This is a genomic window from Antrihabitans auranticaus (assembly GCF_016481275.1).
Taxonomy (GTDB): Bacteria; Actinomycetota; Actinomycetes; order Mycobacteriales; family Mycobacteriaceae; genus Antrihabitans.
In genome coordinates this window covers 1-52473 of record NZ_JAEMNW010000016.1, presented here as the reverse complement: position 1 = coordinate 52473, position 52473 = coordinate 1, and the positions used below count along the sequence as shown (strand labels likewise).

Here is a 52473-nt window from a genome sequence, read left to right as displayed (position 1 = left end):
GGAGCATTCGGCTTCTGCGACGGTGCCGAGGGCTTTGGTCGGGTCGCCGAAGAGGGCGACGCGGGTCATGCCTTCGGGGTAGCGCAGGGTGGGGGTGGTGACCAGGCCGACGATGATGCCGGCTTTGTTGGCACCGTAGGGGCGTTGGATCGGGGCCAGGCGCCCGGTTTCGTCGAGGTCGTATTCGGTGAAGTGGCCGTCTTCGCCGGTCAGTAGCGGGATCAGCTCGTAGGGGTAGACGGTGCCGCGGGCGCGGGAGCGTTGCACCTTCTGGGTGTATTCGTCGAGTGGTTTGAGCGGTTCGGTGGGTGCCTCGGTCGCTTTCACGACCACACCCGCACCCGACCGATACGAGAACCGCAGCGCGACATCACGAATCGGATCACCGGGGCGTTCCTGCAGTCGGGCGTGCAGCGCGACTTCCTCGAGCCCCGCACCGACGGTGATCGGCGCGATGTGCTTGGCGATCGCCGGAAGTTTCTCCAGCGGCAGGTCGATCAGCGGCCACAGGTACAGAACCACGCGGTTGTTGTCGAAGCGCCGCGGACTGCGCTGCGCCTGTGCGCGACGGATTCCGTCCATGCAGGCAGAAACTGCACGCTCGATGGCAGGCACGGCAACGATGTTGCCGTTCGCATCGTGCTGGACGGACTCGGCCCGTACCTCCGCGAATGCGATGAGGCGCTGGTCGGCAGGATTGTCCTTCGCCGCAAGCTGATACAGGTAGGTGTCGGCCGGCGATGGAATCGGTGTGCCGTCGAAGTTCTTGAGCCGCCACATATCCAGACGCTGCGCCGTGAGCGGGTGCATGTCACGAATGATCCGGTCTTCGACGAGACCGGCGATTTCGCCGTCAACAGCCGTGCGCCGCAACGTAACCTGACGGACGCTGCCGTGTCCCACAACGGTCGTGGTGATTCGCCGCCAAGTGGTCGCGTTCGGGTGTGCGAGCAGCAGTTCGCGCAGGGCATCGACCATCTGATCGCCGTCTTCGGGCGCCTCGTCCCAAGACAGATAGAGGTCGACCGAGACGTTTTCCGCGGTGCTTCCGGCTACCTCGTCGACGGCCTGGAGCGTCGTCGCAAGTTCGGTGACCGACGTCGCGGTGGAGACCAGGTTGATCCTGTCACCTGCCAAGTCGAACACGCCGGTGACCAGCAGACGCTCGTCGCGGTCGTAGGTCTTGACGTCGCGCAACGGATGGATCCGGTAGTACTGCCGCGTCACGACCTCGAGAAGCGCACCTGCGTTCGAAATGCGCTGCGCCAAAAGGTCGATCAGTGGTTCCGAGCAGTCCGCCAGAGCATCGATACGCTGGACGTAGTCTGCTGCGCCGGGGTTCTCGACGAGGTACTGCAGGCCGCCGCGGACGCTGTCGTAGGTCTGTTCGCGAACCGCGCGGATCGCCGGCTCGTCGAAGTACTTGAAGCGAACATTGCGTGCGACGTCGCCGATCACCGCATGCCGAACCTGCGTGGCATCGATCAGTCGGTCGAGTACCTCGGCGACCTCAGCGGTTGGCTCGGGCGCCAAAGATTCGGCAGTGAGCCATCTTTCGAGCAGCCCCGCAATCACGGGCGCCTGATTCTCGACGCGCTGCTGCGAGAGGAACAACCGGTAGACGGCCTCTTCGAGGAGCGGCGTCCGCTCCAGGTCGTTGATGTCGTAGTGGCTGAGGACCCGAGAAAGGCGCTCGCGGAACGAGTTCGGCAGGCCCTGAATGTCGACGTCGAGCGTCTGGAGATACTTGTGGAAGTGCTCGCGGGGACTGTGAATCGCGTCGAGCGTGTCAGTTTCGTCGAGACCCGGCCGGTTGCGCGAGAGTTCGCAGATGTCGGCGAAGGTCGTCAGCAGTCCGAGTTCCGCCTGCACAAGCGCGGGATCGCGGTAGGGGAGCGACTCGCGGAGTGCGTCGTAACCCGCCAGCAGTGCACGACCGCGCACACCGCTGACATCGAAGCCGGTGAGCATCGCCAGCAGCGCGTTCAGGCGTGCCTGTGCCTCGGACAGCGCATCCAGTTCTTGCGCGGGATCAGTCGTGTTGAAGTGCACGCGCGGCGCAGAGGTTGCGGTCGCCGCTTCGCCGATCTGATCGATCCGCAGCAATGGTGCACCGGCGTCGATCTGCGAGTTGACGGCTGCGAGTACTTCGCGGACGCGGCCGGGATACGCGGCGCGGACCGCTGTCTCCATCTTCATGGCCTCGAGGACCACGAGGGTTTGGCCTGCGGCGACCTCGTCACCCGGGGCGACGTTCAAAGCTACGACGACGGCAGGTGCCGGCGCGCGGACCACGCCGGCGTCGTCTTGGCTGATCTGGTGGCTGACCCCGTCGACCTCGACCAGGTAGCCGGCCGGTCGGGCAACCGTGACGACATGGAAGCGCTTACCGCACAGAGTGATTCGACTCTCGAACTCGCCGAGCCGGTCGATGTCGACCTCGTAGTCCCGCGTCTCGGTGTCGATGCGGTAGCGGCGCGGACCGATCTGCCCGATTCCGAGCTCGTAGACCTGGCTCTGGTAGTTGAGCTCGAATGTGCGCCCGATCGAGTGGGTGGCGCGTGGTCGACCACCTCGGGCCGACGCGAGGAATGCCGAGCGCTCACGTGCCTCTTCGGCGTCGTACGCATCTATGGTCGCGGCGATGAGTGCCACGTCCGCGACGGGAGTCGGTCCGTCGCTGGTCCCGGCGCCGGTGCGGTCGAGCCAGCCGGTGTCGGCCTCGCCGGAGATCAGTTCGGGGCGGTCGAGCAGATCGAGCAGGAACGACTTGGTGGTGGTGCCGCCGTGCAGCACGACGGTGGTTTCGCGCAGCGCGGTCCGCAGCCGGGCCAGCGCCTCGGAGCGATCACGGCCCCAGGCGATGACCTTCGCGACCATGGAGTCGTAGTCGGGCGGAATGACGTCGCCCTGGGCGATGCCGGTGTCCACGCGCAGACCGGAACCGAGCGGGAACTTCAGTAGCTGAACGGTGCCTGGCGCCGGGGCGAAGCCGTTGTCGGCGTCTTCGGCGTTGAGCCGGGCCTCGACCGCGTGGCCGAACTCGGGCGGGCATTCGCCTTCCAAGCGGCCGCCGGAAGCGACATGGATCTGCAGCTTGACCAGGTCCAGGCCGGTGGTGGCCTCGGTGATCGGGTGCTCGACCTGCAGGCGGGTGTTGACCTCGAGGAAGGTGAACAGCTGCTGGTCGGGTTGGTACAGGTACTCGACTGTGCCTGCGCCGCGGTATCCGGCCGCGTGGACCAGTTCTGCGGACGCGAACCGGAGGTGATCGGCCTGTTCCTTGGTCAGGACAGGGGAACTGGATTCCTCGATGACCTTCTGGTTCTTGCGCTGGATCGAGCAGTCGCGGACGCCGGGGGCCCACACGTTGCCGTAGTTGTCGGCGATGACCTGCACCTCGACGTGGCGGGCATCGGTCACCAAACGCTCGATGAACACAACCGGGTCGCCGAAGGACCGCTCGGCTTCGCCCTGGGTGCGTTCGAGGGCGAGTTCGAGCTCGTCTTCGGCGTAGACCTTGCGAATGCCGCGGCCACCGCCGCCGGAGCGGGCCTTGATGATGAGGGGGTAGCCGATGGCTTGGGCGTGGCGACGGGCGTCGGCGCGGGTTTCGACGGGACCGCCGGACCAGGGTGCGACCGGGACGCCGACCTTCTCGGCGAGGATCTTGGCTTCGACCTTGTCGCCGAGCAGGCGCATCGCCGCAGCCGTAGGTCCGATGAAGGTGATGTTCAATTTCGCACACAGATCCGCGAACGCAGGATCCTCGGCGACGAAGCCCCAGCCGACCCACACGGCGTCGGCGTTGGCGGCCAGCAGCGCCCGCTCGAGCTCTTTGTGGTCGAGGTAGGGGCTGCCGGTGCCGGTGGCGCGCAGCGTGACGGATTCGTCGGCCTGGCGCACGAACATCGCCCGGCGCTCGGCCTCGGTGTGCAGCGCAATCGTGCGAATGCCCTGGTTGTGCTCGGCGTTCAGCTCTCGGACTGCCCGAATCAGGCGAACTGCTGCTTCGCCGCGGTTGACTATTGCGATCCGTTTGAACATGTCTGCGTCTGCCCCTTGGTCGGTACTCGATGTATCGGCACGGTTTGTGTCTGGCACGGTGGTATCTATCTGCACTGTGTTCATGTGCTCTGCGGCGTTCATGTGCACTGCGGCAGCGGCGAACAATTCCCGTGAGGGAACATCTCGCTGGGTTCGGTGCGAATCTTCGACCGCGCGGCAGTTCGGCGTCGTCGACGATTCAAGGGTGCAGGAATATTTGTCGCATGTCCAACGAAACTCGGCAGTAACAAGAGATATTCGATCATGCCGCGACACAAATGAATTGCGGCGTAAAGCTATTCGAAATCCAAAGGCGCAGAAGATAATTGTCTCATCGCCGGGCGCTTGACAGCTTACTCGTGAGTAGCGTTGCGGCGAAACCTGTTCCGCCTCTTAACTGTTACTCGACGTACCTTTAAATCTGCTGTGAAAATGCCCACTCGACTTGCCGGAACTCGTCGGTAACGCATACGGTTTTGGCTACCGCAGCAGGTGAGTGACACCGAAGTTCTCACGTTTACACGGCCTTCGCAGAGACAAGCGACAGTGCAAACGATCACAGGGGAATCAAGTGAAGAACTATATCGTCACGGGCGGAACAGGTTTCATTGGGCAGCGCGTACTCCGCCGCTTGCTGGAGAAGGATTCCGAAGCTGTCATCCATGTGCTGGTCCGGCCACAGTCGCGCCGCAAGCTCGAGGCAATCGTCTCGAATTGGTCTGGTGCAGAACGCATTATCCCGCTCGTTGGCGATCTGACCGAGGAGAATCTCGGGATCGAGGGCGAGGTTCCAGCGGTACGAAACATCATCCATCTCGGTGCGATCTACGACATGACGGCCGGCGAGGACGCCGCGCATGCGGCCAACGTAATCGGCACCGAGCGTGTCATCGCCCTCGCCAAGCAGACCGGCGCGATGCTCCACCACGTTTCTTCGGTTGCGGTGGCCGGCGACCATCGCGGCACCTACAGTGAGACGGATTTCGATCTGGGACAACGTCTTCCGTCGCCCTACCACCGCACGAAGTTCGCTGCCGAAAAGCTCGTTCGGGAGACCGAAGGCCTGCAGTGGCGCGTGTACCGGCCGGGCGTCGTCGTCGGAGATTCGCAGACCGGTGAGATGGACAAGGTCGACGGACCGTATTACTTCTTCGGTGCAATCTCACGGCTGGCGCAGCTGCCTTCGCCGATGCCGATCGCATATCCGAACGTCGGAGCGACGAACATCGTTCCGGTCGACTATGTCGCCGCGGCGCTGGTCGAACTGGTGCAGTGCGACGGACCCAGCGAGCAGACCTTCCATCTTGTCAACCCGAAGCCCCAGTCGGTGCACGAGATCTACGCCGCGCTCGCGAGTGCGGCAGGGGCACCCAGCATCGTTGTCCCGATACCCGGCGCGCGTCCACCGCTCGAGCGAATCGGCTCACTTCCGGGTGTTAGGAAGGCGCGCGACTTCGCGTTGGATCAGCTCGGAATCCCCAGCGCCGTAATCGATCACATCGCTTTCCCTGCGACGTTCCGGTCGACTGCTACGCGTACGGCACTGCGCGGGGACCGCAGCATCAAGGTTCCCGAATTCGGCACCTACGCCGGCAAGCTGTGGCAATACTGGGCTGCCGAGCTGGACCCCAACCGCCTACGCCGGACAGCAGGCCCCAACGGATTCCGCGACCGCGTCGTCCTCATCACCGGGGCATCTTCCGGCATCGGGCTGGCCTCCGCCCACGCAGTCGCACGTCGCGGCGCGACGGTGCTCATGGTCGCCCGCGGCGCCGAGGAACTCGACGCCGCTGTAGACGCGATCCGCGCAGAAGGTGGCGATGCGCATGGTTATGCCTGCGACATCACCGACCACGAGGCAGTGTCGGTCCTGGTCAAGACTCTGCTCAATGATCATGGTCGGGTCGACTATCTGGTCAACAATGCCGGACGATCCATTCGCCGGGCAGTCGTGAGTTCGACCGATCGCATGCACGACTTCGAGCGGACGATGGCGGTCAACTATTTCGGTGCGGTCAGGTTGGTCCTCGCACTCCTGCCGTCGATGCGTGCACGCGGCTTCGGCCACATCGTCAACGTGTCGTCCATCGGTGTACAGACGAAGGCGCCACTGTTCTCGGCGTACGTCGCGAGCAAGTCGGCGCTCGATGCGTTCAGCACGATCGCCGCAGCTGAAAATGTTTCTGCTGGAATCACTTTCACGTCGATTCGGATGCCTTTGGTGCGCACGCCGATGATCGCACCGACGGCGGCCTACCAGTCGCTGCCGGTCGACACGCCGGAGGACGCCGCGGTCCGCGTGCTGCGGGCGCTGGAAGATCGTCCCGATCGAATCGATACTCCGATCGGCACGCTGTCCGACTACATGGGCCTGCTTGCGCCGAGCGTGAAAAAGCTGGTCCTGCATCAGGTTTACAAGGCATTCCCGGAATCGTCGGCGGCGAAGGACGGATCCCGGAGCGAGAAGCCCAAGCCGTCGTCCTCTTCCAACTCCATTGCGGCAAAGGTGCTCTCGCCGTTGATGGCCATGCCGACACCGAGTCTCGGCTTGGCCAAGTGGGTACCCGGCCTGTACTGGTGATCGCAGTCTGTTTACGTGATCGCTTCTGAGAGAGGATCGTTCATGCGTCGAACTGCTGTCCTCGTCTCCGGGGAATGGGCAGAAGTGCAGCTCGGCAAGCCCGGCGTCGTATTCGTCGCCGTCGACGACGACCGGTCGGCATACGACTCGGGCCACCTGCCGGGTGCTGTGTGGTTGGGTTGGAGCAACCTGAGCGATCTGACGTCGGCCGCCGCCTCCGGGTTCGCGTCGTTGCTGTCGGCGACCGGTATCCGTAACGACGATACGGTCGTTCTGTACGGAGAGGTCGGCAATCGCGTTGCAGCGTATGCGTATTGGTGCTTCAAGCTGTACGGTCACGAGGACGTCCGGCTGCTCGCGGGCGGGCGGAAGAAGTGGCAGGCGGACGCGCGCCCGGTGGACTCGCACAGCGTGAGCCGGCCGCCGACCCACTACCTGACTTCCGACGACGATGCGTCGACGACCGCGTTTCGCGATGACCTTCTCGGCGGCATCGGAACCGCGTGTCTCGACAGCCGGTCGCTCGAAGAGTTCATCGCAGACCGGACGCCGCGGCATTTCATCGGCTGACGTTCAGCCCCGGCCAAGTATCTCTAGGGTCCGCGGGTCAGCCTCCCCGTCGAAGTACTTCTGCAGGACCGCGAGGAAGACGGCGTTGTCGGTCGATGCCTGCGCAAACAACGTCATGGACGAGCGCAGCTTCAGATTGTCGGGAAAGCCGAGGATCCTGTCGATGCTGCGGCCTTCGACGTCGCTGATCAGCTGTGCGCATTCGCGAAGGCGAGCCCCGAGGACCGGATGTGCGAGATAGGCACGGGCCTCGTCGAGGTCCGCGATCGCAAAACGCTGCGCAATGGGGGAGTGTCCCAGCCCTGCGATCTGCGGAAACACGAACCACATCCAATGCGTGCGTTTGTCGCCGGCCCGCAGCTCTGCAAGAACCGTGTTGTACACGGTCGATTGCGCGTCGACGAAGCGGTCCAGCGCCGTCACCGGCACGGCGAAATGTCTTCGACGTAGGCGGTGATGTATCGGTGGTTGTGCAGAAGTGAGGTCGACGTCTGCAGCCGGGCCCAGATGGTCGACCCGTCGCCGCGGGTGAGCCTGCAGACGGTGAATCGGCCGGACGCGTCGGTCAGCTGTATCGCGTCGTCACCGAACGCTTCGGGGAGGTCGGGTGACCAGTCGCGGATGTCGTTGCCGACCAACGCCTCCGCCTCTACCCCGAGTAGGTCGGTGAAGGCGCGATTCGCCCACGCGACCGGCGCGTCGGTGCCTACTCGCTCGACGATCAGCGCTGGCAACGGCACTAATTCGAGGAACGTGTGGTTCGTCTGCGCGCTTCCGAAATCGAGCGACATCTTTGGCTCTACCTCCATCGCCGTGCCTCGCCGGATGGAGCATTGGAGCTGATGTGAAAGGCCACCGATGATCCACCATCGCGGGCTGTCGACTCAACCTGTATGGGGAGGATACGACGGGCCCGATTACTTGTCGATGAGTGGCGGCAAAGTATTACCGGCGATCTACAGGTGGGTCTTTCCGAGCCTTGATCGGGCCAGTCGCGGCCGGCGGTAGGAAGAGATTTCCGCGCAGGCTGCCGCGCGCGGTTCGGACGGCGACGAGAATCCAGGTGCTCAACAGACCGGCGTAGGCGACGACCGCGGCGACCTCGAACGCGGGCAGTCCGGTGTGCACGGCGAGCTGGGTGGTTCCTGTTACGAAGGTGCCGACGGGGAAGGTCAGGCTCCACCAGGTGAGGGCGAACGGCATACCGCGGCGCGCGGTTCGGACGGTCAGTGCTGTCGCAATGCCGATCCACAGGACCGCGAACCCCCAGATCGGCACGCCGTAGAGAATCGAGAAGACCGCCATCCCGTCGGCTAGATCAGGCTCGACCGAGATCGCAGCCTGGGTGCCGAGAAGGCCTGCCGCGGTGATGGATTGGCCGAGTGGTCCCAGCACGATCCACAGGGTCGGCACTCGTGCCGTACCGGATGTACCGAAGTGTGCGAGGCGACTCCAGACCATCGTGATGACGATGATCGACGCGAGCAGGGACAAACCGAACATCGCGTAGCAGCCGTAGAGCATCGTCTCCCGGCCGGTGCCCGGCTCGATATGCGGAATCAGCAGGGCGCCGGTGGCGGCGGACACCATCGGGGGGACGATCGGCATGAGCCATCCGCCGAACGCTGCGTCGGGCTCGACGTTGATCTGGGTGAACATCAAATACGGGATTGTCATCGCGGTGAACAACCCACCGACGGTGCCGGCACTCCAGAGCACCCAGTCGAGGTTGACGGCGGCTCGTTCGCCGATCAGGTCTTTGCCGATCAGCACCGACCCTGCACCGACGGTGAGCAGCGCCATCGGAGCCGCGCCGTAGAAGTGCGCCATCTGCGGGTTGTATGCATGACTTCGCGCCACCGTCGGATGCCGGAACCAGTGTGCGGCAACCGCGATAATCAGAACGGCAAGCAGTACCGCGGCAAGCACCCAGACCACGCGAGCAAACACGTGCAACCCCGGAATATGGAGCGGCAGCGTTGCGCCGGCGGTCGCGACGATGCCGGTACCCATCACCGACGCGAACCAGTTGGGGCCGAGATGGCCCAGAACCTGGCCGGGGGATTGCAGCGAGGACAACAACCAGGGCAGATTTGCCGGTTCGGTTCTGGCGGCGCTATCGGTGCGAGGAGTAGCCATGTCGTCACATTCAGCAGACGTGGGCGGTGCGGTCGAGGAAAGACGTTACGCCGCAGTGGCGTCGGGCGGTGCGGTCACTGGACCACTGATGGAAAACGCCGCCGCGGTCGGCCATAGTGGCGATATGGCCAGTGACAATTCGATGACGGCCTGGCAGGTCGAGCGGCCGGGACCGATGCGTACCAGCCCTCTCGTTCGGGTTCGCATCGAACGACCGGTACCCGCGCCGGACGAGATTCTCGTGCGGGTCCGAGCGTGCGGTGTGTGCCGAACCGATCTGCACGTCACCGAAGGCGACTTGCCACCACACCGCCCGCGCGTCGTGCCGGGCCACGAGGTCGTCGGCGAAGTCGTAGCACTCGGACACGAGGCCGGCACCGAGTTTTCGCTTGGCGACCGCGTCGGCATCGCTTGGTTGCGGACCACCTGTGGCGTCTGCAAGTTCTGTGCGCGTGGTGCGGAGAACCTGTGCCCTGATTCGCGGTACACGGGGTGGGACGAGGACGGCGGATATGCCGAATATGCAACTGTGCCAGCTGCATTCGCGCACCGGCTGCCGGATGGCTACACCGACTCGGAGCTCGCGCCCATGCTGTGTGCGGGCATCATCGGCTACCGCTCACTGGTCCGGGCGCAACTGCCGCCCGGTGGTCGGCTCGGCATCTACGGCTTCGGCGGCAGCGCGCACATCACGGCGCAGGTAGCGCTCGCACAGGGCGCCGAGGTCCATGTGATGACTCGCGGCGAGAAGGCCCGCTTGCTTGCACTCGGGCTCGGCGCGACATCCGCGCAGGGCGCCACGGATCGTCCGCCTGTGCCACTCGATTCGGCGATACTCTTCGCTCCCGTGGGCGATCTGGTCTTGCCGGCATTGGAGGCGCTGGACCGTGGTGGAACGCTCGCGATCGCGGGCATCCATCTTTCGGATATTCCGCCGCTCGACTACAAACGGCACCTGTTCCAGGAGCGGGAAGTCCGCTCGGTCAGCTCGAACACGAGGGTCGATGCCAAGGACTTCCTCGCTTTCATAGACGGAAATCGGATCGAGGTGACGACGCCGGAATATGCCCTTGCCGATGCCGACCGCGCCCTGACGGATCTTGCAGAGGGCAGCGTGTCCGGCGCCGCTGTCCTGCTGACTTGACGCCCGCCAATTTGGTCCCGCATTCTCGTCCTTCTGTCGGTAATCTTGTGTAACGATTTGCGGACAACTTGATCCGCGGGGTCCAGCGGTGAGGGCTGGGAGAGCTGGTTGGAGCGGTGTGGGATGGTGAATCAGGAAGTTAGTGGCGTCGAAGCAGGTAGTGGCATCGACGCCGAGCAAACAAGTGGCTGGACGGATAGCGCCATGCCGGCGATCATGGCCGAGTTGGCGCGCCGCCTACATAGCGATCAGAACGACTACGAGTCCACACTCGCAACGATCTGCGAATCCGCAAAGGAGGGAGTCCCCGGCGCGCAAGATGCGGGGATAACACTGCGCATCGGACGCGACGAACTCGATTCCCGCGGTGCGACCGGCGACCTACCCGCCGCAATCGACCGCCTGCAAGAGCTCCTGAAGGAAGGTCCCTGCGTCGACGCTGCCTTCGGGGAGCCGGTAGTCCGGGTGGACGACATGAGTATCGAGACCCGCTGGCCCAAGTTCGGTCCAGCCGCAGCCGAGGCCGGGGTCGGCAGCATGTTGAGTTACCAACTGTGGGTCGAAGACGTCCATCTGGGCGCTTTGAACCTCTATTCGAAACAGCTTTCGGCGTTCGATGCGTCCTCGGACGCGATCGCCGAACCGCTGGCCGCACATGCCTCTGTCGCGATCTCCAGTGCGAAAAGAGAAAAACAGCTGAAGGAAGCACTTGTCACGAGGGATGTGATCGGGCAAGCGAAAGGCATGCTCATGGAGCGTTATTCGATCACTCCCGAGGCGGCGTTCGACCTGCTGACGAAGCTCTCGCAAGAGACGAATCTCAAGCTGCGCGACATCTCCGCGCGCCTCATCGAGCAACCTCGCGGCTGATCGGTGTTTTGGTTCCGTCTGATCGGGTAACCGCCGCACAGATCATCCTCGTGCCCGGGCGCTTGGGCGATTTAGGGCACGTCGGTTCAAACCTGACAGCCGACGTGTCCGCCTGCGGGTAGCTGTTCAAACCGCTGGTGCACGGTCAGCAACAAGTGGTCGAAGTTGTTCCGCAAGGACTCGAGCATGTCGACCCCGCAGGCCACGTCGCGCACGATCTGGTCCGCGAGTGACCGGAAGGAGGTGCGCTCACGATGACCCATTTCGGGTACACCCTGATGACCGAGCAAAGTGGGCCGAAAGAACTGGTTCGATACGCAGCCGGGGCTGAGGCAGCTGGTTTCGACTATGCAGTCAGCAGTGACCACTACTCCCCGTGGCTGACGTCGCAAGGCCACGCGCCCTATGCGTGGGCGGTGCTCGGCGCGGTGGCTCAGGCAACCACGCGAATCGAGCTGATGAGCTACGTAACGTGTCCGACGATGCGTTATCACCCCGCAGTGGTCGCGCAGAAGGCCGCGACCGTACAGATTTTGAGCGACGGCCGGTTCACGCTCGGGGTCGGCAGCGGCGAGAATCTCAACGAGCACGTCGTCGGCAGGGGCTGGCCTGGTGTCGATGCGCGTCAAGAGATGCTCGTCGAGGCGATCCAGATCATTCGCGAACTGCACGGCGGAGGCTTGGTGGGTTGGCAGGGCGAGTACTTTCGTGTCGATTCAGCTCGCCTCTGGGACCTTCCTGAGGTGCCGATGCCCATTGCGGTCGCAGTGTCGGGGGAGAAGTCCGTCGACCGATTCGCCCCACATGCGGACCATATGATTGCCGTGGCACCGGAGAAGCCGCTCGTCGACGCCTGGCGCCATGCGCGCCGACCCGCCACAGGACTGCCGAGCTCGCGTGTCATCGGTCAAGTGCCGATCAGCTGGGATCCCGATCGCGACAAGGCAATCCAACGCGCGCACGACCAGTTCCGTTGGTTCGCCGGCGGCTGGCAGGTAAATGCGGACCTCCCGACCCCTGCCGGTTTCGCCGGTGCAACCCAGTTCGTCCGACTCGAGGATGTCGCCGACAGTATTGCGTGTGGTCCAGACCTCGACGCGATCGTCGAGTCTGTCCGTGCCTACTGGGATGCCGGATTCACCGACATCGCGATGGTCCAGATCGGTGACGAGACGCAGGAGGCCTTTCTTCGCGAAGCCGCCGAGCCGCTACTGGAAAAGTTGCGGGCTGCCGCGGGCTGAAGCGCTACCGTCGGCTTGCGTGTCGGCGTTGGAAGTTGCCCGTCGGCACGTGTCATGGCATAACATTCGTCTCCGGTCCAGCAGCGCGGCCATGTCTTCTGGCATCTCCGACGACGGGGTAGCGCAATGGATTTTTTCGCCGCCGAGATTCGACCCGACGGTGTATACGAACGAATTTCGCTGCACGGCGAACTCGATCTCGCGTCGGCTCCCGAACTTGTTGCGCGCGTCGAGGACTACGCGGTCGGTGGGCGCGATCTGCTGTTCGACCTGTCCGGTCTGACGTTCTTCGGATGCGCTGGTATTTCTGCGTTGTTGCAACTGCGCGCGTGGGCGCAGGACGCGGGTGGCTCGCTTCGAGTAACGGCGACGACCCCGCCGATTCGCAAAGCACTCGAGTTGACCGGTGTCGATCGAATCCTGCTGCTGTCGGACGGTTCACAAAGATCTGGCGCAGACTAGCGCCGCGCAAGGAGCGGAATACGGCCGCCCGCCAACACTGCTTCGACCTGGCGTTCGGAGAGCCGATGCCGCAGCGGGTACTTCTCGTCCTTGGTTGTGTTGTGCACTTCCGCGTCCGGTCCGCCCGGGAGTAAGTCGCGCAAGCCGTCCAGCACCAGCGTGTCGTCCTCGTCGATCCGGTCGTAGTCGTCGGCGTTCGTGAACTCGAGTGCAAGAACGCCGAAGTTGGCGAGATTCTGCCAATGGATGCGGGCGAACGATTTGGCGATGACCGCGTGCAAACCCAGATAGCGCGGCGTGATCGCGGCGTGCTCCCGCGACGAGCCCTGGCCATAGTTCTCACCTGCGACGATGACGTGTCCGGTCGACTCGGCAATCTTCTTGGCTCGCTCCGGATAGTCCTCGCTCACCTGGGTGTAAGTGAATTCCGCAAGCTTGGGAATGTTCGAGCGGAACGGTAATGCGCGTGCGCCCGCAGGCGAGATTTCGTCGGTGGAAATGTCGTCGCCGACCTTGAGCAGGACGGGTGCTTCGATGCGGTCGGGCAGCGGCTCGAAATCGGGCAGCGCGGAGATGTTCGGCCCCCTGACCAATTCCTCGGACTGTGCTTCGTCGGCCTCGAGCGGCGCGACGAGCATGTCGGTGTTGACGGTCGATTCCTCGGGTAGGTCGAGTTCGGGGTACTCGACGCCGACCTTCTCCGGTAGGTCGCGGGGATCGGTGATGACTCCGGTCAAAGCCGCTGCGGCTGCGGTCTCGGGAGAACACAGCCACACCGAATCCTCTTTGGTCCCAGAGCGACCCGGGAAGTTGCGTGGAAAGGTCCGTAGCGAGTTCGCGCCCGCCGCGGGCGCCTGGCCCATGCCGATACACCCCATACAGCCGGCCTGGTGGATACGAGCACCCGCCGAAATGAGGTCCAGCGTGGCCCCCATCTTCGTGAGGTCGGCAAAGATTTCGCGCGAACTCGGGTTCACGTCGAAGCTCACGGCGTCGCCGGTCTGCCTGCCCTTGACGATCGCCGCGGCGATCGCGAAGTCTCGGAGGCCGGGGTTGGCCGACGAACCGATGACGACCTGGCTCACGGGTTCGCCGGCGACCTCGCGAACCGGAACGACGTTGCCCGGCGACGACGGCTTCGCGATCAGCGGCTCCAACGCCGACAGATCGATCTCGTCGGTTACGTCGTAGTCGGCATCCTCCGCGACGAGTTCGCTGAAATCGTCTTCGCGTCCCTCGGCGCGGAGAAATTCGCGAACTGCGTCGTCGGCGGGAAACACGCTCGCCGTGGCGCCGAGCTCGGCGCCCATGTTTGCGATCACGTGGCGGTCCATCGCGGTCAGGCTCGCAAGGCCGGGTCCGTGATATTCGATAATCCGGTTGAGGCCACCTTTCACCCCATGTCGCCGCAGCATCTCCAGGATGACGTCCTTGGCTGAAACCCATTGCGGTAGTTCGCCTTCGAGTCTGATTCCCCAGATTTCGGGCATTCGAAGATAGAGCGGCTCGCCGGCGATCCCGCTCGCCACTTCGAGCCCGCCGACGCCGATCGCCAGCATGCCGAGTGAGCCGCCGGCGCACGTGTGTGAGTCGGAACCGATCAGCGTCTTGCCCGGTTTACCGAACCGTTTCATGTGCGTCGGATGGGACACGCCGTTTCCAGGTTTGGAGAACCACAATCCGTAGCGGCGGCAGGCCGAACGCAAGAAGGCGTGATCTTCCGCGTTCTTCTCATCTGCCTGCAGCAGGTTGTGGTCGACGTACTGCACGCTGACTTCGGTTTGTGCACGGTCGAGGTTCATTGCCTCGAGTTCCTGCATGACCAGCGTGCCAGTGGCGTCTTGAGTCAGGGTTTGGTCCACTCGAATGGCGATTTCTTCGCCGGGGGTCATTTCGCCTGACTCCAGATGCCGGGAAATCAACTCTTTGGCTACCGGATCTTTCACGGCAATAGGGTGCCCGCCCGGCAGTCGTCTGAAACCGTGTAGGGCAACTGGTCGGGTGTCCACCTATTTCCGCAGATGAGAGGCCCAAAACACCCACCGGACAGGGGAATCGGTTATACGCTCGTGATGCGGGTTGAGAAACCAGCCCAGTCACGTCCATAATCCAACACGGTCGGTCGGGGGCCATTCGGATGCAACTGTTGGCAGGACCAGCGGCACGTTTTCGCGGAGCCGCGCACGGAGTCCATTTTTCGCTGAGTGTGGAATCGGCTCTGGTGCCGATTCGGGAAGGCACGACACGTGCCAAGGCCTGGCGGCCACCGAAAGTTGGTATTCTGCAGCGCTTTTGGCGTCGAAACAGCGACTGGAGCTACTTGACGGCCGCGTTCGTGCCCGTGGTGGGGATCATCGCGGTCGGCTTGTACTTACTCGCGGGGTCGATGCCCTAGCGCAATCGCGCAAGTGCGACCACCTCGAACAGTGGCTAGGCCTGGTCGGCGGGAAGCTCCGTAGGGGCAACGACACCGTCCGATCTCGTTCGGATTCAATCACGGAGCTCATCCATTTGAATGCGATGTTCGAGCACATCCCGAGCTACGTCCAGCAGGGGCCTGTTCTGGCTGAATGCGTGCGCACGCAGTCGGACGAAGGCGTCGTCCAGGGTTATTCGCAGGCGCGCGGCGAGCATTCCGGTGGCCACATTCACGTCCTGGTACGAACCTTCCGGACGGATCCATTCCGCACCCGTCAGGTCGGCGCGATCTGCCTGCTGCAGGAGGGCGAGCGTGATGAGGTCGGCGAATACAGCAGCGTCGGCGACCGTTCGAGAAGACAAGCCGCCAACGCGACGCCGGTACAAATCCAGGGTGCCGAGTCGGATGCCGCCCAACTGCAGGGGGAAAGCGAAAGCTGCAGCAGCGCCACTTGCTGCCGCAGCATCGGAAAACCCCGGCAGCGTGCTTCGTCGACGCTGAGGTCGTTCACCAAAACGGGCCCACCTGCTGTGAAAGCATCGATCCCGGGGCCTTCGCCCAGTGAATACTGCAGGTCGTCGAGAGCTGCGGCCCAGGCTTCACTCGCGCCGAGCATGTCTTGCGCACGTGCGGTTGCGCGCAAGGTGAGGGCCGCAGCGTCTATTCCGCTGAGTAGTTCGACGCACGCTGCGCAGACTGTCTCAGCCCAATTTTCCTGTCCGGGAACACCTGTGCCCTGTGAAACTGCTCGCCACAATTGTTCCCGTCGCCGCCCGTCCACAACCTCCCTCGACCGCTGATCGACCAGCAAACGAAAGCCGTGACTGCAATTTCGGTGCACAGCCGACGCGCCGCTCAGCTCTCAGAATAGGCATGCAGGTTCGGGAACGGCGGTGTTCGCGGCCGAACAGCGACGCGGTGAGTCGAGCGCCGGTGCCGCCGGCGATCTACTGCGAGATCGCGAGTTCGTCGGCTCCTTCCGACCCGCATGCAGCGCCGCGAAGCGACGCTATCGCTGCTCCAGTCGACTCGAACGCCGGGAAGCGACTTTCGAGTTCGGTGGCGCGCAACAGACACCGGACTGCGCGGCTTGTTACGAGTGCCCAGCCTTCGCCCACTCCGCCGCAATGCGCATCCATGGCGAACAGCACCGAAAGGCCATCTGTACCAATGAAATCGACGGCGCTGAAATCGAGGACGTACTTCCGTCCTTCGACCAGTTGGCAATCGAGGAAGCTGCGGACCGACGGTGTCGTCGACAGATCGAGTTCACCACGGACGGCAATCAGCACCAGAGCTGAACTTATTCGTTCGGCCCGAAAGGTCGCGAGTTCAGCGGGGTCGACATCGAGAAAGCTACTGCGGGAGGTGTAAGTACTTCGGACACTGAAACGTTCGATCGGAATATCTTTGTACAAGTTCGCCACCTATTTCGTTCACTGCAGATCGTGAACTGGGAACGCGGCCGGATTTCCGGCACTTCGTCGAATTGCTGGCCAAACAAACCGGGAGTTCAGCCCTGGAATCAAACGTATCCCCAGTGGCTGTGTGCTCAACCTATCCAGCATTCTACGCCCTGCAGAGTCTGCGCCGCACTACTACGGATCGCCCGTAGGTAACATTGGCGCAGCAGGCGGATATCGCTGGAGGAGTGACGTGACGAGCACACACATCTGGATCCTCGGGTCTTACCAGTCGGATTTCGCACGCAACTACACGCGCGAAGGATGCGATTTTTCGGACCTGACGCGCGAAGTCGTCGACGGCACGCTGACGTCTGCAGGGCAAGGTCCGGACGCGGTCGGCGTCGTGCATGTCGGTAATGCATTCGGGCAGTTGTTCACGGGACAGGGCCATCTCGGTGCCATGCCGGCCACCGTCGAACCGGCACTGTGGGGTGTGCCCGCCGCACGGCACGAAGCCGCGTGCGCATCCGGGAGTATCGCGATACTCGCAGCGATGGCCGATCTGAAGTCCGGCCACTACGACACAGCGCTTGTCCTCGGGCTCGAGTTGGAGAAGACCGTCCCCGGCGACGACGCGGCGGGTCACCTCGGAGCAGCGGCCTGGGTCGGGCACGAGGGCGGCGACGCAAAGTTTATGTGGCCCTACATGTTCGACAAGGTCGCCGAAGAATATGATCGTCGTTTCGGGCTCGACGACGCCCACCTGCATAGCATCGCACAGACCAATTTCGCCAACGCGAAGCGAAATCCGTTGGCTCAGACGCGCGGTTGGACCGTCGGCGATCTGGCGAACAGCGACGACGCGTCCAACCCGGTGATCGAGGGCCGGATTCGCAGATACGACTGCAGCCAGGTCACCGACGGCGCCGCCGGGGTCATGCTCGCGACGGACTCCTACGTTGCTGCGCACCCCGAACTCGCCGACCGCGCCCTGGGGGTCATCACCGGCTGGGGGCACAGAACGGTCGGGTTGGGGCTCGAGCAGAAGTTTGCGCGTGATTGCGGCAATCCGTACGTGATGCCGCATGTCCGCGACGCGGTGCAGGATGCGTTCGACCGGGCAGGAACCGATCTCGACGGCGTGGCTGGGCTGGAAACGCACGACTGCTTCACACCGAGTGAGTACCTCGCGATCGATCACATCGGGCTGACAGGTCCGGGGGAGTCGTGGAAGGCGATCGAGAACGGCGATATCGAAATCGGCGGCGTCTTCCCGATTAACCCGAGCGGCGGACTGATCGGTGGCGGGCATCCGGTCGGCGCAAGTGGTATCCGCATGGTCGCGGACGCAGCCAAGCAGGTGAGCGGAACTGCAGGCGACTACCAGGTAGAGGGCGCGCGTCGCTTCGCGACGTTGAATTTCGGAGGTAGCACCGCGACAACGGTCAGCTTCGTGGTGGAGGCAACGCCGTCGGCTTGATCCGGTCGCGCCTTTCCAGCTGATCGGCGACGAAGGTCGCGGTCAGGGCATGCCAGTACTTCGGATTCGACAGCATGTAGTGGCCGGCGCCGTCGATGCCCAACCAGGTTGCAGCGACCCCGCGCAGATGCGCTGCTTCCACTTGGGTGCGGGACGCAATCGGGTCGGTCCACGTGTCCGCGGTGCCGTGCACGACGAACAACCCGCAATTTTCCGGTACCCGGTCGGCGTCCTGATCAGGCCACCAAGGCGCCAGTGCGGCAACGGCACTCACCGCCGGATCGGTGCTGAGATGGACCGCGACGCGGCCGCCCATCGAATGGCCGACAAGCACGATGGGCACATTCGGGCAGCGTGCCTTTGCCCTCTCGACCGCCCTCTTGGCGTCGTGGACAGCGTCGAGAGTGGGCTTGTTCCAGCCGCGGCGCCGGTACCGAACGCGTTCGACGACAACCGTCCTGCCCAATTTGCGACGCAAGGAACGTGCCACGAACACCATTCGGAGATTCGCCGCGTGCCAGGGACGTGAGCGCAGCGTGCTCTCGGGCTTACCGCCCGGCAGCACCAACACATAGCCTCTGATCGCAGTCGTCATACTTCGCGTTCGGAGCCGGACCGTCGACCGGACGGGTCCGCGTCAGCGAACTGCCGACAGAACCCCGGCAGCCGGGTCTTTCCGCACACGCGACGGCCGCGGACCCTCGAAGCCTGCAGTCGAATGCGGGCGCAGCACCGATGCCGACGCGTCGAGGACACGTCCCACGGTCGAGTGGTGCAGCGCGAGCTCACGTGCGATCTGGGTCTTGGACAGTTCGAGCTCGTATCGCAGTTGCAGGATTTTGGTGACCTCGTCGAAGGGTCGGGTGGTCAGCTGCTGGCGTTCCATCTCGGCAGCGACCCGGCGCCAGTTGTCCGACGTCTCGGGCTCCGGAGCGGAATGCTTGCCGTCTGCGGGCGGTTCGTCGGCGACTTGTTCGGCAGTCGGTTCGGCGGCGGGTACGGGGGTCGGTTCCTCTTCCGGCAGAACAGGATCCGCAGCGAGGACGTCGGCGCCGGCGACCACAACGAGGTCCGGTGTCTGGACCCGCAGCCGGGACAGAACAGCTATCCCGTGGGTCGCCGCGAGGAGCGAAATCGGAGCGACGGTTGCGATGGCGGCAGCCAACGCCGGCGGTAGAGCAGCATCTGCGGCGACGAACGCGTGGAGTGCGTTCGACGCGACGCTGATGAGGGCAGAAACCGCGAGCACGCCCCAGAAGAATCGGCGCCCGCGGCGCTGGTCATCGTAGGGCGCCAGCGCGACGACCGAAATCGTTGCCTGCAGGATCGTGCCGTCCACGACGACGGGCCACATCCAGGACAACTCGTGGGGCAGCCCTGCCATCGTCGCGAGATCCCACAGGACCGAGAACGACAGGACGAAGCTGGCGCAGACGATCACGACGGTGATCGCGACGGCTGCGACGAGGGTGCGCCGTAGTACGGCGGAGGAGGGCGCTGGGGTGGCAGTGGCTGGGGTGTCGACGGGTGTGGTCAACGGTCTGTCCTCACGGGTTTGTGATCGATACGCGCTCGATCGTTCTCGCGTCGTGACCTCCCGCGATGCAGACACGCCGCGGGCGTGTGCGCCGCGCCGACGACACGCCGCGGGTAGCTCAGGCGGTCGGTCCAGTCCTCACCCGGGGGTGAACGACGCCGCAAGGCGCCGTTCGGTCAGGCGTCGTAGTCCAGTTGGAGTTCGGCGGTGGCCGCGTGTGTCTGGCAGGTCAGGATGAAGCCCGCTTCGACTTCGTCATCGGTCAACGTGTGGTTCTCCAGCATCGGCGTCGCCTGGCCGGAGCAGACCTTCGCCCGGCACATGCCGCACACAGCTTCGCGGCACGACCACGGAATGTCTTGACCCGTCCGAAGCGCCGCGTCGAGGAGCAGTTCGCCGTCCTCGAGCCGAATAGTCTCGTCCGCACCCTCGAAGCTGAAGCGCAGCTGCGCGCCAGTCGCGGCATCGGCGGGTGCGGCCTTGGTGGCGGTCTTGCCGGGTGCCGAAGCGCCGATCGTGTTGAACAGCTCGAGATGGATCGTCGAACTCGCTACGTCGTTCGCGCGCAATGTATCTCGCGCTGCCTCGGTCATGGGTGCGGGCCCGCAGAGGAACCAGTGCGCCACATCGCTCGATGACGCGACCGCAGCGAGCCGGTCGGCGTCGATTCGCCCGTTGGCGAAGGCGCCGCCGCTGTGTCCGCCCTCCTCGAGGACGTGCAGGATCGACAGTCGATCCGAATACAGCCGCTCGAGATCGGCGAGCTCGTCGAAGAACATCACCGAATCGCGGTCGCGGTTCGCGTACAACAGGGTGAATCGGCTGCCGGGCTCCTCTTCGAGCACGCTGGTGAGGATCGACAGGATCGGCGTGATGCCGCTGCCGCCCGCGACGCCGACGTAATGGTGGGTGTTGATCGCATCGAGTTCGGTGTAGAACCGACCGGCCGGCGGTACGACGTCGACTTCGTCGCCGGCCGTCAGGGTGTCCACGACATAGGTGGAGAACGCTCCGCCAGGCACCTTTTTCACGCCGACTCGCAGGGTCTGCGCGGACACGGGGGAGCAGACGGAATAGCTTCGGCGCAGGCGCTCGCCACCGACGAGGGCTTCGATGGTGATGTGCTGGCCCTGCACGTAGCGGTAGGTCTCCGCCAAATCGTCTGGGACGCTGAATGTTACGGCAACACTATCGCTGGTGAGCTTCTGAATGTCAGCGACGGTGAGGCGGTGCACGCTCTTCGACGACTCAGGTTTCGTTCGCGGCCGCTCCGACGGTGCCAGCGGGTCACCGATCAATCCCCAGGGGAGAAACCCGGTCGCGCGGCGCAAGGCCTGCACGGGAGACGAGTCGGTGATGGTGCGGATCGGGTCGGTCAGGTCGCTGATGCTCAGTCCGAGGGCACTTTTCGAGTCGGCACTCGAGGAACTCGGTGCCTTCGGCTTTTTCGGCTTCTTCGGTGTCTTGCCGGGTCCGCGTCCGATTCCGGCCACCGTGCCGCGGTTGAGCTTGTGCAGGCCCGGGATGTTCGTAAGGACCGCCGCGGCCGCCTTCAGCGCAGCCGCGGTACCGGTGTCGACGCCCTTGCCGATCACGCCGCGATCCACGTCGGCGTCCGTCATCAGATAGCTCGCGCGCCACAGGCCCGCGGCCGGACCGCCGATGAGGTTGTTCTCGCCGAGGAACTCGACGACCTTCTTGCCCCAGTCGGCGCGGGTCTGGTGGACATGCGGATTGTTCGCGGCTGCCTTGAGTGCCTTCTTCGTGTCGAGTCCGACCGCCGCATAGACGCCGGGACTGATGAGCGACTCGACGATCATGAAGCCGACCAGAGCGCACAGTGTCTGCTGGGCAAGCAGTTCCGCAGGATCCATGCCCTGCTTCATCATGTCCGCGATCTGTTCGCGGGCAAAGCGGATATGGCGGGCCTCTTCGGTCACATGGATCTGACTGACGCGCCGGACCAGGGGTTCCACCGTGTCGTCGATCATCATTTCGCGTTGTGCTTCGTCGAGAATTTCCTCGGCGACCAGGATTCCGGCGTAGGAGCTCGGTCCCGAGGTGAGGGTCTTGAAGACGCGGCCCAGTTCGTTGAACACCTTGGAGTGCCGATGCGCCGGCATCCCGGTCCGCGCAAGGGCTTTGCCGAACATGATCGAGTGGTGACACTCGTCCGCGATCTCCGTCAGCGCCCAATGCATATGCGCGGTGCGAGGGTCGAGGTCGTAGGCGCCGCGCAGAACGAGTTGCATCAAGATCATTTCGAACCAGATGCCGGAGCTGGCAATGCTCGCACTTTCGTGGCGCGTCAACTCGATTCGCTGTTCCGGAGTCATCTCCTCCCACAGGTCGGTCCCATACAGGGTCGACCGGTTCAGCGGCAGAAACGGCGCGTCCGCGACGAGCGGTGCTTCCCAATCGATATCGGTCCACGGATCGAAGGATTGCTTTATCGACGACTTCAGGAGCCGGTTGGAAATTTTCTCGGCGGCCTCGAAGCGGTCGTCCAATACGCCGGTCATGGCTAACCTCCGACACACTTCGGTGGGTGATCTAGGTCACAGGAGCCTAGCACCGCGCCATTGGGCGCTAGCCGGTTTCGCCCTCCTCGCGTAGTCGCGGTTCGGTGCGCATTTCGGGGTTGATTCCCAGCTTGTCGGCATAGAACTCGCGGATTCGGTTCATGTCGTCAGTGACATTGCCGGTCGGTGTGAAGATCGGTCCCACCCCGACCGTGCGGGTCGGTCCGTCGATGAAGCCGAGCGCGATCGGCAAGCCCGTTTGCGCAGAGATGCGGTAGAAGCCCGACTTCCAGTACTCGGCTTTGCTGCGCGTGCCCTCGGCAGCGATTGCGAGACAGAAGTTCTCGTTGCCCTCGGCGTGTGCGAGCAACTCCCGCACGGTCTCGCCCGGGTTCTTGCGGTCGATCGGGATGCTGCCCGTCGACTTCAACAGCGGTCCGAACGGTCCCTTGAAGTGTTCCTTCTTCACCATGATCGTCGGCTGGGTGCTCTGGCTCCAGCTCATCAGGATCGTCGCGACCCAGTCCCAGTTGGACGTGTGCGGAGCGCCGACGAGTATGCCCTTCTGTGGCACTGTTCCCGTCACATTCCAGCGCGCTGCCCGAAGGGCGGCGCGAGCGATCGATCTGCGGACGAGGAATCGTCGATTCATTTCCGAAACGCTAGCTCATCTGCGCCGACCAGCGGCATCACACCGCGGCCGTGACCGCGCGGATTCGCGGAAAAGGCCGTGCTTCCTCGAATTCGTACGCCATTTCGAGCAGGGTGCGCTCGTCGCCGCGCGCGGCCGACAAGTGGATGGAGCCAGGCAGATTGCCGGCCGTCATGCCGCTCGGCAGGGTGATGGCGGGACCGCCGCCGACGTTGTTCAACGGCGTGAAGGCGACGTAGCGCTGCAGCCGGACGAACAGTTCGTCGAACGGTACTTCGGGACTCAGGTAGCCGATCTCAGGTGCCGGGTGGCTCAGCGTCGGGCTGAGAACGACGTCGAGATTGCTGAACGTGTCATCGTAGATCTGGGTGGCCGCCCGCAACCTCCGCAGCGTTGCCACGGTCCGAAAAGAGTTGCGGGTCCACATCTTCGCGAGTCCGCGGGTGACCGGATCGAGCCGGCGGGGATCGAAATCGAAGCCGTGCCGAAGCTGGGCCGACGCAGACATCAGGACTGCGAGCATTCCCCAGTAGAGCTTGAAATCTGTTGCGAACTGGGACCCAACGGGCGGCTCGATCGCACGGACGGAATGGCCGAGATCGGCGAACATATCGGCGCAAACATTCGTGACGGCAACAGTTTCCGGGTCCAGGGCGTCACCGGTTGCATGCGAGGTGATGACACCGATCCGCAGCCGCCGCTTGGCGGCACCTTCGACGAGTCCGACTGCGGGCAGCTCGCGATTGTGGTACGTGCGTTCCATTGCCGCGAGGTGATGAGCGGTGTCGCGCACCGACCGGCTGACGATTCCCTCGCCGACCAGGTTCACCGGCAGCTGCCGAACGCCGGGCTGATCGAGAAGGCGTGCCCGAGTCGGCTTCAAGCCCACCAGACCGTTGACGGCCGCCGGTATCCGAATCGAACCGCCCCCGTCGTTCGCGTGCGCAACTGGTACCGCACCGGAGGCCACGAGGGCCGCCGCTCCACCCGACGACGCACCGGCCGAGCGGTCGACGTTCCATGGATTGCGAGTCGGCGGTCGGTCGATGTACTCGGTGCTGGCGGTCAAGCCGAACTCGGGCAGTGTCGACTTGCCGAGTATCGCGTAGCCCTGCTGCAAGAACTGCTCTGCGGGCGGACTGTTCTTTTTCGCAGGCCGGACCTTGAACGCAGCCGAGCCGAAACAGGTTGGCAGACCCACAACATCGTTGTTGTCCTTGACGAATGACGGCACACCCGAAAACGGGCCTGTCGTGTGCGGTCCCGCAGCCGCAACCCGCGCGCGCTCGAAGGCTGCGTAGGCAATGGCGTTGATGTGGGGATTCACTCGTTCGACCCGGTCGATGGCCGCATCGATCACCTCGATCCTGCTGACCTCGCCGGACCGGATTGCCGCCGCGATCCCGACCGCGTCGAGATCGCCGAGCGCGTCGTCGCCGAACGCGTGCACGGTCTTGCCCATAGCGCAGCTCCTTTGCTGACTGGCGACGCTTGCGCCGACATTTACCTACGCAGACGACTCCACAATAAGTTCATCGCAGGTCGGTCATTCGGGGCGGAGGGTCGAGAAGTTCATCGCAGGTCGGTCATTCGGGGCGGAGGGTCGAGCGCGTCGAGAATCGTGCGACGCAACCGTGGCGGCGGCGCTGTGGCGCCGGCGATCGCAAGCAGCGCCATGATGTCGTGCACGTCATCGACGACTTTCGCGAAAGCGCGGCGGACCTCGTCGTCGACGAACGCGAGCCGGCGTGCGATCTGGTCCCTTTCGGAATCGCCGATCGCGTCGAGTGCGTACGGATATGCGAGCGCGATGAGGTCGCGCCCGTCGTCGAAGGGCCGGACCTGAGATAGGTCACTCATAGCTGGTCATGTCGCCTTACGATCGGTGACCTGTCGAGTCACGACGAAGACTTTCGCGCGGCCCGTCTAGCACTGTGGATTCGGTGCTGACGGCTGGATGGATGGCACAGTTCTGCGGCGCGGGAATTCGATTCAGGTTGTGGCGATCTCATTCGATCCGTTCGCCTACCTGCCCCGAATCCCCTCCCGACACATCACCGATCACTCTTCGATCCAAACATCATCAAGGAGCTTTTACATGCGCATCGTGAACCGCACCATCGCAACTGCGAGCATCGCGGCAGTGGCACTTGTCGGGTTGTCGGCCTGTTCGAGCGACGACAGCTCCTCTTCGTCCAATAGCGAGAGCAGCGCGACGACGGCTGCGGCGATGACGAGCGAGTCTGCAGATCCCGCCGCCGATCTGGTCGGCGCCGGCTGCGCCGGGTACGCCAGCCAGGTGCCCAGCGGCGCCGGCTCGGTCTCGGGCATGGCCCAGGACCCGGTAACAGTCGCCGCGTCGAACAACCCGCTGCTCACGACGCTCGTCGCCGCGGTATCCGGACAGCTCAACCCCGGAGTGAACTTGGTCGACACCCTCAACGGTGGCGAGTTCACAGTGTTCGCGCCGGTCGACGACGCCTTCAAGAAGGTCGATCCCGCGACGATCGAAACGCTGAAGACCGACGCGCCGCTGCTGACCAAGATCCTCACCTACCACGTGGTTCCGGGACAGATCGCGCCCGACGCGATCGCCGGTGAGCACGCGACGGTCGAGGGTGGAAAGGTCACGGTCTCCGGATCGGGCGACAACCTGAAGGTCAACGATTCGACAGTGATCTGCGGCGGCGTCCACACCGCCAACGCGACCGTGTACCTCATCGACACGGTCCTCACCCCGGCGAGCTGATCACACCGGAACAACAGTGGATTCGACAGCGAGCACCCACCGGCCGACCAGCCGGTGGGTGCTCGTTTTTCCGTGGGACGTTCCTGCGGCGGAAGACGTCCCCCGCGACCGTGACAGGATCCTCGAATCTTGGTTCGCGGCAGTCCTTTTGCTCGCCTGTGCAGGATCGTTCGTGCATGGCGGATTCCTGGTGCTGACCGCCGCCGTGCTGGTGCTCGCACAGCGGCGGTTCAAGCTCCTGCGCCGTCAGCCGCGCGCCGGGCAGTTGTAGTCAGCGCGAGGGCAGTTGTAGTCAGCGCCGGGGCAGTGATTCAGCGAACGATGAACGTGCGGGTGTGCCAGCCCGACGACCCGCCGGGGATGGGCGGTACGCGCTCTTCGATCTGCACATCGCCGGCGAGATCGGTCGCCCGAACCTGCGCGACGTGGTTGCCGAGGGTGGCGTCCCATTGCCAGGTCCACTGCCGCCAGGTATCGATCGAGTACTGCGGAGCGAGCGTTGCTTCCTGCCACGGGCCGTCGTCGATCCTGATCTCCACCTTGGCGATTCCCCGGTGCTGGGCCCATGCGGTGCCTGCGATCAGCACCGGACCCGGAGCCACCGGGGCGAGCGACATCGGGACGTCGATTCGTGACGCGGTCTTGATCGGCGCACGGTCACCCCAGCCACGTTTCGTCCAGTAGGCCTCCGCCCGGTCGAATCGCGTGAACTCCCAGTCGACAACCCACTTGGTGGCCGACACGAACCCGTAGAGTCCGGGAACCACCTGGCGGACCGGATAGCCGTGCTCGAGCGGTAGCGGTTCGCCGTTCATCGCGACGGCGAGAATGGCGTCGCGACCGTCGCGCAGAATCTCGACGGGTGTGCCCGAGGTCCAGCCGTCGATGCTCGTCGACAACAGCATGTCCGCATCGGCCTGCACGCCGACTTCATCGAGGATGTCCTTGATCGGGTAACCGATCCAGGTCGCATTTCCGGCGAGTGGTCCGCCGACCTCGTTGGACACGCACGTGAGCGTGATGATCCGCTCGATCGGCACGCGTTTGGTCAGGTCGTCCCAGTCGATCGTGATTTCGTTGTCGACCATGCCGTGGATCTTCAGCCGCCATTCCTGCGTCGTCAGTTGGGGGACCTGCAGGGCGGTGTCTATGCGGTAGAACGTCGCGTTGGGTGTGATGAAGGACGTCGAATCCGGCACGCTGATATCGGTGCCCGGTGCGATCGGTTCGGCCTTGTTGCTGACGAACGGCAGGCGGAAGTTTTCGCGGTCGGCAACGATGTTCACCAGCCGCTCCCGGATGTACCTACCGGCGACGACTGTCGATGCGGCAACGGCCGCCCCTGCCGCGGCAAGTGCAAGAAATCGCCGCCGCGGGAGAAAGGTTGTGGCAGTAGCGGTCTCGGCATCCTCGGGCGAATCGAGGGCGCGGATCAACACGACGAGCGTCGCGGCGCCGCACACGACCCCGACGATCGACGGAATCGCATACGTCCAGTCCGCGGTGACGCGCTGCATTGCCGCATAGACGGCGACGAAGCCCAGCAGGACGAGCGCGGCGGCGCCGGCCCACTTCTTCAGCCGTTCGGCGACTCCGATCAGTGCGCCCGCGAGAATCATCGCGATCGTCATCCCGACGAACAGCGCCTGTTTGTCGTTGGTCCCGAATGTGTCGATCGCGAACTTGCGTGCCCATTCCGGGGCTCGGTCGACGGTGGTGTTTCCGATCGCGAAGAACGGCGAACTGTTGGCCGCAATCGGAACGGAAACCAGTTCCCCGATACCGATGACGACGGCTGCCGCGATGATTCCCGTGACGGCACTTGCCGTATATCGCCGCTTGACCCGGCGTTCTTGCGGCGGTCGTTCGGTGAGCGTGGTTGACATGAACGTGGATTCCCGTCGTAGTAGATCGACCTCGAAGGGATTCGCACCGGACACGCTGTCAGATTGGCGGGCTACCCCATGTCGAAGACGGTCAACATGAAACGAATTGCGTCGGGTTGGGACTCGGCGAACAATCCGATGTGGTCGGTCGGGTAGACACGCGGTGTGACATCGACGCGGTTGGCGAGCAGTTCCGCGTAGAGCTTCGCGGTCGAGAGCGGCGGCACGACTTCGTCTTCGAGTCCTTGCGCGAGCATGATCGGGCGGTCGTAGCCCGACGTCGGAATGTGCAGCATCTTGTGCAGGGCACCGACGAGCGGCGAATCGAGCAGGGGGCGCGAGAAGAGCTCGCCCAGCGATGTGTCGCGGAGCATCTCGTCCGCCGCGCCGATGCACAATTCACCCAATTGGTCGAGGACCTCGACACCGCGCGGGGTCAGATAGCTGTCGACGTCGAGGTCGGGGCGCGCCGCGCGCAGTCCGTACATGACGTAGGCGAAATAGGAGGTCGTACCTTCGAGCGGAATCCGCGGAACATACGGACCGAGCAGTGGGGTGACCGATTCGAGGTTCGACGGCGGTGCCATGGCCACCGTGCCCCGGAAATCGAGTTCGGGTGCTACGGCGGTTGCCATGTGGGCGGTGAACATCGATGCATGGCCGCCCTGGGAAATTCCGATCACGCCCCATTTGCGGGACAGCCGGTCGTCGATCGTGCGGGCGGCCCGAACACTGTCGATCACACTGTGCGCCGCGGACGCACCGTCGAGGTACGGGTGGACCCCAGGAGTGCCGAGGCCGACGTAGTCGGTCGCGACGACGGCAAATCCTGAATTGAGCCAACGGGTTATGTAATCTTTGACCTCTTGCCCAGGACCTATGACGGTCGGCGCGCACTCGTCCCCGACACCGGTCGTTCCGTGCGCACGAGCCAGAATCGGCCAGCCGCCCGTCGGCGCAACTCCGTCGGGGATGAACAGCGAACCCGAGCTGAGCATCGGTTCGCCCGTGGGCCCCACCGACCAGTACTCGATCAGCAGGGATTGCTGGGCGCCTGAAATCCACTGATCGCGCGGTAGATCCCCGACGGACACAACTGCGCCGGGATTCTTCGCCGGTGCGGAATGCGCGGTTGTGACCGACGACGCGAGCAATGCGAGCGCAATCGAGATCGCGGCGATGAACCGGGCCACCATTCCTCGAGCGTCCCACAAAAATTACTGCCGGGGCTGCTCTCCGGTTGCGTGTTTGGCTGCCGCGGCCGCGAGGTAGTCGCCGAGGACGTTGTGGAGTGTGCGTTCGAGTGCCTGCGCCAACCGCGCGTGGACCACGGTGGTCCCGATTTCGCGAAGGTTGTTCAACATTGCCGTCGTATTCGTGACGTCCTCGTCGTCGGCCGGGAGCCAGCCGACACCGAACTGCCGCGTGATCTGCGTTTTCGCTTCGTCGATCATCATCTGGGCGATGTCGTCGACGCGGTCGGTGACCGCCGAGTACAGCTCGACGATGCTGCCCAGCTCGAAGCCGTACGTGTGCAGTTCGCCGAACGCTTCCAGGAGCTTCGGCTCGGTGAAAATCACCTTCTCGTCTTCCTGCCGGGCAAGGCCCATCGCGCTCAGCCGGTCGAGGATCTTTCCGTCCGTCGAACCGAGGAAGGTGTCGACGAGTTCGCGCGGTACTTCGAGCGCTTCGTCGGCTTGCTCGCTGCCCCAGGCGGCGGTGACAGCGTGCTGCAGACCGAGGATTTCGGTGAGGTTCTTCCCGGTCTCCCAGCTGGTGATGAAGTCGGCGATGTGCGCTGTGGTGAAGCCGCGTTGCAGCAGCGCGTCGATGATCTTCAAACGCTCGAGGTGGCTGTCGTCGTAGAGGAGCGCCCGGCCGTCTCGTTTCGTGGACGGCGGTAGCAGACCGCGCTCGAGATAGGCGCGGACATTACGCGTGGTGGTGTTGGCCGCGCGTGCGAGGTCGTCGATGCGGTATTCGACCATCTTCATCGACCCCTTCCACGCTCCCGGCCGTACGCCGATGACGCGTAGCGCCCGTGCCCCCGTTCTACCGAGGACCACGGGCACGGGCGCGACGTGAAAGGCCGACATTAGCCGAGCGCAGGGGCAGCGCGTGGAATATGCCTGGTCGGCGCGTTCTCGGCAGACGTTGCGATGTAGTCGCCGAGTTCGAAGGTCGCCAACTGATTCGCGAACTGTGTGCCGAAACCGGGGAACATCGACGGGTTGAAACCGTCCTCGGTCAGGTACCAGCTCTTGCAACCCGAGTTCCAGGTCGTGGCAGCGAGCTTCTTCTGGAGTCGCTCGTTGTAGCGGTCCTGCAGATCGCGGCGCACGTCGATGGTCTGCAGATTCTGCTCGAGCAGCGTGTGGATGCCGTCGGTGAGGTAGTCGATCTGGGCCTCCATGTAGACGAGCGCCGAATTGTGCCCCGGACCCGAGTTCGGTCCGAAGGTGAAGAACAGATTCGGGTAACCCGCAACCGCCACGCTCTTGTACGCGTAGGCGCCGCCACTCCATTCGTCCGACAAAACGCGACCGTGCCTGCCGACGATCGGAATCGGCGTTCCCGTCTTGGAGACGTCGAAACCCGTGGCGAACACGATGCAGTCGAATTGGTGCTCGATGCCCTCGACCGTGCGGATGCCCTTCTCCGAGATCCGCGCGATCGGCCACGTGACGAGCGTGCAATTGTCGCGCTGCAGGGCGGGGTAGTAGTCGCTTGTCATGAGCAGGCGTTTGCAGCCGGCGCGGAAGTCCGGAGTGAGCTGCCTGCGCAACCACGGGTCCTTGACCTGGGCACGAAGGTGCGCTTTACCGACCATCTCGACCACTCGGGTGAGCGGGGTGTTCCACACGACGCCGAGGGCGACCGATTCGTGTCCCCAGAACCAGGCTTGCCGCGCGAGCGACTCGGTGGCGGGGATGTCCCGATAGACCTGCTTCATCAGGCCATTGGTCTTGCGGTTGAACCGCGGCAGGACCCAGCCGGGCGTGCGCTGAAACACCTTGACCGACGCCGCCCGCTCGACGAGTTCGGGGATGATCTGCACGCCACTCGCGCCGGTGCCGACGACCGCGACCTTCTTACCGGTGAAGTCGTAGTCGTGATCCCAGCGTGCACTGTGGATCTTGTGACCCTCGTACGTCTCGATGCCGCGGATCGCAGGCAGGCTCGCGTTGGCCAGCGGGCCGGAGGCCACCACGACCGAACGTGCCTTGACATTGCGCTTGCGCCCTGCGGCGGCGATGGTCCAGAGGCCCGTGGCCTCGTCGAACTCGACCCCGGTGATGTTGTGCCCAAACTGGATATGGGGGAGGAGAGCGAAATCGTCGACCATCCGATCGATGTAGCCGAGAATCTCCTCGCTCCCGGAATACGTGTGCGACCAGTTCGGATTCGGCGCGAAACTGTAGGAATACAGCCGTGACGGGATGTCGCATGCCGCGCCGGGATAGGTGTTGTCCCGCCAGGTTCCGCCGACCCGCGCACCGCGCTCGAAGATCGCGAAGTTGGAGATTCCCTTCTGTTTCAACCGAATTGCAGTGCCGATGCCGGCAAAGCCGCCGCCGATGATGGCCACGTCGAGTGGCGTCGCGGTACTCATGCGGCCGGCTCGTAGGTCAGGCCCTTGGACCACGTCGGCTGCGCGAGCAACCGGGCTGGGAAGTGCGCGGTCAGCTTGACCAGTGCATCCGCCAGGATGTGATACGGGTGATTGCGGTTGATGACCATATTGCCGTGGAACTTCACGATCTGGTACATGGGCACCCGGTTTGCCGCCGGGCTGCGTTCGCCCACTGCGCGGAACCGCCTCATGGCGCCGTACAGGCGCTCCTCGTCGACACCCATCTCGACGATGTTGTCGCGCATCTTGTTGAGAAGCGGTACGTAGCTGAGGATTCCGATCATCAGTGACGGGTTCAGCCAGCCACCGACGAGATCGATGAACAGCTTGCGCGCCTTGGCGTGCCCGAGCAGATCCATGACCGCGTAGTCCGTGGCGAGATGCCGGGATTCGTCGGAGTTGATCTTCTTGAACACTTCCTGGGCGATCGGGTCCGGTACCTCGTCAGTGATGAACTTGATCAGCGCACCGTCGAGGGCGACCTCGAGCATCGGGATGACGGTGCCGAGGAACGACAGCGACATTCCGTCGGAGTATCGGTCGAGGAAGTCGATGACGAGCTTGACGTTGATGTTGGGCTCGGGAATCTTGTCGCCGTCGAGCATGCCCCAGCGCTTCATCAGGGCGAGTTCGGCGTTCGCGTGCCGCTGCTCTTCGGCGTGGAAGTGCCGGTAGATGTCCTTGAGGGTTTCGGTCGGTGCTTTTTGCGCCATTGCGGCGAACCCGCGCGCGCCGACGTTCTCGATCCACATCAGGTCGGCCATGAAGGGCTTGAGTTTCGCGTGCAGCTCAGGGCTCAGGGTCTCCGCACCCGGTGCGTCCCAGTCGATGTCGGCAAGGGCCCACTGGCGGTCCTTGATCTTGGCAAGCATGTCGTCGAAATCGAAAGTCGTGTTCATGTCAGACTCCTGTTCTGTCGGAAGACGAAATAGGTTCGTGTGCTGGTTCTGATTGGGGCAGTAAGCGATTCAGCAAACCGAGCCCATAGGTGTATTGCGCGGGAAGATGGCGTTTGAGGTGCCATACGACGTTGGCATCCAATTGGGGCAGCACGTAGAGGCGGCCCTTGTCATGAGCGTCGAGCGTTGTCTTCGCGACGCTGTCGGGGGAGAAGCCGGTCCACCGCATCAGGGTGTCGGCCAACTTGGACGACTCTGCCGTGATTCGCCCGTCGCGTGCGACGTTGGTCTTCACGAAGGTCGGGCACAGGACCGTGACGTTGACGCCGCTGCCTTGCAGTTCGGCGGCCATCGTTTCCGACAGTGACAGCACGGCGGCCTTCGAGGTGTTGTACGCCGCCATCCCCGGCGCTGCTGCGAAACCCGCCGCGGAGGCAACGTTGATGACGCCGCCGCGACCCGCGGCACGCATCTGCGGCGTGAAGAGTTCGCAGCCGTACACAACGCCCCACAGGTTGATGCCGAGCGCCCATTCCCAGTTGTCGAGGCCGACCTCGCCGACCGGTGTTCCGCCGATACCGACGCCCGCGTTGTTGATCACCAGGGTCGGCGGGCCCGCGAAGGTCATTTCGGTATGCAGCGCAAGGTTTTCCATGTCGTCACGGCGCGACACATCGCAGAAGTATGCGTGCGCGGTGCCGTTGTGCGTGCGCTCGATCAGCCGCACCGTCTCTTCCGCACGCTCGAGATCGATGTCGGCGCAGATGACCTCACCCCCGCGCGCAGCGAGTTCCAGTGCGAATGCCCTGCCGATTCCGCTACCTGCACCGGTGACGACGGCTTTTGCGTTGTGCGACAGGCGATCGCCGCCGCCGAAGAGATTGTGGAGTCCGAACATGATCAGCTCACTTCCTGCACTGCCGTGGCCGAGCGATGCAACGATTCGGCGAGGAATGTCGCGACGCGCCGCAGCGCAGACGTCGCTTCGGGGATCAGCAGCGGCAGTGCCTGGAAGACGTGCATCTGGCCAGGCCAGATTTCCAGTTCGCAGTGACCGCCGGCGGCGCGCACGATGCGCTGTAGTTCGCGCGCATCGGCGCTGAGCATTTCCGCGCCTCCTGCCTGGACCAGGATCGGCGGGAGGATGGTGCCGTGCGGAATGTCGAGCCGTAGGCGTGGGTTGTCGTCGGATTGGCCGACCGTGTATTGGCTGACCAGGTCGCGCGCGGCGCGCGAGGTGATCATCGGATCCTTGCGAACGCGTTCTTGCTGCGCCGCCAGCTCGAAGGTCAGATCGAGAAGAGGTGAGAACATCGCGACACCCGCGGGCTGCTGGACCCCTGTGCGGGCGTTCTCGAGCAGGAGGTCGAGCGTGAGGTGACATCCGGCCGAATCACCGGCGATCACGATGTCGTTGCCGGCGAAACCGCAGTCGAGCAACCAGCGGTAACCGGCTTCGACGTCGTCGGCGGCGGTGGGGAAGCGGTGTTCTGGCGCGAGGCGGTAATCGACGACGAACACCGGCAAACCTGTCGACTTCGACAGCCGCGAGGCCAGCCCGCGATGGGTTCGGGCCGAGCAGATGACGTATCCGCTGCCGTGGACGTAGTAGACGGCACGTGTGCCCTGCTGCACTCCGGGTGCCCGCACCCATTCGCCCACGACCTGGCCAAGCCGGACCGGGACGACTGTTGTGCCTGGTAGGGGCGGTCCCAGCGTCGTCATGAACGACTTGACGAGCTGCCTGCCGGCCCAGACTCCGGCGCGGTTCATCGGCAACGCCGAGTGAATCGGTCGCATTGCGAGCGAGGTGGCGTCCGCCGCGATCTGCGAGAGCAGCGACGCTGACTCCGGCAGGGCAGGTGGATGGACAAGTGCCGAACGAGAGGTCTCCGTTGACCCGATTTTCGTCATGCCGCAAAGCTTGCATGTTCAATGTGCCAGTTGTCAATGGCACATTCGTCGTTCACACTTATGTGGACACGAACGGAAGGGCCGTGAAATGACCACAGCTGCGACAGCGACCGGGCACACGCTCGAAGTGAGGCGGGTGATCAGGGAGACCCATGACGCCGTTTCCCTGGAGTTCGACCTCCCCAGGGGTGAGGCAGGCTTCCGCTATCAGCCGGGTCAATTTCTGACCTTGCGGATACCCGGCGGGGAAGGTGCGGTATCGCGCTGCTACTCGCTCTCGAGCGCGCCCGCGCTGGACCGGTATCCGCAGATCACGGTGAAGCGAACGGTCGACGGGCTCGCGTCGAATTGGTTGTGCGACAACGCGGTACCGGGATTGAAGCTCGAATCCTTGCGTCCGGCAGGAGTTTTCGTTCCGAAGCAGTGGGATGCACCGTTCGTGCTGATCGCCGCCGGAAGCGGGATCACTCCCGTCATGTCGATTCTCAAGACTGCGCTCACCGAGCATCGCAACCGTGTCCAACTGGTCTACGCGAACCGTGACAGTGACTCGGTCATCTTCGCCGCCGAATTGGCCGAACTGCAACGCAAGTTTGCGAAACGGCTCTCTGTTCAGCACTGGCTGGAGAGCGACAAGGGTCGACCGACCCCGGAGAGTTTGCGCGCAGAATTGACCGTGCCCAAGAACTCTCGCGCCTATCTGTGTGGGCCGGCGCCGTTCATGGCCGTCGCCGAGTCGGCGTTGTCTGCCGCTGGTGTGAGTCGCGACCGGATCCACAAAGAGGTGTTCGTATCGCTGTCGTCGGATGCGTTCGACACACCGATTGCCTCGGTCGAGCCGGTCGGATCGGATGTGGCGACCGTGACGGCCGAAGTGGACGGCGACGAGCATGTTGTGTCGTGGCCACGCCAGACCCCTTTGCTCGACGTGCTTTTGCGGGAGGGGATCGACGCGCCGTACGTCTGCCGCGAAGGTTCCTGTGGCGGTTGTGCATTCACGCTCGTCTCCGGCGAGGTCCGGATGCTCGCCAACGACACGCTCGACAAGTACGACCTCGACAAAGGCGTGCGCCTTGCGTGTCAATCGCTGCCAGTGACCGACACCGTTCGAGCTGTCTTCGATCAGTAGCTCGCGAACTGCTGCGCCAAGAACTCCGCACCGTCAGCGTGCGAGGGGAGGCTCGCAAGAAAATGTGAGGCGCCCGTGCCGGGAATCAGCGCCGGACCGTCGATCTCGGTGAATTGGACGTTCGCACCGCCTGCAGTCCAGTCGGCCGCCAGTTGGCGGGTTTGTGAGGTCGGCACGGAGTCGTCGTTCGAGCCGTGCACGAGCAGTATCGGTGCGGTGGGGGTCAAGTTTCCGACGCGTTGGTCGGCGAGCAGCGACGCGATGGGTTCCTGTTCGAGGTACGCGGCGATCGGCCGGCCGTCGCGGGTGAATTCGGTTGTCTCGGTCGAGCCGTACTGGATGAGGGTGTCGAAGCCGCACTGCCTTCGCGTCGTCTCCAGCATGGTGATTCCGGCCGGGTTGAACAGGTCCCGAATGGCGTCGGCGCGGTCGGGATAGGCCTCGATCAGGCCGTTGATCAGCCAGCCCACCTCGGCGCCGGCCGTGGCGATCTCGGTCCTGCCGCCGTTCTTGGACAGGTCCGCGGGAACTGCGCCGGCATAGGCGCCGACGAGTGCGAGGTCGGGTGCATAGGTCGGTTGCAGTTCTGCGGCCGCCGCGGCAGCCTGGCCGCCCTGGGAGTAGCCCGCGATGCCGACCGGTCCAGGGCCGATGATCTGGCGGCCGGCGCGCGCCCCGTCCAGCACGGCGTGGGCGGAATCGACGCGGTTGAGCATGGTGTGTGCGCCGGGCGTGCCGAGGCCGCGATAGTCGGTCACGACCACCGCCCAGCCGCGCGCGACGAGTTGCGTCACCGCAAACCATTCGTAGAAGGTGCCGGCTTCCATCTCGTGGCTCGGCGCGCACTGGTCTCCGGCACCCTGGGTGCCGGCTGCGAGGCTGACGAGCGGCTGTGGACCTGGGCCCGGCCACTCCGCGAACGGCCGGACCAGAGTGCCGGTGATCGCGATCGGATTCCCGTGTAGATCCGTGCTGCGATACATGATTCGCTCGGCGCGATCCGTGAGCTTCACGCGGAGGACCGGGTCCAACAAAACGGTCATCGGTTCGGTCTTGATGACGTCGCCAGGCTGACCGGGCGGCAGGGGATTGGGCGGCGTGTAGAAACCCGCGAGCGGCACGCCGGGATCGGGGGCGGTGTCCGGAAGTGCATGCGCGGTCGGAGTCACGCTGAGAACGACTGCGGCCGCAATTGCCGCGATGACAGCCAGCACGGAGCGTGACTGCTTCATCGCTCAACTTTATCCACGTGCGATCGATCTGCGCTGCGAATGCGGTGGCCCGATCACTAATTAGCTAAGTTAAGGATAATAAGGATTAGAATTGAATCGACCGTCGACAATGGCGTCGGCGGCCGCCTAGTTGGAGTGTGTGCGGTGACTGTCGAGCCGCTGACCAGGGTTCTCGGGGGATTGCCCGGCGCAGGAGGAAACCCCTGGGTGGGCCTTGTCTATGTCGGTACGCTCATTGCCGGTGCCGGCCTTGTTCGATTCAGCTTCTTCTCGGTGCGGCGCAACGAGCGCGGTGTGTGGTTGCGCCTCGGCGTCGTAGTCCGGCACTGGGTCGGCGACCGCCCCAAGATTCTGCGGCCAGGCCGGCCGGGTGTGCGATTTCCGTTCGTCTGGCGACTCGTCAAGATTTCGGTGAACCTCCGGACGAGCCGCACCGAGGACATCGAAACGACCCGCGCAGATCCACACCATGACGTGCGCCAGAAATGGATCATCCGCTGCGACGTCAACTGGCGTGTGCAGACCGACGCGTATCGCGTCGCCCGCGCAGCTATGCGCGCCGACGATCTCGACGAGACAGTGCTGGCGATCGTGACCAATGCGCTGCGGTCGAGCATCTATGGGCAAGAAGTCGGAAGGATGGAGACCGATGCCGACGTGCTTGCCGAGGTCAGGCGCCGGTCCCGGGCCAAGCTGGACGGACTCGGCGTCGCACTCAACGCCGTCAACATCATCAAGTACGCACCCGTCGACGCGCAGATCCTCGCCAATGCGATCAGCCTCGGTCCGGCCCTCGCACCGACGTCGAACGGTCACGTCCCCGCCGCGTTGAGCGCGATCGGCAGCGCCCAGAAGTGAATCAGGCGAGTGAATCAGGCACCGTGCCTAGTCCACGCCGGCAGCCAATTCGAGTTGGTGCAGGGCTTCGCCCGCGTACTTCGCGAGATTCTGCAGGTGTGGCAGCGTGTCGCGGCAACCGACGAAACCGAGCACCACCTTGTCCGTGTAACCGACCAGCGTGACATTGAGCCCGTACCCGTCGCACAGGAAGGACACCGGCACGATCGACGCCAGCCGAGCGCCGTTGAGGTACAAGGTTTCCTTGCTCAAGACGACGTTGGACACGGTGAAATTGAACAGGGGTGGCAGCCGCGTCAGGGCGCCTGTCTTCTGGCCGAGCGTCAGCGGCAGCAGTCCGAGCACGGTGTAGTGCTGCAACGCATTCGGCGTCATCGCCAGGATTTCCTTCTTTCCCCTGGCGGTCGCGGCACTGATTGTCCGCAGCCTGACGATCGGATCGACTTCGTCTGTGCCCAGAGGGCATACGAATCCTGTTGCGGCGTTGACCGTGTCCTCGTCGCGCTCGAAGCCGACCGGTACGGATGCAGTCAAGCTCTTCTTCGGCAGCGCCTTCGCATCGAGCAGGAAATTCCGGATCGCGCCGCTGCACACCGCAAGGGTGACGTCGTTGACCGTCGTTCCCGTCGATTTCGCAATGGCGCGCAGGCGAGCCAGTTCGAGCGACTGGATTGCCAACCGGCGCTGCTGCGTCAGTCGTGTGTTGAACGGCGCACGCGGCGTCTTGAGGGCAGCACGTACGGAACTGTTTGCGCCACGGAACATTCCACCGAGCCGCTTGGTGAGCTCGCCAACGGCGACCGCGCCGTCCGCAACCCGGCGCAACGACGTCTTCGTCAGGAAGGCTGCTTTGGAATCCGGCACGAATTCGCTGCTCGTGACGGGTGTCAACCATTCGGTGCCTTCGGGATTCGTGCTCAGCCACCGCTTGATCGTGTTCACCGCACCCATTCCGTCGACGGCGCAGTGGTGGGCCTTGAAATAGAAGGCGAAGCGACGGTCCGAAAGACCCTCGATGATGTGCGCCTCCCACAGCGGCCGGTCGAAGTCGAGCGGGTTCGAATGCAGCCGCGAGACGAGGGTGCCGAGTTCGCGATCGGTGCCGGGGAACGGGAGTGCATTGAGCCGCACGTGATACTCGGGATCGGGCTCGACCTGCCGCCACGACGGCATCAATTTGAACGGTCCGTCGTGGACCACGCTGTCGAAAGGCCATGGCAGAAAGGTCAGCTGGGAGAAGGCGGTGTGCAACTTCGCAGCGAAGTCCGGTGCAGCGCCGTCCGGAAGTTCGAAGATCATCAGCGCGCCGATATGCATCGGTGTTCGCTTGGACTCCATCCTGACGAACATCGCGTCAACTGGACTGAGAAGCTTCATTCACCACCTCCATCGATCCGCGTCGCCAGCCTAGCCATGTAGCGTGAGGCCGCGCAGAGAAAGGACTCTAGCCATGAGGATTCGCGGCGCTGTGCTCGAAGATATCGGTCGCCCGCGTCCCTATCGGGACTCGCGGCCGCTGACGATCAGCGAACTCGAATTGGCGCCGCCCGGGCCGGGCGAAGTGCTGGTGCGCATCGAGGCTGCGGGGCTTTGTCATTCGGACCTATCGGTGGTCGACGGCAACCGCGTGCGACCCGTTCCCATGCTCCTCGGGCACGAAGCATCGGGCCGTATCGAAGTCCTCGGCGATGGTGTCACCGATCTCGCTGTCGGCGACCGGGTCGTGATGACCTTCCTGCCGCGATGTGGCGATTGCGCCGGCTGCGCGACGGAGGGCAAGCGTCCCTGTATTCCGGGCAGCGCGGCCAACGTGGTCGGCGGCCTCCTCGGCGGTGGCAGCCGCTTGACGCGTACCGGCGAGCAGATCATGCACCATCTCGGCGTGTCCGCGTTCGCGACCCACGCTGTGGTGGACACACATTCGATCGTGCGCGTGCCCGATGACATCCCGCCGGACGTAGCCGCCGTGCTCGGGTGCGCGGTTCTGACCGGCGGCGGAGCGATCGTCAATGCGGCGCCCCCGAGCGCCGGGGACACGGTGATCGTCGTCGGACTCGGTGGAGTCGGGATGGCCGCGATACTCACCGCCCTTGCCTACGACGGTGTTCGGGTGATCGGTGTCGACGCCGTCGCGTCGAAACTCGATGCAGCGATAAAACTCGGCGCCCACGCGGCCTATCGGCCCGACGACATCGTCCAGGCAGCGATCAAGGCGCCACTCGTGATCGACGCGACCGGAAGCGCACGTGCGCTCGAGGGAGCGATCGCCTTGACCGAGCCGGGTGGTACGACGGTGACGGTCGGCCTGCCCGCACCCGACGCGCGAACGTCGTTCTCGCCGACCAGCCTGGTCGCCGAGGGGCGCACGATCGTCGGAAGCTATCTGGGCTCTGCAGTCCCGAGCCGCGACATTCCGACGTTCGCGGAAATGTGGCGTGCCGGAAGGCTTCCCGTGGACAAACTGGTGTCCTCCCGCATCGCGCTCGAGGACATCAACGATGCCATGGACGAACTCGCCGACGGCCGCGCGATCCGCCAGATCATCGACTTCGAGGCAGCCGAATGACCGAGCCGACCGTGGACGAGCGGCAACTGACCGTCGAAGACTTCCCCATCCTGCGTAGCGTCGGTACCCGTTGGTCGGACAACGACGTGTTCGGGCATCTGAACAATGCGGTCCACTACCAAGTCTTCGACACCGTGATCAACGGTTGGCTCAGCGAAGTGACCGGCTTCCCGCCGACCGATATGCCCGCCCTCGGTGTTGTCGCCGAATCGGGGTGCAAGTACTTCCACGAGGTGCGATTTCCGCAGACGCTCGTCGTCGGCCTCGCGGTCGCGCGACTGGGTCGCAGCAGCGTCACGTACCGGCTCGGCCTGTTCGCGCACGAACCGGGCGAGAGTTCCGCGGCAGGAAAAGCGGTGGCGGCGGTCGGCCGGTGGACCCATGTGTACGTCGACAAGTCGACGCGTCGCCCCATCGACATACCCGAGCCGATCAGGAACCAGCTCAGTGCGGTTGCGCAGCGAAGCTGACTGCCGATGCTCGAGACCGTCCTCGTCCTCGTTGTGCTCGTCGAGAGCATCGTGCTGTTCGTCGTCGGCGGGTTGTTGATTCGCAGTCGCTACCGCGTGCGGCAACTCGAGCGGCAACTCGCATCGGGTCGTGAGCGGAGTTGGCTCGCGAGCGGTCGCGGTGCCGTCAAAGCAGTCTGGGAAACCGCGAACCTGGTTCGGGAGCAAGGCATCACGAAGGCGCTGCGCAGCTCGGTCGAGGACCTCGCAGGCTGGGCTCAGGTCGAACAGCCCGACCTCGCGCGGTTGGCTGCGCGAGACGGCACGGTGACCATCTTCTTCTCCGATATCGAAGGCTCGACTGCGCTCAACGATCAGCTGGGCGACAAGGCGTGGGTCGGCATTCTCAGTCGGCACGACAAGATCCTGCGCAGCCGCATCGCCAAGCACAGCGGACATGTGGTCAAGACCCAGGGCGATGGCTTCATGGTTGCGTTCGCGCGCCCCGACGAGGCCGTGCGGTGCGGAATCGACGTGCAGCGCAAGCTTTCCGATCCGCTGCAGTGGACTCGCGGAACCGACGTGCGGGTGCGCATCGGAATTCACACCGGTGACGCGGTCCGGCGTGGGGACGACCTGTTCGGTCGGAATGTGGCGCTAGCGGCCCGAGTCGCAGCGCAGGCCGACGGGGGAGAGGTGCTCGTCAGCGACGTTGTCCGTGCTGCCGTTGCCGAAGAGTCCGACCTGACTTTCGGCACCCCGCGCGCCGTCGAGTTGAAGGGCCTACGCGGCATACATCAAGTCCACCCCGTGGAGTGGGTCGGACCGACTACGTGACGACCACCGGGTCGCCGATGGTCGAGTTGTTGTAGAACCAGCCTGCGTTCGACGTGCTGAGGTTGATGCAGCCGTGGCTGACGTTGGCGTACCCCTGTGAGTCGACCGACCACGGTGCGCCGTGTACGAACACCCCACCCCAGGTGATCCGGACTGCGTAGTCGGTGTTGAGTCGGTACCCCTCCGGGGAGTTGACCGGAATACCGATGGTCGAAGAGTCCATGATCAGGTTCCGGAACTTCTCGAGAACCGGGAAAGTGCCGTACGGCGTTTCGAAGCCGGGCTTGCCCATCGATGCGGGGAAGACCTGGACGACGACGTCGTCGATGCTCACCGTGAACTGGTGATTCGACACATCGGCGACCGCAACGAGCGAGCGGCCGACCTCGAACTCCGTGCGGTACCCGGCGGCCTGCACCGTGACGTCCGTGTACGCCGGCCAGAAGCCATTGGGAGTCCACTGGACTTCGCGATCGGTCGGCCAGGTGAACGTGCCTGTGACGGGTTTGGAGGCGGTGATCGTGATCGAGCTCTCCGCGGCGGCGCGTGACGTCACCGGCGCACCGAACGTGACGGTGATCGGCATCGCGACGCCGACGACCGCACCGTCGGGGGGCGAGATCGTGGGTGCAGGCACACGCCCTGTCGATGGTGGCCCCAGGGCACCGGCCTGCGCGCCTGCACTCAACCCGACAGCGGGGATTGCAGCAAGAATCAGAACAAAAACGAGTCGAGCAAACGGCTTCCGCATGGCCGTTCATCCCCTTAGAAACGACACGGTTTCCTTATCTCAAGTAAAGCACCTCAAGATCGAATGCAACAGGGGCAGATCGCGGGTTTTCGCAGCTCAGCGGGCTACTTGTTGTAGTCCCAGAACTGCAGCCACTGGACCGATAGAAACAGGGCCAGAGTCGCGACGTAGACGGCCGAAACAATGAACGCACCGACGATGCTGGTGCGGAGTCCGGCTCCGTCGATCGGGTCCAGCCATTTGCTGAACCACTTCGATACGGGGGGAATGAAGAAGTAGGTCATCAACCCGACGCTGCAAATCTGGCTGAACCACAGCGCGAGCCCTGGTGCTGCTCCCATTCTGTCGAGCTGCGGTCCAAGGAAGCGCGAAAGGACCATCACGGTCGGGTACAGGACCAGCAACACGATCATCGCCGATTTCCATTTCGGCGTAATCAGTGTCTCGCCGTTCTGGAAGCGCACGGTCGAGCCGAACGGGGTCGTGTGCGATGCCTCTTTGAAGTCCTCCGTGAGATGCGCACGCAGGTTGGGCAATGCCGCCGCGCGCTCTTTCGATTGCAGCCACGCTCGTAGCTGCTGGGCCGTCCGAAATCGCAAGACGGACAACCATTCCCCGTTGCCATGTGCCGGGAAGACGATCGTGCCTTCGTACCCTGGGAACACGGCGGTCTTCTCGATCAAAACGACTTGCGCCGCGATGAATTCTTTCTCTTTCCCTGCCGCGACGCTGTGCTGGAAGACGCTCACACCGGCGGGTGGATTTGCACCGACGACGACGATGACGTCCGAGCTTTTGCGGTAGAAGCCTCGTGTTGTGCCGTCCTCGAGCAGGTCGGCACGCACGCCGTCCAACCAGTCGTGCAGTTGCTGTTCGGAACTGAATACCGCCGACACAGCCCACTCGAGGCGGCGTCCGTCGTGCACGGAGACGTGCGATTCGACGAATCCGGGCTCGGTTTCGGCGCTGGCTGCCACCTCGTGCAGCCAGCTGTCGAACGACTCACTGTCGTGCGTCGGGTGAAAGACAGTGTAGGCGTGTGCGTCCGGCATGGACTGGCTAGTCTGCCGTAACGCGGCGACCGCGTACGTACACCTCCGCGATAGCCGGTTCGCGGATGCCCATGAGCAACTGGAACAGCGTCTGATCCCGTGCCAATGTGGGTTCGTCCGAACGGATTCCGTTCGTCAGGTGCCCATCGAGCTGGGGCACCGTGGACGGGTCGACGACCAGGAAGTCGGCTTCCTTACCGACATCGAAGTTGCCGAAGCGGTGCTCCATGTCGAGCGCGCGTGCGCCGGCGAGGGTTCCGATGAACAACATTTCGCCCGGATGCATCGAGATGCTGTCTTCGCCGGCCTCGGAGATGTGCACCTTGAACGCGTCCGAAAGTACCTTCGAGATGAGCCATTCGTCGCCGCCGCCGAAGTCGGTGCCGGCCGACACGTTCACACCCGATGCAATCGTGCGCTTCCATGGCATCGTGCCGGAGCCCAGGAACTGCTGCGAAACGGGACAGTGCGAGATCGACGTCCCGGTCTCCGCCATCCGTTCCAGTTCGACGTCCTGGCAATGCACGCAGTGGGCGAGGATCGTCTTCCTGCCGAGCAGGCTCTTTCCGCCGACTTGTGACCCTGGCAGGAACTTGCCGTCGTAGGTGTCCAGGTACGAGTTGACCTGGTAGGTCTCCTTGGTCGAGTCCACCTCGCCCGTGCCGGGACGGTTGTTCTCGTTCAGGTGGCTGTGGACGTACACACCGCGGTCCTTGACCGAGTCGTACAGCTCGCCAAGGTTTTTCAAGGTTTCCGTCGTCACCGACAGCGAGAAGCGCGGAACGATCGCTACGTGCAGCAGTGCGGTCGCCGGGTCGCCGGTGTCCGCACCGTGCCACTTCTCGATCTCTTCGGTCGTCAGCCTGATCGCGTCCTCTTCCGAGGTCATGAGTGGCTGCGCGGTTTCGGTGCCGACCGTCTGAATTCCGCGGCCGCTGACCACGCGAAGGCCGACGCGTTGCGTCTCGCTGAACAACGAGTCCTGAGCGTGCGGGAACGCGGAGCCGAACACCATCGCCGCTGTCGTGCCCGCGGCAATTCGCCTGGTGCAGAACTCGACTGCGGCTTTCTGTGCGTACTCCGGGTCGCCGAATTTCGACTCCGACGGGAAGATGCACAGGGTGAGCCACTCGAGCAGCTGGCCGCCACCGTACGCATCCCCGGCGAACGTCTGCGGAAAATGGATGTGTGTGTCGACGAAACCTGGAAGCAGGAAGCCGGGCCGGTGATCGTGCACCGTGCCGCCTTCGGGGCTGCCTTCTCGCGTACCGCAGTACGTGATTTTGCCGTCGTCGTCGATTACCAGCGCTCCGTCTGGAATCGAAACCAGGGCCGCTGCCGCCTCAGTGACGGTGGGACTGCCCGCAACGTGGAATATGTGACCTAAATGAACCTGACTCACCGTAGAAGAAGACCATAAAAATGACGGATGAGCTTGCTGTTTCAACTAAAAAGTCCTGCGGTCGGTTTTGCGGGGGTCCGTTGCCCACCACAGTATTCCGACGACGATCACACCGACGGTCACGTAGAGCCAACCGAGCGGTGCCTGTGACTCTTCCGGGAGGATTCCCGCCGTCGCCATTGCCGCGCTCACGATCAAATAGCATCCGGCAGTGATGATCCCGCCGATCAGGCCGAGGTTCCGGGTGAACAGGCCGAGCGCGAGTCCGTACATCTGCGGGCAGAGCACGCCGCAGCCGGCGAGAGCGAGGCAGGCACCGACGGTGATCGCCCAGGTGTTCACGCCGACCGTCGCGGCAGAAACCACGAGAACGACCGCGCCGGCAGCGAACACGGACCACGCGCCGAGCGCCAATTGGCGCGTTGTGATGCGTGCGGCAAGCGAACCGCAGGCGAGTTCGCCCGCGAGATTTGCGCCGCCGACGACGAGGGCGAACAGACCGTACGTTGCGGGCGAAAAGCCGAGTTGCACTTGATACAGGAACGGCCCGACCACGCCGAACACCAACTGTGCCGACGCCATCAGCCCGAAAACCACGACGAAACAGACGAATACCCGATTGCGGACCGTGCTAGTGACAACCTGCGCGATTTCGCGCCGATCGATCGTGGTGCGGTCCTCGTCGCGCAATGTCTCCGGCAGCCCGATCGCGACGACGAGGGCGACGAAAGCGGCGAGGGCCGCGATCAGTGCGAACACCAGTCGCCACGAGATGAATTGGACGAGAACACCGCCCGCCGCCGGAGCGAGTACCGGTGCGAGACCCCACGCGGCGCCGAGCAACCCGGAGACTGCGGTGAGCTTGTTGCCGCGATACATGTCGGCGGCGATCGCGTACGAAACGACGAGACACGCGCAGGCTGTCGCGCCCTGGACGAATCTGAGCCCCAGGAGCAGCGTGACGTTGCTGGCCACGGCGCACCCGATGCTGGTCAGAACCACCACGCTCAGGCAGGTCAGCAGGACCGGCTTGCGGCCCCTCACATCGGCCAGCAGCCCGACAGGGATGAACGCGATGCTCATGCCGAGCATGTACGACGTCACGGTGTTCTGCATGGTCGCGGCGGACGAATGCAGGTCGGCCACCATGTCCGGCAATGCCGGTGTGTAGGCGTCCAGCGGAATCTGGCTCAGCGGGATGATCAGCAGCAGGATCGGCAGCAGCCTTCGAGGTACCGGAGGAGCTTCGGTCATGGCACGTCCCTGTGCATGTCGTCGATCGCACGCCACACCCGGATCGGGTTCATCGGAAGGCGGCGCACCCTGGCACCTGTCGCGCGTGCGATGGCGTTGGCGAGCGCCGGCGCGACCGGGTTGTACGGCGACTCGCTCATCGACTTGGCACCGAAAGGTCCGAGCCGGTCCGTCGTGTCGGCGAAGTAGACCTCGGTGACCGGGACATCGGCGACCTGCGGGAGGTGATAGTTGCGCAACGCCTGGGTGGTGATGGTCCCGGCGCCGTCGTCGATCATCTCCTCGTAGAGCGCCGAGCCGATCCCCTGTGCGACACCGCCTTCCACCTGCCCGCGGCACTGTTCGGGGTTGACGACCCGCCCGGCGTCGGCCGCATGAACGGACTGCAGGATTCGGACCTCGCCGGTCCGATTGTCGACGGCTACGCGGAAGGCCTGCACGTTGAACGCAACCGAGCGGGGGAGCCCGTCGTGGCCCGCTTGTGCGCTCAGCGGGCTACCGTTCGCCGCCACGATGTCGGCGAAGCGCACCAGCCGATCGCCGCACAACACGCCGTCCGAGCCGAGCACGCAGTGTTCGGCGGGCAACCCCGTGATGGACGCTGCGGTCGCCTCGATGTATGTACGCAGCAGCGTGGCCGCCTTGCTGACCGCCAAACCCGCGACGGTCGTGCCCGCGGACCCGAAGGCGCCCGTGTCGTATTTCGCTGTGTCGGTATCGGATTGGCGAGTGGTGACGTTGGCCATCGTGGTGTCGAGCGTCGTCGCCGCAATCTGCCTGTGCACCGTGGTCGTGCCGTTGCCGAACTCGGACGTGCCGACGCCGACCGTGTAGCAACCGTTCGCGTCGAGCTGAACGGCAGTCTCCGAGTGGTGCCCGCGCGGCGGGATCGTTGCGATCATCGCGACCGCCATCCCTTCTCCGGTCACCCACTGATCGCCATCGGGTGCGGCGACGCCGTTGCCGCGATCGAGCGCCTGCTGGGCGGCGTCGAGGCACTGATCGAGGCCATAGCTGCCGAACTGCAGGTCCGGCTCGGCGACGTGCGCATCGATGAGCTGGTCGCCCGGAACCACGACGTTGCGCCGCCTGAACTCGAACGGGTCCATGCCGAGTCGAGCTGCCAGGTCGTCCATCGCCGACTCGACTGCAAACGACACCTGGCCGAGGCCGTAGCCACGAAAAGCTCCGGACGGAATGTTGTTCGTATAGACAGCCCGAGCATCGACGCGCTTGTTCGGGCACCGATACACCGCAACCGATTCCCCGCAGCTGTGGAACATGACGCCCGGGCCGTGGTTGCCGTATGCGCCGGTATCGCTGAGTACGTCGACGCCCAGCGCGGTCAGCGTCCCGTCGGCACGGGCCGCGACCGTGATGTCGACGCGCATCGGGTGGCGGCACGGGGCGATGGTGAACTGATCGGCCCGCGTGAACTCGTACTGCACCGGCCTGCCCGTACGCAGCACGGCCAGCGCGACGACGTCCTCGGTCAGCATCTCCTGCTTGCCGCCGAAGCCGCCGCCGACCCTCGCTGTGAACACTCGAACACGGTCGGCGTCGAGCCCGAATACGTGGCACAACTCGTCGCGTACCAGGAACGGCACCTGGGAACTGGTGCGGATGACCAGCCGTCCGGACTCGTCAAGCCAGCCGAGCGCGCAATGCGTCTCGAGGTGTGCATGCTGTACCCGCTGCGTCTGGAATCTGCCTGTGACGACGGCTCCGCCGTTGGCCTGCGCGTCGGCGGCGCCGGCCGCGATATCGCCGATTCCGCCGTGTAGATCGGCGACGAGATTGGTCGCGGGGTCCGCGATCCGGCTGGTATCCGCGTCTTTGTCACCGTGGATCGCCGGTGCGTCCGGTGCCGTTGCCAGTTCGGGATCGAACACCGCCGGCAGTACCTCGTACTCGACGACGATCGCGCGGCACGCGGCCTCGGCGAGCGTGAGGGTCTCTGCGACGACCGCCGCCACGCGCTGACCACGAAACCGCACGACCGTGTCGAACAGCGCTGTGTCGTCAGGATCGTCGGTCCGAAACTGGTGTCGCCCAGTGGAATACAGGAGGTCCGGACTGTCCTTGCCGGTGAAGACCGCAAGCACACCCGGCATGGCCTCCGCAGTTGACGTGTCGATGTTCGTGATGCGCGCGTGCGCGTGTGGGCTCTGCACGATCGAGACGTGAGTAGTGCCCTCGATTGCGAGGTCCAGGGTGTAGGGCTCTGTGCCGGTCGTGATCCGCGGACCCGCGGGCGCAGGGAACGATCGGCCGAAAGCCTGCCCTTCCGTAGGTGTTTCGACGTTCACTGTCCCGGCGAGGGCGTCGCGAATCGCCCGGTAGCCGGTACATCGGCACAGGTTGCCCTTGAGGGTCTGGGGCAGGTCCGCGAGCTGGTCGGGAGTGAGCGTCGACGTCGTGACGATCATGCCCGCGGTGCAGAACCCGCATTGGAAACCACCTGCGTCGACGAACTGCTTCTGCAACGGATGGAGATCGTCCGGCGTGCCCAGGCCGGAGACGGTTGTCACCGAACGGTTTTCGGCGCGATAGGCCGGAAAGACGCACGAATGCACCGGTTCGCCGTCGACCAGAACAGAGCATGCGCCGCAGTCACCTGCGTCGCACCCCTTCTTGACCTCGTAATGTGCCTGCTCGCGCAGGAAGGTGCGCAGGCACTGCCCAGGCCGGGGGTCGGCGTCGTAGTCCGCGCCGTTGATACCTATCTTCATGACAGTTCCGCCAGGATTTCGTGAGCGAGCACCGACGAGACAGCTTTGCGCCAATCGGGGGCACCGTGGGCGTCGTAATGCCAGAGGTCGTCAGGAACTCCGCCGAGGGCGTCGGTGAGGTCCGCCGTCGTCGGCAAGCCGGGAAAACGCAGCTGCAGTGGCTTTGTGGTCGATCCGGTGACGGCTAGGGCGAATCCGCCACCGTCGTCGGGTCGGTCGAGTCGTCCGATGATCACCGCGCCCGACCTCCCGAGCGGAGAGAGGGCGATCTTGCGGAATGCGGTTCGCCCCCGCAACGCACCGGCAGGCAGGGCGATAGAGCGCAGTACATCACCCGGCGCGAGGACATTCGTTGCTGCGCCGGTTACGAAGTCGACGATGTGGGCTGTGTAGTCCGTGCCGTCGGGACGCCACACCGTGACGGTGCCGTCGAGCGCGGTCACCAGCGAAATCATAGCTCCCGCAGGGAAAGACAGACTGACGTTGCCGCCTATCGTCGCGGTCTTCCAGATTTTGAACGACGCGAGCAATGCGGTCGCGCACTGGTGGAACAGGGGAGCGGCTGTCCACTCGGCGGGCAGTTCGCCGCCGAGTTTCGAGATCGTCTCGATCGTGCAGGTTGCCGCGAGATCGATGCCCGCGTCGGTGATCGTCACGGGCTCCCAACCGAGTGTCGTGATGTCGACGAGTCGCCGTAAATGGTCCTGACGCTCCGAAAGCAGCCAAGTGCCACCCGCGATCACGGCGTCGCCGGGCTGCGGGTTCGTAAGATCGGTGCGCGTCCGGGCGATCGTCACTTCGCCGATCGTGTTGAGATCCATGTCAGACCAGCCAGCCGCGGTACGGTTCCCAGGCGGACCCGGCAGGTGGCGCATCTTCGCGTTCGACGGTCGCTTGGATCAGGCCGTACGGGCGGTCCGCGGCGTTGAAGACTTCGTTGGTGTTATCGATTCCGAACCGGGCCAGGTCGTACTCGAAGTGGTGCCGGTTCGGCGCGGACAGCCGGACCTCGGCGATGAACGGATACTTCTCGAGCACGGCCTTTCCCATCTCGAACAGGGTCTGCTGCAAGGCGAGCGACACGACGACAGCGAACTCGCGGATCATGGTTTCCTTGATGCCGGAGTAGACGTCGTCCCAGTCGATGTCGGACGAACGGGTGAACCGCCATTTCGCGTTCAACGATGTAGCCATCACGCGGTCGTGCGTCGGTTCGAGCACGGTGAATTCGTCGACGAGAAAACCGGAGAACTCGGATCCCGTCGATTTCAGAATGATCAGATCCTTCAGACCGCCGACGACCCAAACCGAGTCGTCGTCGACCGTGACATCAGCGGTCCGGATTTCCTGGCCTCGTCGCACCCAGGTGTGGTCGTGCGGTGCGCCGTCGACAGTTGCGCGTTCCCAGAGGTATTCGTCGATCTCGATGCGTGCGCTGTGCACCGGCCCGATGTCGTCGACGAAATGGCGCGCGAGGGCAACGCCGTACTCCTCGATCGAGTGCCCACCCCTGTCCTTGGCGTAGGCGTAGGCGGTCTGCTTCTGGGAGTCGGTCGGCAGCACCTGACTCTGGTCGCCTGCCGTGTAGGCAGCGCCGAAATCACCGCGTAAACAGGTGGATACGTTCAGGTCGCGGATCTCGTGGCGCGGCGACGAGCGGTAGATTCGGACGATGCGGCTCTCGGCCTTGCCGTACTGGTTGGGGCCCAACACGATCCGGCCCTTACAGTCGGCGCTGGGTTGCTCGGGTGCCATGCCTTCTCCCGTCGAGTCAACTGCCGAGGTAGGTGGAGTACGAAAACGGTGACAGTAATACAGGTACGTGATGATGCCTGCCGGTGTCGGTGATTTCGAAGGACACGATGATTTCGGGGTAGAGCCCGCGTTGGTCCGTCGCCCTGAAATAGGCACCGGTGTCGAACGTCAGCCGGAAGATTCCTTTGCCCAGGTCGTGCGCGAGGTCCGGAATCCGGCCGTCGGCGTTCGTGCGTGCGGACGCCAGTTCGCGCCCGTCAGCGGAAGTCAGTGTCACCAGGACCGATGCGGCCGGAACACCGGCCGCGGTATCGAGGACGTGCGTGCTCAGCCCGCTCATGGTGCGAGTCTTTAGGTGCGCGAGCAGTTGCGCAAGCCGAAGACGTGACGAAACGAATCCGGCGGACCTACAGTGGAGCGACGCTTCGAATGGGGTAGCGACGCTTCGATAGAGGTACTGACATGCGCGAACTGCTCCACCAACTCGTCGAGTGGTCCGAAGCCGGTACGGACTTCGCCCTCGCGACGGTTGTCAGGACGCTCGGCAGTGCGCCGAACCCACCAGGGACGACGATGGCGGTCGCGGCTTCCGGTGCGGTCATCGGTGGGATTTCGGGTGGCTGTGTGGAAGCTGCTCTCGTGGAATCCGCGCAGCATGTGCTCGCGACGGGGCGTTGTTCCCGGCACCGATTCGGTCCGAGCGACGACAGCATGTTCACGGTCGGTCTGACGTGCGGCGGGACGATCGACGTGCTCGTCGACCATTCGAATGCGGTGGGTCCGAAGTTGCGGACAGTCTTCGGTGCGATCACGCACGGCCGTGCTGCCGCGCTCGTCACTGTTGTCGACGGCCCCGGACTCGGCGCCCGGTTCGGTTGGGACAGCGGTGATGTGTGCCCGCCGCCGGATTTCGCGGCAGACGTGATCGACTCGCTGCGCGGAGATTTCGGCACGACGTACGCGGACAGCGACCAGGGCACCGTGTTCGCGCAGTGTTTCCCGCCGCCGCCCCGGATGATCATCTGCGGCGCAATCGACAGTGCCGGTCCGCTCGGTCAGATGGGAAAGCTGCTGGGCTACAACACCATTCTCGTCGACGCGCGGCCGGCCTTTGCGACCGAGACGCGGTTTCCGCAGATCGACGAGATAGTGATCGATTGGCCGCATCGGTACCTCGACTCGATCGTTGTCGACCCGTCTGCGGTCCTGTGCGTACTGACTCACGACCCGAAGTTCGGTCTGCCACTGCTGGAGCGGGCCGTCCTGTTGCCCTTCGCCTACATCGGCGCCATGGGATCACGAGCGACGTGTGCCGACCGGGCGGAGCAGTTGCTGGACAGAGGTGTGACCGCGGACCAGCTCGCTCGACTGCACGCTCCGATCGGACTCGACCTCGGTGGAAGGACCCCCGCGGAGACGGCGCTGTCCATCATTGCCGAAATCGTGGCCACGCGCGAGAACCGCTCCGGCGGGCCACTTTCGGAGCAGTCGACGCCGATCCACCCGACCGCCGAACCGCACCGATACTGCGTGGAACAGGTCTAGATGCGTACTGCTGGGCTGTTGTTGGCGGCGGGTGCGGGAACGCGGTTCGGGGGACCCAAGGCGCTGGCGGAATTCGACGGTGGTTCGTTCGTGGACATTGCCCTGTCGGCGTTGGTCGGCGGGGGCTGCGACCGCGTGTATGTAGTCGTAGGCGCAGCGGCGCCAGAAGTGTCGGAACTGTTGCCGGACAACGTAATACCGATTCTTGCCGAGAATTGGCAAGCCGGCCTCGGCGAGTCGTTGCGGGTCGGGATTTCGGCTCTCGAGTCGTGTGATGCCGCGTTGATTCACCTCGTCGACCTGCCCGACGTCGGCGCCGGCGTGGTCGCCCGCCTGCTGGAGTATTCGACTCCGAACGCCTTGGCGCGCGCGGCATACAACGGAAAGATCGGTCACCCGGTAGTCATCGGCCGGGCATGGTGGCCCGACCTGGTCGCCCACTTGTCCGGCGACGACGGCGGTCGCCGATTCCTCCGCGGCCGTGCGGAGTTGGTGGAGTGCTCCGATCTGGCGACGGGACGTGACATCGACGAGGTCGGCGATTTGGCGAACTTTCGGCGGTGACCTGGGCGTACGGACGGTCCGGTTGGCCGTGTGCTCGAGGGGTGGCATTTGTGTCGGTGGGTCGGTTTAGTGTCGAACACATGAGCGAGGGTGGGGTGTGGGGGGCGGTGCGGGATGTGGAGTTGCTGGATGTCCTGCGCGATCGGCACCGGTCGGCGGCGGTGGCTCAGTGCGGTGAGGTGGACGCGGTCACCG

Annotated in this window: 46 protein-coding genes; 16 read left to right on the top strand and 30 right to left on the bottom strand. The window is 64.3% G+C overall.

Going from position 1 to position 52473, the window contains the following annotated elements; all coding sequences use genetic code 11:
- Window positions 1-4047 (bottom strand): ATP-binding protein (locus JGU72_RS30240; RefSeq protein WP_199688011.1); only part of this gene is annotated, 4047 nt, incomplete at its 3' end.
- Between the two features lie 571 nt (window positions 4048-4618).
- Here JGU72_RS30240 and JGU72_RS30235 point away from each other — a divergent pair.
- A complete protein-coding gene (locus JGU72_RS30235; RefSeq protein ID WP_199688010.1) occupies window positions 4619-6628 on the top strand; it encodes an SDR family oxidoreductase in 2010 nt (669 codons plus the stop codon).
- Window positions 6629-6670: 42 nt separating this feature from the next.
- Window positions 6671-7198 carry a sulfurtransferase gene (locus JGU72_RS30230; RefSeq protein ID WP_199688009.1) on the top strand — a complete coding sequence of 176 codons (528 nt, stop codon included), beginning with the start codon at window positions 6671-6673 and terminating at the stop codon, window positions 7196-7198.
- 3 nt (window positions 7199-7201) lie between these two features.
- Here JGU72_RS30230 and JGU72_RS30225 read toward each other — a convergent pair whose 3' ends face one another.
- The 3 genes from JGU72_RS30225 to JGU72_RS30215 all read right to left on the bottom strand — a co-directional run bounded on the left by JGU72_RS30225 (window position 7202) and on the right by JGU72_RS30215 (window position 9337).
- Entirely contained in the window at window positions 7202-7627 is a 426-nt protein-coding gene (locus JGU72_RS30225) for a DUF1810 domain-containing protein (protein ID WP_199688008.1), read from the bottom strand.
- Window positions 7618-8007: a PAS domain S-box protein gene (locus JGU72_RS30220; protein WP_199688007.1), complete on the bottom strand. Its 390-nt coding sequence runs from the start codon at window positions 8005-8007 to the stop codon at window positions 7618-7620. The genes JGU72_RS30225 and JGU72_RS30220 overlap by 10 nt, the downstream gene beginning before the upstream one ends.
- A 136-nt stretch (window positions 8008-8143) precedes the next feature.
- A complete protein-coding gene (locus tag JGU72_RS30215; protein WP_199688006.1) occupies window positions 8144-9337 on the bottom strand; it encodes a TDT family transporter in 1194 nt (397 codons plus the stop codon).
- Window positions 9338-9461: 124 nt separating this feature from the next.
- On the opposite strand from JGU72_RS30215, the gene JGU72_RS30210 reads away from it, so the two are divergent.
- From JGU72_RS30210 to JGU72_RS30195, 4 genes are all read left to right on the top strand, one after another.
- A complete protein-coding gene (locus tag JGU72_RS30210) occupies window positions 9462-10481 on the top strand; it encodes a zinc-binding alcohol dehydrogenase family protein (protein ID WP_199688014.1) in 1020 nt (339 codons plus the stop codon).
- Window positions 10482-10607: 126 nt separating this feature from the next.
- The gene (locus tag JGU72_RS30205; protein WP_199688005.1) at window positions 10608-11351 is read left to right on the top strand and encodes a GAF and ANTAR domain-containing protein; all 744 of its coding nucleotides are present in this window, start codon (window positions 10608-10610) and stop codon (window positions 11349-11351) included.
- Between the two features lie 254 nt (window positions 11352-11605).
- A complete protein-coding gene (locus JGU72_RS30200) occupies window positions 11606-12592 on the top strand; it encodes an LLM class F420-dependent oxidoreductase (protein WP_199688004.1) in 987 nt (328 codons plus the stop codon).
- Between the two features lie 126 nt (window positions 12593-12718).
- The gene (locus JGU72_RS30195) at window positions 12719-13054 is read left to right on the top strand and encodes an STAS domain-containing protein (protein WP_199688003.1); all 336 of its coding nucleotides are present in this window, start codon (window positions 12719-12721) and stop codon (window positions 13052-13054) included.
- Here JGU72_RS30195 and JGU72_RS30190 read toward each other — a convergent pair.
- The 3 genes from JGU72_RS30190 to JGU72_RS30180 all read right to left on the bottom strand — a co-directional run bounded on the left by JGU72_RS30190 (window position 13051) and on the right by JGU72_RS30180 (window position 16900).
- Entirely contained in the window at window positions 13051-15000 is a 1950-nt protein-coding gene (locus tag JGU72_RS30190; protein WP_199688002.1) for an aconitate hydratase, read from the bottom strand. The genes JGU72_RS30195 and JGU72_RS30190 overlap by 4 nt on opposite strands.
- A gap of 544 nt (window positions 15001-15544) precedes the next feature.
- The gene (locus JGU72_RS30945) at window positions 15545-15835 is read right to left on the bottom strand and encodes an ANTAR domain-containing protein (protein ID WP_233533241.1); all 291 of its coding nucleotides are present in this window, start codon (window positions 15833-15835) and stop codon (window positions 15545-15547) included.
- Window positions 15836-16420: 585 nt separating this feature from the next.
- Window positions 16421-16900: an STAS domain-containing protein gene (locus tag JGU72_RS30180; protein WP_199688001.1), complete on the bottom strand. Its 480-nt coding sequence runs from the start codon at window positions 16898-16900 to the stop codon at window positions 16421-16423.
- Window positions 16901-17129: 229 nt separating this feature from the next.
- Here JGU72_RS30180 and JGU72_RS30175 point away from each other — a divergent pair, with 229 nt between their 5' ends.
- Window positions 17130-18359 (top strand): acetyl-CoA acetyltransferase, encoded by a 1230-nt coding sequence (locus JGU72_RS30175; RefSeq protein ID WP_307828674.1) that lies wholly within the window; start codon window positions 17130-17132, stop codon window positions 18357-18359.
- Here JGU72_RS30175 and JGU72_RS30170 read toward each other — a convergent pair.
- The 6 genes from JGU72_RS30170 to JGU72_RS30145 form a co-directional block, all read right to left on the bottom strand.
- Window positions 18325-18954: an alpha/beta hydrolase gene (locus JGU72_RS30170; protein WP_199688000.1), complete on the bottom strand. Its 630-nt coding sequence runs from the start codon at window positions 18952-18954 to the stop codon at window positions 18325-18327. The two genes, JGU72_RS30175 and JGU72_RS30170, sit on opposite strands and share 35 nt — an antisense overlap.
- Before the next feature lie 42 nt (window positions 18955-18996).
- Window positions 18997-19896 (bottom strand): DUF2637 domain-containing protein, encoded by a 900-nt coding sequence (locus JGU72_RS30165; RefSeq protein WP_199687999.1) that lies wholly within the window; start codon window positions 19894-19896, stop codon window positions 18997-18999.
- 176 nt (window positions 19897-20072) lie between these two features.
- Window positions 20073-22418, bottom strand: coding sequence for a diiron oxygenase (locus JGU72_RS30160; protein ID WP_199687998.1), 2346 nt, complete (start codon window positions 22416-22418; stop codon window positions 20073-20075).
- Between the two features lie 67 nt (window positions 22419-22485).
- Entirely contained in the window at window positions 22486-23070 is a 585-nt protein-coding gene (locus JGU72_RS30155) for a 1-acyl-sn-glycerol-3-phosphate acyltransferase (protein ID WP_199687997.1), read from the bottom strand.
- Window positions 23071-23107: 37 nt separating this feature from the next.
- On the bottom strand, window positions 23108-24532 hold the full coding sequence (locus tag JGU72_RS30150) for an amidase (RefSeq protein WP_199687996.1): 1425 nt from the start codon (window positions 24530-24532) through the stop codon (window positions 23108-23110).
- Window positions 24533-24642: 110 nt separating this feature from the next.
- Window positions 24643-24930 carry an RskA family anti-sigma factor gene (locus JGU72_RS30145; RefSeq protein WP_199687995.1) on the bottom strand — a complete coding sequence of 96 codons (288 nt, stop codon included), beginning with the start codon at window positions 24928-24930 and terminating at the stop codon, window positions 24643-24645.
- Window positions 24931-25168: 238 nt separating this feature from the next.
- On the opposite strand from JGU72_RS30145, the gene JGU72_RS30140 reads away from it, so the two are divergent.
- Together JGU72_RS30140 and JGU72_RS30135 are read left to right on the top strand one after the other, a co-directional pair.
- Entirely contained in the window at window positions 25169-25819 is a 651-nt protein-coding gene (locus JGU72_RS30140; protein WP_199687994.1) for a fasciclin domain-containing protein, read from the top strand.
- 16 nt (window positions 25820-25835) lie between these two features.
- Window positions 25836-26090, top strand: a complete 255-nt coding sequence (locus tag JGU72_RS30135) for a hypothetical protein (protein ID WP_199687993.1) — start codon at window positions 25836-25838, stop codon at window positions 26088-26090.
- Between the two features lie 40 nt (window positions 26091-26130).
- Here the strand turns inward: JGU72_RS30135 and JGU72_RS30130 are convergent, their stop codons facing one another.
- The 7 genes from JGU72_RS30130 to JGU72_RS30100 form a co-directional block, all read right to left on the bottom strand.
- On the bottom strand, window positions 26131-27705 hold the full coding sequence (locus JGU72_RS30130; protein ID WP_199687992.1) for a molybdopterin-dependent oxidoreductase: 1575 nt from the start codon (window positions 27703-27705) through the stop codon (window positions 26131-26133).
- 71 nt (window positions 27706-27776) lie between these two features.
- Window positions 27777-28901: a lipase family protein gene (locus JGU72_RS30125; RefSeq protein WP_199687991.1), complete on the bottom strand. Its 1125-nt coding sequence runs from the start codon at window positions 28899-28901 to the stop codon at window positions 27777-27779.
- A gap of 21 nt (window positions 28902-28922) precedes the next feature.
- A complete protein-coding gene (locus tag JGU72_RS30120; protein ID WP_233533240.1) occupies window positions 28923-29801 on the bottom strand; it encodes a MerR family transcriptional regulator in 879 nt (292 codons plus the stop codon).
- Window positions 29801-31318, bottom strand: coding sequence for a flavin-containing monooxygenase (locus JGU72_RS30115; protein WP_199687990.1), 1518 nt, complete (start codon window positions 31316-31318; stop codon window positions 29801-29803). The genes JGU72_RS30120 and JGU72_RS30115 overlap by 1 nt, the downstream gene beginning before the upstream one ends.
- Window positions 31315-32238 carry a ferritin family protein gene (locus tag JGU72_RS30110; protein ID WP_199687989.1) on the bottom strand — a complete coding sequence of 308 codons (924 nt, stop codon included), beginning with the start codon at window positions 32236-32238 and terminating at the stop codon, window positions 31315-31317. Before JGU72_RS30110 ends, JGU72_RS30115 begins: the two co-directional genes overlap by 4 nt.
- 1 nt (window position 32239) lies before the next feature.
- Window positions 32240-33136 carry an SDR family NAD(P)-dependent oxidoreductase gene (locus JGU72_RS30105; protein ID WP_199687988.1) on the bottom strand — a complete coding sequence of 299 codons (897 nt, stop codon included), beginning with the start codon at window positions 33134-33136 and terminating at the stop codon, window positions 32240-32242.
- A 2-nt stretch (window positions 33137-33138) separates the two neighbouring features.
- Window positions 33139-34152 (bottom strand): alpha/beta hydrolase, encoded by a 1014-nt coding sequence (locus JGU72_RS30100; RefSeq protein WP_199687987.1) that lies wholly within the window; start codon window positions 34150-34152, stop codon window positions 33139-33141.
- Window positions 34153-34240: 88 nt separating this feature from the next.
- Here JGU72_RS30100 and JGU72_RS30095 point away from each other — a divergent pair, with 88 nt between their 5' ends.
- Window positions 34241-35281: a ferredoxin--NADP reductase gene (locus JGU72_RS30095; RefSeq protein ID WP_199687986.1), complete on the top strand. Its 1041-nt coding sequence runs from the start codon at window positions 34241-34243 to the stop codon at window positions 35279-35281.
- Here JGU72_RS30095 and JGU72_RS30090 read toward each other — a convergent pair.
- On the bottom strand, window positions 35275-36513 hold the full coding sequence (locus JGU72_RS30090) for an alpha/beta fold hydrolase (RefSeq protein WP_199687985.1): 1239 nt from the start codon (window positions 36511-36513) through the stop codon (window positions 35275-35277). The two genes, JGU72_RS30095 and JGU72_RS30090, sit on opposite strands and share 7 nt — an antisense overlap.
- Before the next feature lie 144 nt (window positions 36514-36657).
- Between JGU72_RS30090 and JGU72_RS30085 the strand changes: the two genes are divergently transcribed.
- Window positions 36658-37371, top strand: a complete 714-nt coding sequence (locus tag JGU72_RS30085; RefSeq protein WP_199687984.1) for an SPFH domain-containing protein — start codon at window positions 36658-36660, stop codon at window positions 37369-37371.
- Between the two features lie 27 nt (window positions 37372-37398).
- Here the strand turns inward: JGU72_RS30085 and JGU72_RS30080 are convergent, their stop codons facing one another.
- Window positions 37399-38748 carry a WS/DGAT/MGAT family O-acyltransferase gene (locus tag JGU72_RS30080; protein WP_199687983.1) on the bottom strand — a complete coding sequence of 450 codons (1350 nt, stop codon included), beginning with the start codon at window positions 38746-38748 and terminating at the stop codon, window positions 37399-37401.
- Window positions 38749-38821: 73 nt separating this feature from the next.
- Between JGU72_RS30080 and JGU72_RS30075 the strand changes: the two genes are divergently transcribed.
- The 3 genes from JGU72_RS30075 to JGU72_RS30065 are packed head-to-tail and all read left to right on the top strand — an operon-like array spanning window position 38822 to window position 41223.
- A complete protein-coding gene (locus JGU72_RS30075; protein WP_199687982.1) occupies window positions 38822-39937 on the top strand; it encodes an alcohol dehydrogenase catalytic domain-containing protein in 1116 nt (371 codons plus the stop codon).
- Complete coding sequence (locus JGU72_RS30070; RefSeq protein ID WP_199687981.1) at window positions 39934-40407, top strand: acyl-CoA thioesterase; 474 nt, start codon at window positions 39934-39936, stop codon at window positions 40405-40407. The genes JGU72_RS30075 and JGU72_RS30070 overlap by 4 nt, the downstream gene beginning before the upstream one ends.
- Window positions 40408-40413: 6 nt before the next feature.
- Window positions 40414-41223: an adenylate/guanylate cyclase domain-containing protein gene (locus JGU72_RS30065; protein WP_199687980.1), complete on the top strand. Its 810-nt coding sequence runs from the start codon at window positions 40414-40416 to the stop codon at window positions 41221-41223.
- Here the strand turns inward: JGU72_RS30065 and JGU72_RS30060 are convergent.
- From JGU72_RS30060 to uraH, 8 genes are all read right to left on the bottom strand, one after another.
- Window positions 41216-41974, bottom strand: a complete 759-nt coding sequence (locus tag JGU72_RS30060) for a L,D-transpeptidase (protein WP_199687979.1) — start codon at window positions 41972-41974, stop codon at window positions 41216-41218. The two genes, JGU72_RS30065 and JGU72_RS30060, sit on opposite strands and share 8 nt — an antisense overlap.
- A 104-nt stretch (window positions 41975-42078) precedes the next feature.
- Window positions 42079-43026, bottom strand: coding sequence for an antibiotic biosynthesis monooxygenase (locus tag JGU72_RS30055; RefSeq protein WP_199687978.1), 948 nt, complete (start codon window positions 43024-43026; stop codon window positions 42079-42081).
- A gap of 7 nt (window positions 43027-43033) precedes the next feature.
- The gene (locus tag JGU72_RS30050; RefSeq protein ID WP_199687977.1) at window positions 43034-44428 is read right to left on the bottom strand and encodes an amidohydrolase family protein; all 1395 of its coding nucleotides are present in this window, start codon (window positions 44426-44428) and stop codon (window positions 43034-43036) included.
- 45 nt (window positions 44429-44473) lie between these two features.
- A complete protein-coding gene (locus tag JGU72_RS30045; protein WP_199687976.1) occupies window positions 44474-45682 on the bottom strand; it encodes a multidrug effflux MFS transporter in 1209 nt (402 codons plus the stop codon).
- On the bottom strand, window positions 45679-48414 hold the full coding sequence (locus JGU72_RS30040) for a molybdopterin-dependent oxidoreductase (RefSeq protein WP_199687975.1): 2736 nt from the start codon (window positions 48412-48414) through the stop codon (window positions 45679-45681). Before JGU72_RS30040 ends, JGU72_RS30045 begins: the two co-directional genes overlap by 4 nt.
- Window positions 48411-49235: an FAD binding domain-containing protein gene (locus JGU72_RS30035; protein ID WP_199687974.1), complete on the bottom strand. Its 825-nt coding sequence runs from the start codon at window positions 49233-49235 to the stop codon at window positions 48411-48413. Before JGU72_RS30035 ends, JGU72_RS30040 begins: the two co-directional genes overlap by 4 nt.
- Window position 49236: 1 nt before the next feature.
- Window positions 49237-50169, bottom strand: a complete 933-nt coding sequence (gene pucL / locus JGU72_RS30030; RefSeq protein ID WP_199687973.1) for a factor-independent urate hydroxylase — start codon at window positions 50167-50169, stop codon at window positions 49237-49239.
- 16 nt (window positions 50170-50185) lie between these two features.
- On the bottom strand, window positions 50186-50509 hold the full coding sequence (uraH, locus tag JGU72_RS30025; RefSeq protein WP_199687972.1) for a hydroxyisourate hydrolase: 324 nt from the start codon (window positions 50507-50509) through the stop codon (window positions 50186-50188).
- A 122-nt stretch (window positions 50510-50631) separates the two neighbouring features.
- On the opposite strand from uraH, the gene JGU72_RS30020 reads away from it, so the two are divergent.
- On the top strand, window positions 50632-51714 hold the full coding sequence (locus tag JGU72_RS30020) for an XdhC family protein (RefSeq protein ID WP_199687971.1): 1083 nt from the start codon (window positions 50632-50634) through the stop codon (window positions 51712-51714).
- Window positions 51715-52278, top strand: coding sequence for a nucleotidyltransferase family protein (locus tag JGU72_RS30015; RefSeq protein ID WP_199687970.1), 564 nt, complete (start codon window positions 51715-51717; stop codon window positions 52276-52278).
- Window positions 52279-52473: the final 195 nt, after the last annotated feature.

Coding starts and splice junctions, on each gene's coding strand:
- JGU72_RS30230 (WP_199688009.1), top strand. CDS start 6,671: ATGCGTCGAACTGCTGTCCTCGTCTCCGGGGAATGGGCAGAAGTGCAG.
- JGU72_RS30220 (WP_199688007.1), bottom strand. CDS start 8,007: ATGGAGGTAGAGCCAAAGATGTCGCTCGATTTCGGAAGCGCGCAGACG.
- JGU72_RS30215 (WP_199688006.1), bottom strand. CDS start 9,337: ATGGCTACTCCTCGCACCGATAGCGCCGCCAGAACCGAACCGGCAAAT.
- JGU72_RS30210 (WP_199688014.1), top strand. CDS start 9,462: ATGGCCAGTGACAATTCGATGACGGCCTGGCAGGTCGAGCGGCCGGGA.
- JGU72_RS30200 (WP_199688004.1), top strand. CDS start 11,606: ATGACCCATTTCGGGTACACCCTGATGACCGAGCAAAGTGGGCCGAAA.
- JGU72_RS30195 (WP_199688003.1), top strand. CDS start 12,719: ATGGATTTTTTCGCCGCCGAGATTCGACCCGACGGTGTATACGAACGA.
- JGU72_RS30170 (WP_199688000.1), bottom strand. CDS start 18,954: ATGACGACTGCGATCAGAGGCTATGTGTTGGTGCTGCCGGGCGGTAAG.
- JGU72_RS30160 (WP_199687998.1), bottom strand. CDS start 22,418: ATGACCGGCGTATTGGACGACCGCTTCGAGGCCGCCGAGAAAATTTCC.
- JGU72_RS30155 (WP_199687997.1), bottom strand. CDS start 23,070: ATGAATCGACGATTCCTCGTCCGCAGATCGATCGCTCGCGCCGCCCTT.
- JGU72_RS30150 (WP_199687996.1), bottom strand. CDS start 24,532: ATGGGCAAGACCGTGCACGCGTTCGGCGACGACGCGCTCGGCGATCTC.
- JGU72_RS30145 (WP_199687995.1), bottom strand. CDS start 24,930: ATGAGTGACCTATCTCAGGTCCGGCCCTTCGACGACGGGCGCGACCTC.
- JGU72_RS30140 (WP_199687994.1), top strand. CDS start 25,169: ATGCGCATCGTGAACCGCACCATCGCAACTGCGAGCATCGCGGCAGTG.
- JGU72_RS30130 (WP_199687992.1), bottom strand. CDS start 27,705: ATGTCAACCACGCTCACCGAACGACCGCCGCAAGAACGCCGGGTCAAG.
- JGU72_RS30125 (WP_199687991.1), bottom strand. CDS start 28,901: ATGGTGGCCCGGTTCATCGCCGCGATCTCGATTGCGCTCGCATTGCTC.
- JGU72_RS30120 (WP_233533240.1), bottom strand. CDS start 29,801: ATGTCGGCCTTTCACGTCGCGCCCGTGCCCGTGGTCCTCGGTAGAACG.
- JGU72_RS30115 (WP_199687990.1), bottom strand. CDS start 31,318: ATGAGTACCGCGACGCCACTCGACGTGGCCATCATCGGCGGCGGCTTT.
- JGU72_RS30110 (WP_199687989.1), bottom strand. CDS start 32,238: ATGAACACGACTTTCGATTTCGACGACATGCTTGCCAAGATCAAGGAC.
- JGU72_RS30105 (WP_199687988.1), bottom strand. CDS start 33,136: ATGTTCGGACTCCACAATCTCTTCGGCGGCGGCGATCGCCTGTCGCAC.
- JGU72_RS30100 (WP_199687987.1), bottom strand. CDS start 34,152: ATGACGAAAATCGGGTCAACGGAGACCTCTCGTTCGGCACTTGTCCAT.
- JGU72_RS30095 (WP_199687986.1), top strand. CDS start 34,241: ATGACCACAGCTGCGACAGCGACCGGGCACACGCTCGAAGTGAGGCGG.
- JGU72_RS30090 (WP_199687985.1), bottom strand. CDS start 36,513: ATGAAGCAGTCACGCTCCGTGCTGGCTGTCATCGCGGCAATTGCGGCC.
- JGU72_RS30080 (WP_199687983.1), bottom strand. CDS start 38,748: ATGAAGCTTCTCAGTCCAGTTGACGCGATGTTCGTCAGGATGGAGTCC.
- JGU72_RS30075 (WP_199687982.1), top strand. CDS start 38,822: ATGAGGATTCGCGGCGCTGTGCTCGAAGATATCGGTCGCCCGCGTCCC.
- JGU72_RS30070 (WP_199687981.1), top strand. CDS start 39,934: ATGACCGAGCCGACCGTGGACGAGCGGCAACTGACCGTCGAAGACTTC.
- JGU72_RS30065 (WP_199687980.1), top strand. CDS start 40,414: ATGCTCGAGACCGTCCTCGTCCTCGTTGTGCTCGTCGAGAGCATCGTG.
- JGU72_RS30060 (WP_199687979.1), bottom strand. CDS start 41,974: ATGCGGAAGCCGTTTGCTCGACTCGTTTTTGTTCTGATTCTTGCTGCA.
- JGU72_RS30055 (WP_199687978.1), bottom strand. CDS start 43,026: ATGCCGGACGCACACGCCTACACTGTCTTTCACCCGACGCACGACAGT.
- JGU72_RS30045 (WP_199687976.1), bottom strand. CDS start 45,682: ATGACCGAAGCTCCTCCGGTACCTCGAAGGCTGCTGCCGATCCTGCTG.
- JGU72_RS30040 (WP_199687975.1), bottom strand. CDS start 48,414: ATGAAGATAGGTATCAACGGCGCGGACTACGACGCCGACCCCCGGCCT.
- JGU72_RS30035 (WP_199687974.1), bottom strand. CDS start 49,235: ATGGATCTCAACACGATCGGCGAAGTGACGATCGCCCGGACGCGCACC.
- pucL (WP_199687973.1), bottom strand. CDS start 50,169: ATGGCACCCGAGCAACCCAGCGCCGACTGTAAGGGCCGGATCGTGTTG.
- uraH (WP_199687972.1), bottom strand. CDS start 50,509: ATGAGCGGGCTGAGCACGCACGTCCTCGATACCGCGGCCGGTGTTCCG.
- JGU72_RS30020 (WP_199687971.1), top strand. CDS start 50,632: ATGCGCGAACTGCTCCACCAACTCGTCGAGTGGTCCGAAGCCGGTACG.
- JGU72_RS30015 (WP_199687970.1), top strand. CDS start 51,715: ATGCGTACTGCTGGGCTGTTGTTGGCGGCGGGTGCGGGAACGCGGTTC.